Below are 55,729 nucleotides of genomic sequence, written 5' to 3'. Positions count from 1 at the left end.
TCAGCCTCGCCGCATCCGCAGCCGTCGTCGCGATCGCGACCACCGCAGCACCTTCCACCGCTGCCGCGCAACAGGGTGCCAAGGCGGCCGTTGTGCATTGCTATGGCATCAACACCTGCAAGGGCACGTCGGACTGCAAGACCGCTAAGAACGAGTGCAGCGGCCAGAACGAATGCAAGGGTCAAGGCTTCAAGTCACTGACCGCCAAGGCCTGCAAGTCGGCCGGCGGCCGCCTCACCGAAGCCAAGTGACCGCCTGACAGGCCCGGCGGCCATGGGCTGCCGGGCCTGTGAACCTAATGGGAGCATCTTCATGCACCGCTTCGGGCTGGGCCTGCGCAAACCGCATTACCGCGAATTCCTGGAACATCGTGTCGCGGTCGATTTTCTCGAGGTAATCTCGGAGAATTTCATGATCGATGGCGGTCGCCCGCGTCAGATCCTGCGGGATTTGCGCGATCGCTATCCGGTCGCGCTGCACGGCGTATCGATGTCGCTCGGCTCGGTCGATGGGCTCGATGGCACTTATCTGCGGCGCTTGCGCGCGCTGGTCGATGAGGTCGAACCGCTGTTCGTGTCCGATCATCTGAGCTGGTCGCGGATCGACGGTTTCAACTCACACGACCTCCTGCCCCTGCCTTACACCAACGAGGCGCTGAACACCGTGTGCGACAATATCGACCACGCCCAAACGGTGCTCGGTCGCACGATGCTGGTCGAAAATCCGTCGAGCTATATCGCCTTCGCACCGGCTGAGATGACCGAATGGGACTTCATGGCAGCGATGTGCGCACGGACGGGCTGTCATCTGCTGCTCGACGTCAACAATGTCTTTGTGAGTGCTAGCAACCACGGCTTCGATCCGATCGCCTATCTCGCCGGCATACCGCACGAGCGGGTGCGGCAGGTTCATCTCGCCGGCCACAGCCAGGGCAGCGAGCTGTTAGTGGATACGCACGATTCACCGGTGCCCGAGTCGGTCTGGGACCTGTTTGCGCAGGTACTCCCGCACCTGAGTTCCGTCGCCACGATGATCGAGCGCGACGACGACATTCCGCCACTCGCCGAGCTGCTTCGCGAACTTCAGGAAGCGCGCGACATCGCCGACGCAACACGCGCGGTCGCGGCATGAACCTGCGTTCGCTTCAGACCGACATACAGGCCTGGTTGACCCGCGAAGATGCGCAGGCGGCGCGCCGCCTTGGATCGAACGCCGGGCCGGGCTTGCGCGTCTATCAGAACAATTATCGCGCCCAGCTGATCGCCTGTCTCGAAGGCAGCTTCGCGCGCACGCGCGCCTGGTTGGGGGCTGAGGCATTCCTGGCGGCGGCGGCGACGCATGTCGATCGCGTGCCGCCCAGCAGTTGGACACTCGATGCTTACCCACTTGAATTTCCTGACACCCTGACCTTGCTGTATCCCCATGACAATGAGGTCGTTGAACTGGCTTGGATCGATTGGGCGATCGAGGACGTGTTTACCGGGCCTGACGCCGTGGCGATGTGCGTCGCCGATTTGCCGACGATCGACTGGGATCGCGCCACGCTGTGGCTGGTTCCAGCGCGTGCCTTGCGATTGCTATCGACCAACGCAGCCGACATCTGGCAGGCGCTGGTCGACGAAGAGACGCCACCAACACTTGAGGCCGGTGTCGAAAACGCCGGGATCGTTGTGTGGCGCAAGGATCACGTCGCGCGATATCGCAAGATCGATCGCGACGAATTTCAGGCGTTGTGCCAGCTGGAAGATAGCCTGCGCTTCGCCGAACTATGCGACGCCGCAGTCGCACGTTTCGGCGAGCGCGCCGGGATCGGACAAGCGGGCACCTGGCTGGGTCGCTGGGCCAGTGACGGCCTAATACTCGTCACCGAAGATCCGGACTGAACTGCCGAACGGTACTTTAAACAAGCTCGCTTGATGGTGTGGATATGAAGGATGTCGTAGTCCATCCGCCACATCTTGATCGTTCGTCTCGCCACAGCAGCGAGTGGAGCTGGCGCTTGTTCAGGCGGTTGGGGCGCGCCGACCATTGGACGGTTCCACAAGCCCACTCTGCGGCGGCTTGCCCGAAGCGACGTAGTGCCGCTCGACGTTGGCGTCAGTTGCTTTGAAAGGTCTAGATTCCCGCTACGCTTCAAAGAGCTCGATGACCTCTCCATTGGGCCCTAAGACGTGCGCCGCTCGAACAACGAAAGATCGCCGAAAAGGCGGCCGAGCTTTAAGCGTAATAGTCGTTGGGCCGTCCCAGACGCCGCCCACCCCATCCTCGATAGGATAGGGCTTGGCGCCATTGGCAAGCGCGCGCGCATAGGCCTCCTCCAAATTGGAAACGCGCAAGCCGATATGATTGAAACTTGACGCGAGATCACTTGGACGAACCGCCTTTTTAGGCGCCGGAATCAACTCAAGGATCTGTCCGTCACCCATGTCGAGCTGTGCACCTTGCAGCGGGTTACGAAAATGAATGGCTTTGCCTCGTACGCCGACCACGCCGTCCCAGCGGAAGAGAAGGCGGAAGCCGAACGCTCGCTCATAGAAAGCGATGGTTTCATCCAGGTCAAAGGCTCGCACATTTATGTGGTGTAATCCCGAACCATGAAGGAGATGAATGGGTTTCGTCGGATCAGATGGGCCGATGCTTTCCGATGTCCGCGCAGCATCTTTCCCTCCGGAGCCTGCCGTCTGGGCAAGAGCAGGACTGGCGACCGGGAGAATTGCGCCGATGCAAGCAATTGCGCCTATCAGATTTGTGCGATGTATAATCATGTGAAATCTCTTGAATTGGCGTTTCTCGCGCCCCGCGTAGGCCGGCGATGAGCATGCCATCACCGGGGAACGTGGGTGGACCGGAATCTTCCCTTCCAAACTTGGTTCGCTCCAAAGCGCCGAGTGGTTACAATTTGTGGGCGATGGCTTGTCTCAACGCAGGCGAGGTGTGAGATCGAAACCGGAATCCCATTCGGCTGGCTGGCCGATCGTACCGGCTTCCGCGTCGGCATCAGCATGCGAACGCAACGACGCGACCAGAACTGCACCCGTCAGGTCGGTCGTGATCAGCCCCTGCCATTATTCTAGCGACATCCCCCGGGGTGTCTGACATGTTGAGGGCCCCGCGTTGACCATCTTCAAGCGCGGCTCTTCATCTCCGCGGGGTACGGCGCCCAGAAGCATGTGGAGCCAATCAGGATCTCGGCAACGAATGGCCGGAGGACCTGCACGCTCGCCAGCCGCTCGCCGCGGGCGCGATTTAGCGGCTCGGATCCTTCGAGAACATAGCCGATAAATACGTGCATCCTACCGCGTCTTTGCTCTCATTCGCCCCGGCAGCGCAGTCGGTCACACGGATGCTATGCACCCTGTCGTAGCACGATGCGCAGACACCATCATCGCGATCCAATGCGTGGATTGGCGGCTCGCAGGCGATCGGACCTCGCATCGGCGTAATCACCCTTTGCGTATCGAGCCATTCTAATGATAAGATAAATATAAGGATTAACCGACCATGAGCTGGGGTGAGAGGATGATGAGGACGCTATTGATCTGCGGTGTGGCATCGTTGCTCATGTGCGCCGTGGTGACGGCGCAGACGCCCCGCCCCGCCGACGCATCGGTCAACACGCTGAGCAAGCAGGAGCGCGAGCAGGGCTGGCGGCTCTTGTGGGATGGTCGCACCACGGCCGGCTGGAAAAGCGCGAAAAGCGAAGCGTTTCCGGCCGCGGGGTGGCAGATCCAGGATGGCGAACTGAGCGTGCTCGCTTCGGACGGCGCGGAATCGCGCAACGGTGGCGATATCATCACGCGCGAGCAATTCTCCAACTTCGAACTCAAGGTCGATTTCCGCCTGTCGCCCGGGGCGAACAGCGGCATCAAATATTTCGTAGATCCGGATCTGCTGCGCGGCGAGGGTTCGGCGATCGGCCTCGAATTCCAGTTGCTCGACGATGCTCGCCACCCCGATGCGAAGCTCGGCCGCGGCGGCAATCGCACGGTCGGCTCGCTCTACGATCTGATCGCCGCGCGCGACCTGGCCAATTCCGGCCAGCCCAAGCCAGCGGTGCCGATCGGTGCCTGGAATACCGCGCGCATCGTCGTGCGGGGCCGGCACGTCGAACATTGGCTGAACGGCAGGAAAGTGGTCGAGTTCGAGCGGGGCTCCCCCGCATTCCGCTCGCTCGTCGCGCAGAGCAAATACAACAAATGGCCTTCATTCGGCGAGTGGCCGAGCGGCCCGATCCTGCTGCAGGACCACGGCAACCTCGTCTCGTTCCGCAACATCAAGGTCCGCACCCTGCCCGCCGGGGGCGCACAATGATCGGGCGTCGCACCCTGCTTGGTGGAGGAATTGCCGCGCTGTCGGTTCCCGCGGCCAGCTATGCACGCATTCTCGGCGCCAATGACCGTCTGCGCGTGGCGGTCATGGGGCTCAACGGGCGCGGCACGGCGTTGATGAAGGCGGTTGCTGGTACGCCTAACAATGAGTTGGCCGCGCTGATCGACGTCGACCAGATTGTGCTCGCGAAACGTGCAGGTGAAACGCAGAGCCAGGTGCCCCGGCTGGACCGCGATTATCGCCGCGCGCTCGATCGCCAGGACATCGACGCGCTGGTGGTCACCACGCCGGACCACTGGCACGTCAAAGCCTCGATCGACGCCCTGGCCGCCGGCAAGCACGTCTATGTCGAAAAGCCGCTGGGCCTAGCCCCCGCAGAGGGCGAGGCGCTGATCGCTGCGCAGCGCCGCGCCAACCGCGTCGTGCAGATGGGCAACCAGCAGCGTTCAAGCCAGGAGACGCAGGCACTGGTCGCGCTGATCCGCCAGGGCGCGCTTGGTGACGTCTATCAGGCCGATACCTGGTACGCGAACAACCGCGGCACGATCGGCAAGGGCAGTTACGCCTCGCCGCCCGCGCATCTCGACTGGGATCTGTGGCAGGGACCGCTTCCCCGCGGGCGATATCGTACCAATCTCGTCCATTATAACTGGCACTGGTTCTGGCAGTACGGTACCGGCGAGATCACCAACAACGCGCTGCATGAACTCGACATCGCCCGCTGGATCATGGACGTGGTCTATCCCGAGCAGGTGACTGCGCGCGGGTCGCGCCGATTTCATCGCGGCGACGATTGGGAGATGTACGACACGCTCGCACTCGAACTAGCCTATGGCGATGGCCGCATGATCCGCTGGGACGGGCACAGCTGCAACGCGCAGCGCCGCTACGGCCGTGATCGCGGGGTGCTGGTCTATGGCACTAGGGGGACAGCGATCGTTGATCGCAACGGCTATGAACTCTTCGGGCTGGACGGCAAGTCAACCGGGCGTGCAGTGGCGGCCGCCAAAAGCGCGACCACGAACACGGTCGGCGCCGGCGACCTCGATCTGCGGCACTTCGCCAATTTCGCCGACACAGTGCGCGGGACCGCCGCGGGCCAGGCGTCGCCCGTGCTGGACGGGCACATCAGCACCACGCTCTGCCACCTTGGCAATATGGCATATCGCACCGGCAAGACGCTGCGGGTCGACCCGGCGACGGGGCGACCGCTGGATGCCGCCGCGATGAAGCTCTGGGCGATCGACTATGAGCCTGGATGGGCCTTGACCGCCTGATGCGACCCTTGCCGCCCGCGACCTTTGCCGAGCGCTTCGTCGCGATGGGCACGCGCATTGAATGCCACCTCTTCGGCGCACCGGCGGCAGCTAAGATCGCCGCCGATCTGCGCACCGCGGTTGAAACGGTGGACGATGCGCTGACCGTTCACCGCATCTCGCCGACGAGCCTGCTCAACCAGCTTCTCCGCGCGGGCAAAGAAGCGACCGTCGACGATCAGATCCTATGGCAAGCACTATTGCTGTGCGATGCGCTGCACCGCACCACCCACGGCCTGTTCGACCCGACAATGGGCATGGGCGACGCGCGCTGGGCGGATCTCGAGATCGACGCCGTGAACCGACGCGTCCGCTCGCCCAGTCCAACCGGGCTGGATTTCGGCGGGGTGGGCAAGGGGATCGCCCTCGACGCCTGCATGCCTGTCTTATGCAACGCCGGGGTTTCCTCGGCGCTGCTTTCGCTCGGCGAAAGCTCGATCCTGGCGCATGGGGAACATCCCCTGGGCGGCGCATGGCCGCTGGCGGTGCCGCATCCGGCAAAAGCTGATACCGCATTGGTGACGCTCGGCCTGGTGCAGCGATGCGTGTCGATCTCGTCGACACTTGGGGCGGCCAATGGCGATACATTCTCCCCCGCCGATGGCGCGGCGGTGCGGACCCCTGCAACGACGGTCGCCGTCGATGCATCCGGCGCCACGGCAGAGGCGTTCAGCACGGCCATGCTCGCAGGCGATGCGGCGCAGCGCGACCGGCTCCTCTCCAGCGGTGGCTGCGAATCCCTGCGCCGCTTCGACTTTCCTCGGATTCCCCGCGTGCCAACCGGTGCTGCGGCAGGAGGCACTATCCATGCGCGACTCGCTCGACCTCTCTCGCCGCCGGTTTCTTGAACGGCTCGGCGGCGTCGCGGCGCTTGGCGGCCTTGGCGCCGTCGCACCTTGGGCCGCACAGGCTGCGAATATCGATGCCGGCGGGGGTGATGTGCGCATCGGCATCATCGGCACGGGCAGCCGCGGTCGCACGCTGCTGCAGAATCTGCTCAAGGCGCGGGGCTGCCGCATCGTCGCACTTTGCGACGATCAGGCACCGCATCTTGCGCAGGCGCAGAAGCTCATGCCGCAGCCGGCGCCGGGCTTTGCCGATCACCGCGCCATGATCGATGCCGGCGGGCTTGACGCCGTGGTTATCGCGACCCCGCTTCACGTCCACGCACCGCAGACATTCGACGCGCTGGACGCCGGCCTGCACGTCTGGTGTGAAAAGGCGATGGCGCGGACAGTCGCCGATTGCCGGGCGATGGTGGCCCGCGCGGACACCGCGGGCAAGCTATTGCAGATCGGTCACCAGCGGCTATTCAACCCCACTTATCTCAAAGCGATTAAGCGCGTGCGGGCAGGCGAGATCGGGACGGTCACGCAGATCCGTGCCAGCTGGCATCGCCAAACCAATTGGCGCAAGCCCGTCCCCGTCGGCTCTGCGCTGGAACAGCGGACGAACTGGCGACTTTACCGGGAGTTTTCGGGCGGCCTGATGACCGAGCTCGGCACACACCAGATTCAGATCGCGAATTGGGTCCTCGATGATGTGCCGGAACGGGTGATGGGGTCGGGCAGCATCTGCTTCTGGAAAGACGGGCGCACCGTCTATGATCACGTCGCGCTGATCTACGAATATGCCGGCGGGCGGAAGTTGATCTATACCTCGCTGCTCAACAACCGCCGCTACGGCTGCGAGGAGCAGATCCAGGGGTCGAAGGGTACGATCGAACCCGAATTGGGTCGCATATATTTCGAGAACGCGCCGCCCCCCGTCGCCGCGCTGCGCAAGCTTGAGGACGATGTCGCGAAGGGTAGGAAACGCCCCGTGCCGATTGGTGGGCGGACCTGGTTCCCCGAATTGCCGATCGTGACACCCGGCGAGTCGCTCGGCTGGAGCGACTATGATGAGACGACGCTGCAGTTCGAGGCGTTCGCAGCATCTGTGCGGGCCAACAAGCCGTTGCGCGGCGCGTTGCGGGAAGCGTTTCACGCTTCCATCGCCTCGTTGCTCGGCGAGCAGGCAATGGACGAGCGTCGCGCGATCGACTGGCCGCGCGACCTCACCATGCCGCGTACCTGATCTGCTAGGGGTCGCGCTTGAGGGTGACGGCCCCTACGGCAATGCCGATCCAGGCAAGCCGGCGAAGCGATACAAGCGCGCGATTCCTACGCTCGAAAATCACCGCGCAGGCTGCCGATCGTCCAGGGTCAGCCCGCCATCGAGATCGATTCGAACTGGGGCCAAGCCGAACTGCTTGCGGAACGGCGCGGTGACATCGTTGCCGAACATGGTGGTCCACCATTGGCCGGCACCATCCTTGAAAATGGTGCCGTGGCCCGCATGGGGCACGCCCAATTGGCGTTTGCTGTAAGGACCCCAGATCGATCGGGCTGAACCGAACATCATGTCGTATGTGCCGTGGGTGCGAAGCGGCCCGTTCCATTCGGCGCCCGTGATGAAGTATCGATCGTTTATCCGCACCAGCGCATTGCCTTCATAGCCGATCGCTTCGCCATCGGTGTCGACAAGCTTGATTGGGGGACGTTCGAAGCCATCGCGCCGGGCATTCAGCTTGGCGAGATTGCCCCCGCCCCAGAGCAAGTACAGACCGTCGCCATCTTCGAAGAGGAACCCGTCAATCCCCTGCACGAGGTACGTCGACGCGACGTTCCGATATGGTCCCGCGGCTTTACCGGAGACGCTGCGGTACAGCCACGTCTTGCCGCCAACATCGCGTTCCATCATCGAGAGTACGAGGTAGAACGTCTTGTCCTTGGCGACCCACTGGATTTCAGGCGCCCACAGCGCCACCGTGTTGCCGAAGGTGTGACCAAGACCGGCACGATCGAAGGTTAGCCGGGTCTCCCGCCAATCGCGAAGATTGCCGGATGTCCACAAGGCGAGTTCGCCCGCCTCTTCCCGGTTCTTTCCCGTCGTGCCGACCAGATAGTAGGTGCCGTCCGGCCCCGGCGCGACGGACGGATCGCGGATGGTTATCGCGGGCTGGACGGGTTGAAGGCGCGCCGCGGCACCGCGTGCCGTCAATGTTGAATTGTCCGGTCGCAACCGGCCGTCCGCAAACCGTTCCAGTCTGACAAGGCCCACCTGCTCGCAGAAGACGGCGAAGCGATCGGCACATTGGGGATTGTAGGTGGCGAGCAGCGCACCGCCAGCATCCTTTAGTAAGGACGTGCGCCCGGCGTGCGGCACCGCCAGGAAACGGCGCGTAAATGGTCCGTAAGGGGTCGGTCCCGTCGCCATGAACGCGTCTTCAGTTGGTGAGCGCATACGACCTGTGATCTCGCTAGCCGCGACCACGTAGCGGTCGCCTCGCTTGATCATCGTCGCCCCCTTCTCGCCAATCCGCGTGCGAACTGGCCAGTCTTGACCCTCAGGTATCGGGCTCCGGAAGAATGAGGCGTCCGGCTTCAGAAATCGAGGCTGTTCGGCGAGCGCGTCGAGATTGCCCTTCAGCCGAGCGATACTGCCGCCTGCCCAAAGCAAATATCCGGCGCCATCATCATCTATGAAAATCGAAGGATGCTCAGCGTTTTCAACCAGACACGGGCTTTCACGATACGGCCCGCGGGGAGCGGCCACCGATCCGATCGCAATTCGTGCGCAGCCGTCCTGATCCTGGAAGCTCAAATAGAGACTTTGTCCCCGAACGCGCACCTCCGGCGCGCCAAGTCGGCGTCCGGTCGCATGGACAGCGCCCAGCGCGCTCCACGTTTTGCCATCTGATGAAGTCCACATTCGCACGCCGTCTTTCGGCCCATCGCGCTGTGGTACTCCGGTCAGGAACCAGACGCCGTTGTCACTGCGTGCGATCGAAGCATCGAGAATTGCGCGTTCCCGAAAAACGGGTGCAACGGCTTCGGCGCTTTTTGACGGCTGAACCGTGGAATTGCGATCCATCGATGGATGATCGAGGAAGATGTCATCGACCGGCCTCTGTTGGGCCGACAGCGGCGCGGCGATGAAGACGCTTACGATCGAGCCGAGCAATTTCATCCCGCGCCACTTGCGTATCCGTTTTCATATTGCGATCCCCAGCGCGCCTTCTCGCCGCCTGGCACGCGCCGCAACCCGATTGCGTTGGTCACCTCATATTGATCGCTGCGGTATGTAAGGCTGGCCAGCACCTCACGCCCGCGGGGCGGTACCTCTTCCCAATCGATCCCCGCATGCTGAGGTTTCGGCGCGGAATAGGGGGCATCTCCCAACTGCTGCCCGAAGACGAATGCGTCGACGAGCGCCCTCTCGATATCCCCGATCGTGTTTTGTGAGCGCCAAAGCTTCTTCGCCTGACGATCCCGCGCAATGATCGACCGGGCAATTTCCTTGAACTCGGCTCGGAGCCGGGGTTCGATCTTGCTGCGCGCCATCGATTTTCATCTCCCCCAGTTCGTATGTTCATCCGCCGTGCTCCGGCGCGAACAGTCAAATCATATCCGAATATTACGCACCTAGCTAAACGCCAGGCACCCCCATTTCTTGTAATATCGCGCGCCGCGCAGACTGACGATGTTTGGGCCTCCCGGATAGCAGGAGGCACTTTTGATCTCGCTCGTCGATACCACCGAAACAGGCTGCATGGAGGCCATGCGCGGTATGTTCGCCGCGCGAAAAGCCGTGTTCGTGGACTTGCTCGGCTGGGATGTCCCGGTACTCGACGGCCGCTTCGAGATCGATCAGTTCGACGACGAGCATGCCCGCTACCTGATCGTAACGGATGGGGAGCGCGGCCACCTCGCCTCCGCTCGCCTGTTGCCGACCTGCCGCCCGCACATTCTCGGCTCCCTCTTCCCGGCTCTTTGCGCGGGTCCCGTCCCGCGCGGGCCCGACACGTTCGAAATCACGCGGTTTTGCCTGGACCGGGCCCTCTCCGCGTCCCGCCGGCGCGACGCCCGCAACCGCCTGGTGACGGCGTTGGTCGTGCACGGACTGGTCAATGGCATTCGCACCTACACCGGCGTCGCCGACTCGGCCTGGCTGGCCCAAATCCTGAAGTTCGGCTGGGACGCCGGCCCGCTCGGTCAGTTCCTGCCCGAGAGCAAGGAACTGGCCGCCCTTCAAATCCACATCACCGCAGAGACACCGTCGCGGCTCGAGCAGACGGGAATGTGGTCACCCACACCGTCGCAGCCTGCCGACACCACATTCGCGTAGGAGACCGAAATGAACACGAATGCCGCTCAGCAACCGACCGCAAGCGATGAGGTAATGGCCCAGCTGATGAAGCAGGGCTGGTGCGTCATGCGCCAACTCATCCCCGCCGAGATGATGGAAGAGTTGGCGGCTGACCTTCGGCGCAGGTTCGATGCGACGCCCTTCTGCACCGGCGACTTTTACGGCGCACATACCAAGCGCTTCGGAAGCTTACTCAAGCGATCGCCGCATGCCGAAATGCTGGTCCGGTGCCCCGAGATTGTGGCGACCGTCGAGCAGGTTCTCGAACCATGGTGCGACACGGTTCAGCTCAATCTTGCCCAGGCGATCGCGATTCATCCCGGCGCGCCTGTTCAGTTTCCGCACCGCGACCAGGACATGTGGCAGGGGGTGAAGGGGGAGGTCGAATATCTAGTCAATGTGATGTGGCCGCTCACCGCCTTCACCGAGGAGAATGGCGCGACGATCATCTATCCTGCAAGCCACGGCGCGGAGGCTCTGAGGGAGGAGGTGACCGGCACCCCGGTCATCGTGGTATGCGACCCCGGTGATGCGATCCTGTTCCTCGGCTCGACGCTTCACGGCGCCGGTACCAATCGAAGCTCTACTGTGCGCGAGGCCATCCTCGTCAGCTACTGCCTTGGCTGGCTCAAACCCTATGAAAATCAATGGCTGGCCTATCCACCCGAGATTGCCCGGACCTTTGATCCGGAGCTCGCGGCCCTGGTCGGCTATCGCCAGCACCGGCCCAACCTGGGCAACTACGAGGGCGTCTGCCCGTCGGTACTGCTCCAGGACAAAGTGCCCGAGCATATCGGCGCGATCGACGCGCTCTCGCCGGATCAGCGCGAAGCAGTTGCGCAGCATCGCAGCGACCAGGAGGTGTGACATGAGTCCGCTGCAGGCGATGGAACGAAGCTACGGAGCGCTCAAGGCGCTGTTGCGCGACGGCGCCTACCCACCCGGTCTCCGCCTTGAGGCCAATCGGATCGCCGATGATGTCGGGGTCAGCATGACGCCGGTTCGCGATGCGCTGAACCGGCTTGTTGGTGAGCGGCTCGTCGAGGCCAGCAGCGGTGACGGGTTCCACGTGCCGCGACTGAGCGAAGGCGACCTTCGCGATCTCTACGAATGGCATTCCGCGCTGATCATCATGGCAGCCCAGACGACACGCATTCTGCCAAATACAGAGCAGATGGAAGAAGCACTCACAGGTGAATCACAGGCCGACGTGACCTCGGCCTGCTTCGCCCTCCTCGCTGCAGCCACGCCCAATGTGGAACTGCGGGCAGCGATCCATAGCACCGGAGATCGGTTGCATCCGTATCGCCGCCTTGAGGCCTCGGTCCTTGAGCCCATATTAGGCGAGCTTGAGGATGTGCTGGTCCAAGCGACTGGTCAGCGACAGGCTATCCGCCGCTATCATACCGCCCGCATGCGTGCTGTGCCCGCGCTGGTGCGGGCGCGCTCGGCACGAAAATAATCGCATTATAAGATTCTTATAGCCGCCCGCCGGGAGGACGCTTCGCCGGTCGCGAATCAGCGCGGCAGACACGGAGTGCAGAACATGGAACGCATCAATGAAGACGCGATCGATCTGATCGATCTCGGCGCCGCGAGCGTCGAAACGCAGGGCATCGACGGTACGGTCATCGACCTCGTCGGTCTGCAGCCGAAGGCCGGCCTGTCCGACGAGGACTGATCGGCAGGGCGCCGGTGTGGAAGCGCACCGGCGCCCAGTCGCCTGTTCCATGTATTGGCGCCTCCATCCCACGCTCCACGCCTGCATCGCCTCGGGCCGAGTCATCCTGCTCGATGTCGAGCGGGACCGATATTCGGCAGTCCCGACCCCAGCGGCGGGGCAGATAATCGCCTGGTTGAGTTCGGGCGATGGAAGCGCGGCACCGCCCGCGCTTATGGCATTGCTGCGAGGCGCCCGCTGCGACCATTCCATCGACCCGCATCTGAGCAACCAGCAAGCGACAGACGTAACCATACCCGACGGGCTATCGACGCAGGAGTGGGCCGGCGGCACCACGCTCACCACCGTCCTCTCCGTCATGGTCGCGGTCGGCTCGACCTGGATCGATCTGCGAACCCGCCAACTTAGACAAATATTGAAGTCCCGCAGCGGGCGGCGCGGGAGAGGCGCGAAGCTGGACGAATTGGTGCTCGGCGATCGAGCACGAGCGTTCGCAAACGCACGCCGATGGTGCCCAATCCGACCGAATTGCCTGCTCGATTCGCTCGCCTTCGACCGTTGGCTGGGGATTCCGCGCGACATTACCTTGGTTTTCGGGATCGTCGGACAGCCGTTTGAAGCGCATTGCTGGGTCCAGTCGGATGCGGCCGTCCTCAACGACAGCTACGACCGCGTCTCGCGCTTCGTGCCGGTGCTCAGCGTATGAACATCGCCCCCCTCTTTGTGATGCTTGGCGCCCCGGATGCCGAACCGCCGGAATGGATTGCCGCGTCGATTGCGCGGAGCCCTGTGGCTCGACCGCTGACCCGGCTGACCGAGGGCGGTGGGATGATAGCGATCGGGGACGCCACCGCTCCGCATGTCATCTTCCCGGATGGGAACGGCTTCGTCTGGGGTACTATTTTTGACCGCATGACCTCGGGCCGTATCGTCGAAAAAGTCGATGCGCGATTGTCGACTGATCCCATTGAAAGATTCGTGGAGCGTCAATGGGGCGGCTATTTGGCGATCCGCAAGACAGGCCGGGCCTTTGAAATCTTTCGCGACCCGTCCGGGGCAATTCCTTGTTATCACGCCCGGATAGATGGCGTGGAGATTTTCACGACGCGTCCGGAATTCCTGTTCGACGCGGGCCTTATCCATGCCGACATCGACTGGACGATCCTCGCCCAGTCCCTCGTCTATCGCAGCCTTCGTCCGGCACGGACACCGCTGCGCGGCGTGAGCGAGCTCATGCCGGGCACCGCCGCAGCCTCGGAGGATGGACAGCTCCGCTTGCGCACAGCCTGGACTCCCTGGCGCTTCACTGCGCCAGCGAACGAGATCCGCTCGGCGGCGGAGGCCACCGAGCAGGTGTGGCGCGCCACGACCAGCTGCGTTGGAGCATGGGCGCGCTGCTTTGAGCGACCGCTGCTGGAAATATCGGGCGGGCTGGACTCGTCGATCGTGGCAGCGGTGCTTGCACAGGTTGGCGCGAACCCAGCGTGTATCACCTTCGCTGCTGCGCCGGGCGATCCAGACGAGACGCCTTATGCACGGGCCGCAGCCGACCATTTGGGCTTCCAGCTCGAGGTGCTCCGTGCCGACGTGTCCGATGTGGACCTCGCTCGATCAAATGCCCGCGATCTGCCCAGGCCATGCGCGCGGGCCTTCGCGCAAGCCCATGAAACCAAGCTGCGCGCGATTGCGGCTCGGGAGGGTAGCGATGCGTTCTTCAGCGGCGGCGGCGGAGACAATGTGTTCGGATATCTCCGATCGGTGTTGCCGGTGATCGATCGCTGGAAGCGCGGCGACCCAGGGCTGCTGCGAACCATGACGGATATGGCCACGCTTGCTGAGGTGAGCTTATGGGAGATCTTCACCCGGTCGGTTCAGCGCGCGTTCCGCTGGCGCGCCGCCCGTCGCTGGCTTGCCGATGAGCAGTTGCTCGCGCGTGCGGCAATTCGCGACCTGCCCTTTCCCCAAGGCCACCCCTGGGTCGATGCGCCGGCGACGACGCTGCCGGGCAAGCTGGTGCATGGCCGGGCAATGATCGTCATTCAGAACCATCTGGAGGGGCTCGACCGGCTCCACGACGCACCAGTCATCTCGCCATTGATCTCCCAGCCGATCTTCGAGACCTGCATGGCAATACCGACCTGGCTCTGGTGCGAGCGTGGTATGAACCGGGCGGTCGCACGAAGGGCCTTCGCGGATCGCTTGCCACCCGAAGTCATCGAACGCCGGTCGAAAGGCGCATTCGATACCTATTGCGCCCAAGTCTTCCTGGCGAACCGCAGTGCGATCCGCGAGATGCTCCTGGGCGGCGCCTTGGCTCGGCAGGGCCTGCTCGACACGACGACGATCGAGGCGAAGCTTGTCCCCAACGCCGCGAGCGCCGCTGAAATGCTTCGACTTCTCGACCTCGTCGATACCGAGGCATGGATCTGCGCCTGGGAGTCGCGGCCTATTCCGCGACCCGGGACCTGAGAAGGGCCCATCGGGCCATAGTCTCGGCGTCGTCGGGATCCGCGCTGACCTTGCCATTCATCCAGAATTCAAACCAGGCGAGACTACGTCGATAGACTGCAAGCCGATGGACCGGATGAAATTTGACGTGGCCCTCGTCCGGATAGACATACATCTCGGTCGGCGCCTCTGCGTGGTCGAGCGCCGCGTAGGTCTCGACGGCTAGGCGAAACTCCTGGTCAGTCAGTTGCATCAGCAATGGCGTTCGCATTCTCTTGGCGTTCGCAGCAAGGGAATAAGGCTCCCAGAACCTCGGATTGTCCTCGCCCTGGGGTGGATATCCCCACTTCGCGATCGACTCGAGATACGCTGGACCCACCGCCGGACCCGCGCCAGCGGATTCACAACAGGAACTGATAGCAGCCGCTCGATAGCGTTTTGAATTGAGGAGCGCGAACTGCACCGTCGCCGCGCCGTCGCTCAGGCCAGTCAGTCCGATCCTCGCCGGGTCTACCACCCCGAGATCAACCACTCTGTCGACCCCAGCCTCAAGGCCTGCGAGAATCCGGCGACGTTCTCGCCAGTCCTTCACGTTGATCCTTTGGAATTCATCTAAGTCGGCCGCACCGCTCCCACTCGCCACTGCTCTCGGTCGCTGCACACTCAGTACCGCAAAGCCGTTCTGGGCGAAGAGATAGATGGGATAGTCATCGCCGGAGCCGCCCCGGAGAAAGCCTTGGCTCGTATAATTGACGATGATCAGCGGATGGTTTTGGCCTGGCCGATGGTTCGGTGGCAGAACTAGATCGCCATAGCTTGCGATCCCGTCGGAGGCTGTCCAGCGAAGCCGCTGCGCCGACCCGAGGGCTACCGATGCAAACTCGGGATTGGGGTCGTAAAGCGTCACGAACGCGCCCGTGTTCGGATTGATCGTGACGACCGAACGGGGATGCTGCATTCTCTCTCGCGCGCAAATGAGCATCCGACCGGCAAGCTTGCAGCTCTCGAGAATATCCTCAGTATCGACGATGCGTTGCGGACCCACTTCCCGGCCAATCCGCCACCGGAAAATTTCGGTGCGACCGCCATTTTCCGGGTTTCCGCTGCGCAGAAAGAGGATTTCGCCCGGTTCCCGCGCCCACAGCCCCGTAATCCGCGAGCCGCATACGTCGCCGCAGGCGAGCCGGCGTCCGCGATGCTCAACCTTAAGGACCGAGACCGCATCGAACAGGCCCGGGGGCTCGGACGCAGTCCACGCTCGGCCAGTTCCAGGCAAGAACGCGAATAGCGACGCACCAGAGGGGCGGTTTGGATCGGCGGCGGGCGGGACATCCAAGCTCGCTTGGCCGGTGGTTGCATCAACTGCGATTGTTTTGAAGGGTACCGGTCGCGGCCTTGGTCGGGCTTCGGAAAGTGTCCAGAAGCGCCGATCGTAGAGGTAGCCTGAGCGTCCTTCCCGCTGGATCGCAGTCTCGGCCTCGCGGGTTGGCCGGATCATGATGCGCAAGATTCGCGGCGTCGTCCATTCCACGGATCGAGCCTCGTCGGCAAGCCGCGTGACTTGCCGCGCCGGACCATTGATCGCTGCGACCCACACCTGTGTGGAGCCGTTGTCGCGACGCAGATATGCGATCGATCGGCTGTCGGGCGACCAGACCGGAGCGACGCTGGTAATGGTCCCCCCAACAAAGTCCGGCACACCACGAATATCGACGCGGGTAAGGATCGGATCCCCCCCGGTATCCACGAAACGCGATAATGCACCTGCGCGTAGCGGTACTAAGACCACGCCTATACAATAGCTGTCCGTATCCACGCTAGCACGGCGCAAGATTAGCGCCGCCCATCGCCCGTCAGGCGAAACGCTGATCTCGCGGAAGTCGCGCAACTCGATCAAAGTCTTGGCCTCAAGCTGCGCGCCCGCTGGGGGCATGGGGCCCGGGCGGAGGCGCGACTCGCACCCCTCCGCCAGCGCCGGGCCTGCAGATGCCAACAACCCTGCGAGGGTAGTCAGCGCGATCATAGCGGGTCCGGACCTCACCATTTGCGCGAGACCTGCAGCGAAATCACGCGCCCGGCCGGGCTCGCATTCTCGGGGTCATAGGCATAGGTCGAAGTGCCGACGACATAAGCCGCATAGGGCGGGTCGCGATCGAACAGATTGCTGACATTGAGCGCGAGGCGGACGCCGCCGAACAGACCGGCCTTGTCCGGGACCGCATAGCTCAACTGGAAGTCGAACGTGGTCCAGGAGGACACGGCCTGCGGCGTGGTGCCAGTGCGGTTGGTATAGTCGTCGACATAGTTCGCAGTCATGATTGCGCCGAACCCACCCGACGACCACCCGGCGTGACCACGCAGTTTTAGATCGACGGGATTGCCCAACGTATCGACCACGTCGGTGACTGGGCCAGTTGCCGTTAGCGCTTGCCGGATATGAAACAGATAGGTGCCCGTCATCCCGATATCGGCCCGTCCCCCGCCGAGATCGAACGCATAGCCGAGGTCCAGATCGACGCCGGATTGGCGCACGACAGCGAGGTTCTGCAGCCGGGCGTCGACGAGCGCATTCACGCTCGACTGGGCAATGCCGAACGGATTGATGAAGAAGGGATCGGCATAGAGTTCGGCGACGCGCGCTACTGACGGACTGTCCTCGATGATCGGCGCGAAGGTCGCACGGTTGGTCAGAAAGGTAAGTAGCTGCGCCGCCGGCGTGGCGATGCGATCGCGATAATCGATGTCGAACCACGTCACGCCAGCGTTCAGGCCGGGAATCCCACCCGGTGTCACATCCATGCCGATGGCGATGGTCGTCGCGCGCTCGGGGCGAAGCGCAGGGTCATTGCCGCGAATGACGACGACATTGGTGGTGCCGCTCGACGATGCAGGATCGGACAGCGGGTAAGCGAATATGAGCTTGGAACCGGGGTCCTGGCGGAGGTCCTGGAAGGACGGCGCACGGAACGACCTGCCATAGCTGCCGCGGAAGGTGAGGCCTCTCACCGGCGCCCAGCTGACGCCGAACTTGGGATTGGTCGTACTTCCGAAGTCGCTGTAGCGCTCGGTGCGCAGCGCTGCGGAAAGATCGAGCCGATGGAAGACAGGGATCGCGTTTGGTTCCCCGAATACGGGCACGACGAGTTCCGCATATGCCGCCCGAACGGTTCGCGGCGCGGGTAGCGCCGTCGCGGCGATTTCGGTTGGCACGGCCGTGCTGAGGTCGCTGATCGTCGGCCCGAGTCGGTAAATTTCCCTGCGATACTCGCCACCCACCGCCAGCGAGACGTTGCCGGCAGGAAGCGCGAACAGCGGACCATTGGCGCGCAGGCTGGTCGACCAGACAATCCCGCTATTGCTGTTGGTCAGCGAGCCCCGCACCTTGTCGATCGTGGCGGGATTGGTGAAGGATCCGTCGCCGAGCAGATTGTATGCTGTGGCTGGATTCGTGTCGGCAAGCGCGGTTGCCAGTCGCGCCGTATTCACGCGGTTATAGATGGTGTTTCGCTCATATTGGCGCCCCCATGTCCCGTGCGCGTCGATTGCCCACGCACCAAGGTCGAGCGCGAGGCCAGCGGTGCCGCCATAAGCGCTCGCCTTGCCGCGTGCGCCTTCGGCTCCGAAATCCCGCACGAAGCTATACTGGACGCCGATCGGCAGATGGGTGCCAAGCGGATCGACATAGAAGGGGTTGGTGATCGGGACCGTTCGGGTGGCGTCACCGCTTGGCCGTGTGTGCCGGTCGAAGCTTCGGACCGTGAAAAGGCCGTGCGCGTAGAAGCGCAGATTCCGCGTGATGTCCTGGCTCAGCGACGTGAATGCCGAATGCCGTCGCTGCATGGGAAGCAAGTCGGCGCCGAGCCAGCTGTCGCCCTTGTTCACCGTGCCCGCGGTCAGCATGGATGCCGTGAGTCCGGAGCCGTTCTGGCCGCGCGGGATCGCGAAGGTCTGCCCGCCAGCGACGATTGTCCCGGGATTCGAGTAGTTGCCGCGGCGGTCGGCGCCGCCAAACACCGTCAGATTGTCGGTCGCGAAATAGCGGTCGGCAGCCGCCAGCCGGTCGCGCTGGTAAAATTCATAAGCGAACATGATGCGGCCCGAGGACCAGCGCGTGCCGAGCAGCTGGCTGACGCCATATTCTTGAAAGCCTCCGTCGGCCGTGCCGATGCGAAAGCTGGTTTCCGCGCCCTCAAAGGTGAGGCGCGGGATCAGATTGACGACACCGGCGACAGCATCCGACCCGTAGATCGCCGAGGCACCGTCGGGGACGACCTCGATCCTCTCGATCGCGACGTTGGGAATCATCGAGACATCTGCGAATGCGCCCGTCGCTCCCCCCAAGGCGGGGCGATCACCAGCGAGCAGTACCAGCGTCGAGCCGGTGCCGAGGCCGCGCAGATTGATGCTGGAGCCTGCCGCTGTGTTGAGCCCCGCCGTTTGGCTGAGTGTGCCGCCGATTCCCGCCTCGTTCGGCCCGCCGGCGAAATTTTGGGGGATGGCCTGCACGACCTGGGCGATCGTCGCATAGCCGCTGTCGTCGATCGCCTTACGGTCGATCGTGAGGACCGCCGATCCGACGGGCGCGCGGCCGCGGATGTGAGTTCCGGTGACGACGACCTCCTCCCCGAGCTCCCCCGCCGCAGGTGCGTCCTCCGGGCGCACGACATAGGTGGTGCCGACAAGGACCGCGCGAAGCCCCGAACCACCGAGCATTGTGTTCAGTGCGCTCTCGACAGTAAACCGTCCCCGGACCGCCTGCGATCGGCGCCGCTGGACGAGATTGTCAGCAACGACAATCTGTTGGCCCGAGGCGGCCGCGAGCCGGTTGATCGCCGTGCCGAGATCCTGCGAGGCGATATCGTAGTCGCGCGCATCGGCCTGCTGTGCATGAACGCTCGGCGCCACGATGCAGGCGGCGCCGGCGAGAAGTCCAAACCCAATCCTGTTGTTCATTCTTGCCCTCCCTGAACCGCTGTTCGCGCGGCTGGGACGGCAAGACGGGGATGGAGCAAAACACCCCCCAAAAAAATTCGCTCAATTGTTCAGGGGCGTTTCAGGACGATATTTCCATCAGGAGCCGCGCCCGTTCGCAGATCGAATGCAGCCGCAAGGCTTGTGGCCAATGCATCGACCGGCAACGGCCTGAAAGTTCCGGTCACGCGTAGCGCGCCCAGCGATGGATCGCCGAGCAAGATGCGCTTTCGAGAATAGCGATTGGTCTCGGCGAGCACGTCGGACAGCGGCGTGCTGTGGAAAACGAGCATGCCGGCCGGCCACTGCTCGCTTCCCTTGTCGGCGGGCCTGGCTTGTGGCGCCGAGCTTTCTCCGGGGACGAAGTCGAGGCTTTGCCCAGGAGTCAGCCTGAACAACGCCGCCGACGTGATCGGCGCGCCGCGATCGCGGATATCGATCGGGCCGCGCCACGCCGAGACGCACACGCGCCCGGGCAGAACGGCCGCATCGAATCGTCCCTCCCGCGCTGCGACTTGCCGGTTCCCGGCATCGACAATGAACGTGCGGGAAGGATCAGGCAGAACCTCGAATCGGGCGCGTCCGCGCACCAGCTCGACGCTGCGGACGTCCTCGGCGAAGCTAACCTTGACCTGGCTGTCGGTATCGAGGGTAATCTTCGATCCATCCGGCAGGTCGATCGTGCGGATTTCGCCGAGGGCGGTCTGCATCGGTTGCGCCATCGCCGCCTGTGGCGAGACCGAGCTCTGCGCAGCTGGCCACAGCAAAACCACCAGCAGGGCCGCGGCGGCGGCAGCGGCGGCAACCGCGACGCGCGGCATTATAAGCCCGAAGACTGGGCCATATTGCTCGAGCGCCCGGTCATCCGCAAATTTCGTCTCGCCGGAGACCGCTGTCTCCTGCCAAGCCGATTCCAATACCGCATAAGCCTCCGGGTGGCGCGGATCGGCGGCGAGCCATTGCTCGAAGGCTGCCCGATGCGCTTCCGCATCGGGGCCACGCATCCTGGCAAACCAGTCCGCGGCCTGTTCACAGGCAGTCGTCATCCGTTGCGATCCAGCGCGCGCCCGAGCTGGGCGATTGCCTTCGACATCTGCTTCTCAACGCCTTTCACGCTCAATCCTGTCCGCTCCGCGATTTCTCCATAGGTCATACCGTCGAGTCGGTGTGCTAGGAAAATATTGCGGGTCTTGGGCTTGAGTCGACCAAGTGCGGCCTCGACGCGGCGGAGCCGATCGCGTGCTTCGAGGCGGCCAAGCTCATTCGCTTCCGAAATGGCCTCATCGACCATCTCGGGAGAACCGAACTCGTGACGGTGCGCCGGGGCCTTCACGTGGTCGCGCATGAGATTGCGCCCGATCTGGCGCAGATAGGCGGTCGGTTGCGCAATCTCGGTGGCGCCACGGTCGGCGTGCGCCAGGCGCAGGAATGCCTCCTGGGCGAGGTCTTCCGCGTCAGCCTGACTGGCGCGGTTCCGGGTGAAGTACCGCATGAGCGAAATGCGCTGGTCGCGGAACAGGATGTCGAGGCGAGTCCCCGATCCCTCGCCGGTGCTGCAGGGCGGCGTCGTAACAGGCCCGGTCACGACCGATGCCCCTGCTTCAAACGCAATCCACCACGCATATGGCCGCCTCCGGTAGCGAGGCAGGACCGGCCCCAAGCCGGGTGTTGAGAACATGTTTGGGAACATGCGCCGACGCCTTTAGCCTTGCGGCCTGGACATACGCGCCGGCCACCCGGCAGGCTGGCCAAGTGAATAGATCGCCCAAAACGAGGTTCTCACGCCTCGGTGCCGAATTTCTCCGGCACGGCAGCAAGTTAGGCGCGCGGGCGACCAGATGGCAAGCGTCCGTCGGCGCTATCGACTTCTATCGACGCCCGCTGTCACTTCGAAGCAACAGGGCTTGCCGTCGCCTCAGCACGAGGACATGGCTGCGCTGCTGAATGACTATGCCAATGAAATTCGCCCGAACATATTTCAGGCAATTTCTGTGAAGGATGTCGAGAATTTTAGCACGCATCGGGTGAAGGGGAGCACCCGGCTCGGTTTCTACGCGCAGGTGGCACTGTTCCTGCTCCAGCGCGACGAACGGCGAGAGTTCGATATTCCCGCATATGAATGGCTGATCCCGGAATGCGAGCGTAATCTTGGCCTTCAGATCGCGACCTATTTTTCGCCCGTAGGCTCAATGAAGAGGCGGGCCAATTCGAAGAGGAGGAGCCAGTTGGGCCGCTTGCAGTCAGTTCGCTTACCCGATGAGTCGAGTGCTAAAACGGCATCTCATCCAGCATCAAAACCAGCTCCAAGCAACCGCCCGGCTCGAACTCGATTCTCTTCCCTCCTTTCGCACAGGAAAACCGTGCGGCGGCCTCGAGCACCGACTCGGCATTCGACTGACGATCAGGATCATGCGCAGTAACCTAGCCAGAAAGCGCGGTGATCCGCGTGCACACGCCGAAGCGGGAATAGTTCCTTCGCCAGGCCGAACGACCACTTCAGGTGCTTCTCAGGACGTCTCGTACGACCGGTACTGGGGCGCTTTGCGGACACGAGGTGTCACTGCAAGCCAGAGCATCTCGCGCGCGGTGTGGGGGAAAGTGTGGGGCAGGCATGAGTGGGGCCTCAGATTCTGACTAAATTTAAGCACTTTAGATAGTATTCTGACATTCCTCCGTCTCCGCCACCGCTAAATCTCGCGACCAGTTCGCCTCGCTCACGCCTCCGACCGGGTTGGTCGTGACGGCGCGCTCCTTCCGCCGTTTCGGGTGTCCTGTCGATCCGCGCGCATTTCCCCTTGCTTCCGACTCGCCAATGTCATCGGGTGGTGCCATGCGCAGATCGATGCGAAGCCTTGTCCTTCTTCCGCTTTTCTGCATGGCGCTTCCCGCCGCCGCACAGCTTCGGGCTGTGCCGACCCAGCCCGCGTCCGAGCGCGAGGCGCTGCGCGGGGTGGAGGTGGTCCTGATCAACGAGGGCGCCGTCCCGGTCCCCGCCGAAGGGCCGCGCCAGATCGAGGTCACGGCGGCAGACGGGACGCGCCTGGTCCTCGAACGCCTGTCCGCGCCCGCGGCAACGGTCGTGCCCGGCGGTTTTGCCAAGCTGCGCTATGTTCCCACCGCCTATGCCGCGCGTCCGGCGCCGCAGCCTTTGCCCGGCGCGCCGCTTCCCCAGGGTGTCGGCGCTGCCTGGCCCGGGGACCGTCCCGCCGCGCTGCCGCAACCGGAGGCTGGCGAGACCGAGCTGGCGACATCGGCAGGTTCGACAGCGGGCTTCCTCTCCCGGTTCAAACCGCATGAGCCGGTCTATGGCGCGTTTGGTCTGGGGGACTCGGGCGGCAAGCTTCAGGTCAGCTTTGCCTTTCAACCGATCGGCGGCGAGGGCGCGCTCAGCCATTTGCGCTTCGCCTATACCCAGACGATGTTCTGGCGGCTCGACCTTCCTTCAGGTCCGTTCGCCCGCACCACCTATTCGCCCGAAGTCTATGTCGAGGCGCCGGTCGATGGCAGCGCGACGCTCGGCGCGGGGTGGCGGCATGATTCGAACGGGGAAGGCCCCGTGACCTCGATCGATTCGAACCGGATCTTTCTCCGCGCGACCAAGGCGTTCGATCTGGGCGACGACTGGCGGGTCGAGGTGACGCCCCAGGCCTGGCTTTATGTTGGCAAACAGGGTGTCGCGCCCGATCTCGACCGTTATTGGGGCAATGCCTCGCTCGGCCTGGCGCTGGTCAAACCCGACAGCCTGAAGTTCGCACTTACCGTGCGGGGCAATCCGGACAGCGGGCGGGGCGCGGCGGAACTGTTCGCCTCCTATCCCCTGGCACAAATCGAGGGGAGCGTTGGTTTCTATCTATTCGGTCAGGCGTTCACCGGTCATGGCGAGGCCCTGGACACCTATCGCCACCGCGACACCCATGCCCGGATCGGCATCGCGCTGACCCGCTGAACCGGATTTGAGGAGAGAGAGATGCGCCTGAAGCTTGCCATTGCCGCCCTGGTCCTGCCCTTTGCCCTTCCCGCCACCGCCGCGCTTGCGCCCGGGGCGAAGGCGCCCGATTTCACCGCCCAGGGTGCGATCGCGGGCAAGCCGTTCACCGTCCGCCTGTCGCAACAGCTGAAAAAAGGTCCGGTGGTCCTCTATTTCTTCCCCGCCGCCTTCACCCCGGGCTGCAATGCCGAAGCGGCCGCATTCGCCGCCTCGGTCGATGCGTTCAAGGCGGAGGGGGCGACGGTGATTGGCATGTCGGCCGATCCGCTCGACAAGCTCAAGACGTTCTCGGAAAAACATTGCGCGGGCAAATTCGCGGTGGCGAGTGCCAGTGCGGAGGTGATCCGTGGCTATGACGTCGCGCTTGGCCGAGAGGTTCAGGGGCGCCAGGTGAGCGATCGCACCAGCTATGTCATCGCGCCCGACGGCAAGATCATTTACGCGCACAGCGATTTGAGCCCGGTCGATCATGTTCGGACCACGCTGGCTGCGGTGAAGAGCTGGCGCGCGAGCCGCCCGCGCTGAACCGCAAATCCGCACGCGATTTCACCGCTTATTAGCAGTTCGGCGCTAGTCCGGGCCGCGAGTGATGCGTTTGGTGGGGGCGCCCCGGTCGTGTGGCCTGGTGGGATTCGGAGAGCGGGTTTGGCGAGCGTGGCGAGGGCGGCACGTACTGCAGGTGGCGGCGATCCGTCCCGGCAGCTGTACGACCGTATCGGCGCATTTCTGTTCGATCAGCGGCTGGAGCCGAGTCCGGCCAACTATGCCTTTGCCTGGCATCTCCTGCACGATCCCGAAGGTCCGCTGGCGCTGGCAGTCGAGCATCTGACCGAGGGCGGCGTCCGCCTGACCCAGCGTGACATCGAATCGCTGGGCTGCGAGCCGCCGACCAATGCCGCCAAGGCCAAGGAAAAGGTCGACGGCCTGGTCGCGCAGACCCAGATGCAGGTCGAAGGCTTTCAGGACATGGTCCAGGCGATGCGCGCCGAAACCGAAGGCTTTGGCCGCGACCTTGCCGCCAGCGCCGATGCGATCCGCCGATCCGGCGCGATGTCGGACGGCCATGTACTTCAGGACGTGTCGCGTATTACTGCGGCGATGCTCGAACGCGTCCATCGCGCTGAATCGCAACTGGAAAGCGCGACGCGCGAGGCAACCGAGTTGCGCAGCAAGCTGGAAGAGGCGCGCGACAATGCCCGCCGCGACCCGCTGACCGAATTGCCCAACCGCCGCGCCTTTGAGGAAGCCTATGCCGCGCAGATCGCGTCGGGCGAGCGGCTGTGCATTGCGGTGTGTGACGTCGACCATTTCAAGTCGGTCAACGACCGGTTCGGCCATGCCGTTGGCGATCGGGTGCTGCGCACGATCGCGCGGGCGCTGTCGGACAGCTGCGCGGGACATCTGGTGGCGCGTTATGGCGGCGAGGAGTTTGCGGTACTGTTTTCCGGGGTCAGCATCGGCCGCGCGCGCGACACGCTGGAACATGCCCGTGCGACGGTGGCGTCCAAACGCTATCGGTTGCGCGAAACCGATGCGCCGCTCGGCGAGATCACCTTTTCCGCGGGCCTGACCCGCGTTCATCCGGGCGAAGCGGTCACCGCCAGCTTCCAACGGGCCGACGCTTTTCTCTACGAAGCCAAGGAAGCCGGGCGCAATCGCGTAGTACTGGCCTGATCTGCGCCTAAAGTTGGCGATTTTCACCATGCGCGTCGGCAAAAATTCCTACATCTCACCGAAAGAAAATAATAATAGCTGTAATTTCAAGCAGTTAGAAAACTGGCACGCTCCCTGCAATCTTTCGAGCATCCCACCGGACAGTCCGGAGGGGGATCAAAAGAGGGAGTTTCAATCATGACCGTCCGTTTCGAATCGCTCGCCCGCTACGCCGTCTCGTTCGCCGGCGCCGCTGCCTTCACGATGGTTCTGATCGCCAACACGATCAGCATGGGTCCGGTCGCGTGACCGGCACGACGATCAAGGAGGACCTCATGGCACGCCAGATCTTCGTTGCGATCGTCTCGTTCGGCCTCACCGCCGCGATGATCGCTACCACCATTGCGCCCCAGCCGTCAGGCTTCATCGTCTGACGCGGGGCGCCGCCCCGCGCCACCCCGCCATCAGGCCGGGCGTGGCGCATCGGCGGGCTGAGTATCGCTCCCGGCGTCATCGTCTCGCCGGATGAAGCTGATCCGCCCCTCCGGCTCCAGGATCGCCCAGGCGACTTCGCCAACCGACGCGATCCCCGCCAGCCGCATTTCCGATTCTACTTCGCGCCGCGTCAGCCGGTCGCGCTTCATATTCGCTTCGATCAACGCCCCGTCGCGGATCAGCACGCGCGGCTCGCCCTCGATCAGCCGTTCGGCCCTCGGCCAGCGATAGCTGACCCAGCCCAGGACAGTCGCCCAGAAGGCGAAGGTCGAAATCGCCAGCGCCGCGCCGGTCAGGCTGAAATCATTATGCGTGATCCCCTGCTGGATCAGATCGCCCAGCACCACCAGCATCACCAGTTCGAACGGCGTCATCTGACCCAGTTCGCGCTTGCCCATCATGCGCAACAGCACGAACAGGAACACGAACATCACCGTGGCGCGCAGCACGATATCCATCAGGGAAGCACCGTGATTTCGAGGGGGATTGCCGCCAGTTCGCGCGTGTCGTCGAGCAGGGCGATTCGTCCCTGCGTCCCTGCGAACAAGGGCGGGTTGATCTGGCCATCAACCTTGATGTCGAGCGTCTCGCCTGGCTCCAGTGCGCCATAGTCGAACCGGAAAATGCCGTCCTTCGCCTCCTCTTCGGTGGCGGCGGGGATCATCGTGTTGATCGTCATGTCGCGCCAGAGCGGCGCGGGGACGGCAAGCACGGCCTTGCCGATCGCGCGGCGCGCGGTGACGCGCACGCGCATCTCGAAAAACTCGCCATTGCGGATCACACGGGGCGTGACGATCACGATCCGCGCGTCATTCCCCTCTGCGACGAGCGGCCGGGTCTTGCCTCCCCCGAATGCGCCGAGCAACGCCGCCAGCATCAGCGCGCCGAGAAGGACGACCGCGATCCAGCGCCGCCACCGCCCGCCCTGTCGCTGCACGTGCTCCGGGACGATCCCGTCGGGATAGGAGAGGGGGCGAGCGGAGCGGGTCATGGCGCGAGTGAAACGAGCACCGGCGCCACAGGTTGCGTGGAACCCCGGCCCGCCCACCCGGTTGAGGAGGCGGGGGCGTGTGGAGTGACGATGATGACCGATACCGCCGAGATGATCCATGAAGACGCGCTGCCCGGCGAGGAGCGCAAGCTCGACCCCAAGCCGCAATGGGAGCCCCGCTATCCCGGCTCGGGCCGCCTCGACGGAAAGGTCGCGCTGATTACCGGGGCCGACAGCGGCATCGGCCGCGCCGTCGCCGCGCTCTACGCGCGCGAGGGCGCCGATATCGCGATCCTCTATCTGCTCGAAGACAAGGATGCGGAGGACACGAAGCGGATCGTCGAGGCGGAAGGCCGCCGCGCGATCACGATCAAGGCCGATGTCGGTTCGAAGAAGATGTGCGACCGCGCGGTCGAACAGGTGATTGAGACGTTTGGACGGCTCGACATCCTGGTCAACAATGCCGGGGAGCAGCACCCGGACAAGGATATCCGCGATATTACCGAGGAACAGCTGACCCGCACCTTCCAGACCAACATCTTCGGCATGTTCTACATGGTTCAGGCGGCGCTCCCGCACCTGGGCGAGGGGGCGGCGATCGTCAACTGCACCTCGATCACCGGCTATCAGGGGGCGAGCGAGCTGCTCGACTATTCGAGTACCAAGGGGGCGATCACGGCCTTCACCCGCTCGCTGTCCGAAAATCTGGTCGGCAAGGGCATTCGCGTCAATGCGGTCGCCCCGGGGCCGATCTGGACGCCGCTCAACCCCTGTGGGGGGGCCTCTCCGGAGAAGCTCGAAACCTTTGGCGAGAATACGCCGATGGGCCGCCCGGGCCAGCCCAACGAAGTGGCGCCCGCCTTCCTGTTTCTCGCCTGCCAGGACGCCAGCTATATGTCGGGACAGGTGCTGCACCCCAATGGTGGAACGGTAGTGAATGGATGACCCACGGGGCTGATTGACGGGAGAGGAAGCGCGGCGCATCTGGGCCGCCATGCGCTTCTTCTCCGACAATGCCGCCCCCGCCTGTCCCGAGGTTCTTGCGGCCCTGTCCGCTGCCAATGTGCAGGACACCGCCTATGATGGCGATCAGTGGAGCCAGGCGCTCGATGCGCGCTTTTCCGAACTGTTCGGAACGCATGTCGCGGTGTTGTGGGTGCCGACCGGAACCGCAGCCAATTGTCTCGCCCTCGCGGCACTCTGCCCGCCCTATGGCGGGGTGGTCTGCCACCGCGAGGCGCATATTCAGATGGACGAGGCGGGAGCGCCGGAATTCTATACGCATGGCGCCAAGCTGCTGCTCGCCGACGGCGCCGGCGCGAAGCTGACGCCCGAGGCGATCGCGGCGGTGATCGATCCGATCCGCGCCGACGTGCATCAGGTCCAGCCGCACGCCATCTCGATCACCAACGCCACCGAATATGGCCTGGCCTATACGCCCGACGACGTCGCCGCGATCGGGCGCCTTGCGCGCGACCGCAAGCTGGGGCTGCACATGGATGGCGCGCGTTTCGCCAATGCGCTGGTGCATCTCGGCTGCAAACCGGCAGAGGTGACGTGGCGTGCGGGGGTGGATGCGCTGAGCTTCGGCTTCGTGAAGAATGGCGGGATGAACGCGGAGGCGCTTATCTTCTTCCGGGCCGACCAGATCGAGGCCGCCCGCATCCGCCGCAAGCGCGCGGGGCATCTCCAGTCGAAGGGGCGCTATCTCGCGGCGCAACTGCTTGCGATGCTCGACGATGATGTCTGGCTGCGCAATGCGCGTTCGGCCAATGCGGGCGCGGCGGCGCTGGGGACGGCGGCAGCGGATAGGCTGGTCTATCCGGTCGAGGCGAACGAGGTATTCGTGCGGCTCTCTGCCGAAGAGGCGGCGTCGCTGCGCGAACAGGGCTTCGATTTCTACGACTGGGGCGTGGGCGAGGCGCGGTTCGTCGTGGCGTGGGATCAGGATTCCGCGGCAGTCCGCCCGCTCGCCGATGCGCTGGCCGCGCTGGCATGAGCGCGGCGCCACGTCCCAACTCGACCCGCCTCGCGATTCTCATTCCCTTTGCGATCGTCACGCTGATCTGGGGATCGACCTGGATCGTCATCACCGGCCAGTTGGGGGTCGTGCCGCCAACCTGGTCGGTCACCTATCGCTTCCTGCTTGGCGGCGCGGCGATGCTGGCCTTTGCCGCCGCCACGCGGCAGCGTCTTGCACTCGATGCACGGGGCATCGGCTTTGCGGCGCTGCTCGGCCTGCTCCAGTTCGCGCTCAACTTCAACTTCGTCTATCGTGCGGAACTGCACGTCACGTCGGGGCTGGTGGCGGTGGTGTTCGCGCTGCTGCTCGTGCCCAATGCGCTGCTCTCGCGCATCTTTCTGGCGCAGAAGATGGGACGTCAGCTGCTGGTCGGGTCGGCGATCGCAATGGCGGGGGTCGCACTGCTCTTCACGCACGAAATCCGCAATGATCCTTCGGGTGGAGGCACCGTCTATCTCGGTATCGGGCTGACCTTGCTCGGCGTCCTCTCCGCATCGGTCGCCAATGTCATGCAGGCGACCGGGACGGCGGGCCGCTATCCGATGGTGCCGATGCTCGGCTGGGCGATGCTGATCGGTGCGCTGGCCGATGGTGTTTTCGCCTGGATCACCACCGGCCCGCCGGTGTTCGATCCGCGTCCGGCCTATATCGCCGGGCTGCTATACCTAGGCATCGTCGCCAGCGCGGTCGCCTTTCCGCTCTATTTCGGCGTGCTGCGGGTGATCGGCCCGGCCAAGGCGGCCTATTCCAGCGTTATCATCCCCGTGCTCGCGATGCTGCTTTCGACGGTGTTCGAGGGCTATCGCTGGTCGCTGCTCGCGGGTGCCGGGGCGGTGCTCGCGGGTGCGGGGCTGGTGCTCGCGCTCAAGGCGCGCAGGCCCGCACGATAGTCCGGATAGTATGGGCGCCAGCCCAGAACGCGCTTCGCCCTGCCATTCGCCACCCGCCGGTTCTCGGCATAGAAGGCGCGCGCCTGGGGCGATAGCTGCGCCTGTTCCAGCGGCACGAGCGGGGGCACCGGCAGGCCCAACAGGTGACAGCCGAACGCGATGACCTCCGACTGGGGCGCCGGTTCGTCATCGGCGAGATTATAGGCGCCGGGCGGCGCATCGAACCCGGCGACCACCCCGCGCGCCAGATCCTCGACATGGATGCGGCTGAACACCTGCCCCGGGGCGTTGATCCGACGTGCCTCTCCCGCTCGAATCCGGTCGAGCGGCGAGCGTGCGGGGCCATAGATGCCGGGCAGACGAAAGACCCGCGCGCCGAGCGCAAGCCACTCGGCATCGGCAGCCGAGCGCGCGGTGCGGCGCCCGGTGCCGGTGGGTGCGCTTTCATCGACCCAGGCGCCATTGGCGTCGCCATAGACCCCGGTGGAGGAGAGGTAGCCGAGCCACGCCGCGCTCGCCGCCAACCCATCGCGATAGGCGGCGAGCACCGGGTCGGCCTCACCCGGCGGGACCGAGGAGAGGATATGGGTCGCCTCCGCGATCTCGAACCGCACCCGATCGCCATCGTCGAAGGCGAGATTGCCCGCGCTTCCCGTCGCAGCGACCCGCGCAGCGGGAAGCAACGCGGCGATGTGCCGTGCGCTATAGCCCAGCCCGAAGATGAGAAGACGCATATCCTAATTCCTCCCCCAGCTCGCTGGGGGAGGGGGACCGGCCGCGTAGCGGGTCGTGGAGGGGCGGCGGTGGCACACCGCCGTCTTCGTCGGCGGCCCCTCCGCCAGCCTGCGGTTAGTCCCCCTCCCCTGAGCAAAGCTCAGGGGAGGGATAATGGGCTCACTTCGCGCCATAGCCGTCGTACAGCGTACCGAAGAAGTCGCCCTTCTTCCACGCCGGGCGCTGGTCCGCATCGGCGATCTCGCGCGCGATGGCGTAATTCGCCTCGATAAAGCGGACGCCCTGGTCCCATTTGATCTCGGGATTGCCGATCTCGTCCGATGGGCGGTGATAGCGGGTGCCAAGGAAGCGGCTGAACGCCTCCTTACCCACCCCCGCCATGCCCGGCCACAAAAACACCGACGGGATGCCCTGCTGGACAAAGCGATAATGGTCGGAGCGGACGAAAAAGCCCTGTTCGGGCATCGGGTCCTGCCCCACCCCGACGCCGACAGTGGCTGTGGCGCGGGCGACCGTCTCGCCCAGCGTCGACCGCGCGGCGCCGAATGCGATCATATCCTCGAATTCATAGGTGATGACCGGCATGTCGAGATTGACGTTGGCGACGATCTTGCCCTTCGGCACGGTCGGGTTGTGCGCGAAATAATCGGCGCCGATCAGCCCCTTTTCCTCGGCGGTGACGGCGAGGAACATGACCGAGCGGCGCGGCGGCTTGCCGGAATCGCGAAAGCGCTTGGCCTCCTCGATCAGCGAGGCGATGCCCATCGCATTGTCCATCGCGCCGTTATAGATGGTGTCGCCCTTGGCATCCGCCTTGCCGGTGCCGACATGGTCGAGATGCGCGGTGAGCACCACCACCTCGTCCTTGAGCGCGGGATCGCTGCCCGGGATGATCCCGGCGACGTTTGAACTCATCACCGTCTTGCGCTCGGTCTTGAGCGCGACCGCGAGAGTAGCAGCGGAAGCGAACGGCTTTACCTGCGGCTTGCCCGCCGCGACGGCCTTGACCGCTGCCGCCCAGCCCTTGTCGCGCGCAAACAGCTTGGCGGCGCCCGCCATGCTCAGGCTGGCCAGCGTCGGAGTTCCCTTGGCGGGAAGGTGGCCATTGCCCTCGGCATCCGCCCAGGTCATCCGCCACTCGTCCCAGCTGTCGGTCAGGCGCGAAAAGGGACGTACCCTGGCCGAGGTCGGGGTTTCGAGGATGATGACCCCCGCCGCGCCCTTTTTCGCGGCGATCGCAGCCTTGTTGGCGTTGCTGCCGAAATGCGCGCGCTCCTCGCCATCGAAGCCGCCCGGGGCGCCCGCGAAGAAGGCGACGACCTTGCCCTTGGCATCGACGCCCCTGTAATCGTCGCGCTGATATTGCGGCGCGACGATGCCATAGCCCGCGAACACGACCCCCGCATCGATCAATGTGCTCGCCGCTTCGGGGTTGCCTGCGGGCAGATAATCCTCACCGAACTCCAGCGTCACCGATGTGTCGCCACGCGTCGCGGTCACCGTCCCCTTGTCGGCGGGACGAAAGCTCAGCAGCGGCACCTGTTGCAGATAGCTGCCACCATCGCCCGCCGGGCGCAGGCCCGCCGCATAATATTGCGACGCCACATATTGCGCGGCGATATCATATTCCTGCGTCCCCGCGTCGCGTCCGCGCATCGCATCGCTGGCAAGGAACAGGACATGGGCTTTCATCGCGGCCTGGGCAGGCGGAAGCGGGGCGTTGACCCGTTTGAGCGTCTCCGCAGCGCTTTCGGCCGCAGGCGCGGTTGCTTCCTGGGCAAGAACGGCGGGGGTTAGGGCGATCAGCGCGACCGCAAGGGTGGACCGCAACAAGACAGGCTTGGACAAGGCTGGATTTCCGATTGAACCAAAGATGGGTTGAGGCGTAGCAGCCCGACGACACACCGCAATCGAATTTCTTCGCGTGCCGCCCGCGCCGCGCAGGCTTATAGGCTGGACCATGATCGACGCTCTTGCCGCCACGCCCGCCATCACCCGCCGCGCGGATTACACCCCGCCCGACTGGCTGGTGCCCGATCTGGACCTCGATTTCGATCTTGCGCCCGAACGGACGCGGGTGCGCGCATCGCTGTCGGTGACGCGCAACGGCACGCATGACCGGCCCCTCAGACTCGATGGCGACGGGCTGGTTGCATTGGCGGTGCGCGTCGATGGCGCCGACGCGTCCTGGCGCATGGACGGTCCTGCGCTGGTCGTCGATCTGCCCGGCGACGCCCATAGCGTCGAGACCGAGGTGGAGATCGTTCCCGCGCGCAACACCCAGTTGATGGGTCTCTATGCCTCGGGCGGTATCCTGTGCACCCAGTGCGAAGCGGAGGGTTTCCGCCGCATCACCTTTTTCCCCGACCGCCCCGATGTCCTCACCCGCTATCGCGTGCGCATGGCGGCCGACAAGGCGCGCTACCCCGTCCTGCTCGCCAATGGCGACCCGGTCGCGTCGGGCGAGGGGGAAAGTGGTCGCCATTGGGCCGAGTGGCACGATCCCTTCCCCAAGCCCTCATACCTGTTCGCTTTGGTCGCGGGCGACCTCGCCGCCAACCGTGCGACCTTCACCACTGCCAGCGGGCGCGCGGTCCAGCTCGGCATCTGGGTGCGCGAAAAGGACCTTCCCAAGACCGATCACGCGCTCCACGCGCTCGAGCTGTCGATGGCCTGGGACGAGCGGGTCTATGGCCGCGAATATGATCTCGACGTCTTCAACATCGTCGCGGTCGATGATTTCAACTTCGGGGCGATGGAGAATAAGGGGCTGAACATCTTCAACAGCCGTTACATTCTCGCCGATCCCGATACCGCCACCGATTATGATTATGACGCCGTCGCCGCGGTGGTGGCGCATGAATATTTTCACAACTGGTCGGGCAACCGCGTCACCTGTCGCGACTGGTTCCAGCTTTCGCTGAAAGAGGGCTTCACCGTCTATCGCGATCAGCAGTTCAGCGCGGATCAGGGCAGCGCGGCGGTCAAGCGGATCGAAGATGTGCGGGGATTGCGCGCGGCACAGTTCCCGGAAGATGGCGGCCCGCTCGCGCATCCGGTGCGCCCGGACGAATATCTGGAAATCTCCAATTTCTACACCGCGACGATCTACAACAAGGGTGCGGAGGTCATCCGGATGATGGCCACGATCCTGGGGCCGCAGAAGTTCCGCGCTGCGACCGACCTGTATTTTCAGCGGTTCGACGGCACCGCCGCGACCTGCGAGGATTTCGTCGCGTGTATGGAGGAGGCGGGCGGCGCCGATCTGACGCAATTCCGCCTCTGGTATTCACAGGCGGGAACACCGCGCGTCACCGCGACGCTCGATCATGCTGCGGCTGAGGCGCGCGCGCACCTGACGCTGCGCCAGACAGTCCCCCCAACGCCGGGACAGCCCCACAAGGCGCCGATGGTGCTGCCGCTCAAGCTCAAGCTGTTCGGCGGCGAAACCGCGGCGCCGCTGATCGAGGAACGACTCGTCCTGCTGAAGGATGCCGAAACCCGGATCGCGTTCGATGGCGTGACCGAGCGGCCGGTGCTGTCGATCAACCGCAGCTTCTCCGCGCCCGTCATCGTCGATACCAATCGCAGCGCCGCCGATCTCGCCTTCCTGTCCGCGCATGACGACGATCCCTTCGCCCGGTACGAGGCGATGCAGCAGCTGATGCTCGACACGCTGGTCGCCGCGGTGACGCAGGGGCGCGCCGATCACGGCCCGGTGATCGATGCGGTCGCGAACACGCTTGCCGACCCCGCGCTCGACCATGCCTTTGTTGCCGAGGCGGTGCTGCTTCCCTCGGACAGCTTCATCGGCGATCAGCTTGCCGTGGTCGATCCCGAGGCGGTGTTCCAGAAGCGCGAAGCGCTGCGCCGCGACCTGGGCCGTGCGCTCGAAGCGCAATGGCGCACGCTCTACGAAAGCGTTCGCGCGAACCGGTTCGAATATTCGCCGGCTGGAAAGGGGGCGCGGCGGATCAAGTCGGTCGCGCTCGGCTATATCAATGCGGGCGGCGCGGCGGATGGTCCGGACCTCGCCTTTGCGCAGTTCGACGCGGCGGATAACATGACCGACCGTCAGGGCGCGCTGACCACGCTCGCCAACAGCCCTTCCGACAAGCGGATCGCTGCGCTCGACATTTTCTACCACCGCTACAGCGACAATGGCCTGGTCCTCGACAAATGGTTCCAGACCCAGGCGCTCTCGACTCGTGCCGACACGCTGGATGCGGTCGAGGATCTGGCGCGCCATCCCGATTTCACGCTCGCCAATCCCAATCGCGCCCGCGCGCTGATCGGTGCATTCGCGGTCAATCAGCGCGCGTTCCACAGCGCCGATGGACGCGGCTATCGCTTCGTCGCGGACCAACTGATCGCGCTCGACAAGCTCAACCCACAAACCGCAGCGAAGCTCGTCCCGCCGCTCGGACGCTGGCGCAGGTTCGAGGCGGACCGCGCCACGAAGATGCGTGCCGAGCTGGAGCGCATCCTTGCCCAGCCGGGGCTGAGCAAGGACATGACCGAACAGGTGAGCAAGAGTCTCGACTGAGCCGGTTCTTGTCTAGGACAGGCCCGGCCCGCCCCCCCACACCCTGGCTTACGCCATCACATTGCGCCCGCGCATCACTGTGGCACTATGCCCCACCGATGCCGCGCTGCTGCGCTGCTGGATCGTATCGACGAAGATCCAGTCGTTGCGCACCCGGTCGGGCGCCAGCGTCAGCGCCATATAGCCGCGCCGCGAGGTGTCGCACCATTTCAGCTCGGGGTTGGATTCGACCAGCGCGCGGGCGACCAGCTTCGGATCGACCTTGATCGAGCCTTCATAGCCCGGCGAGCTGACTGAGTGGCCGGCAAATTCGACGCCCGCCGCCTTGCCGTCCTGCGCCAGATCATAGGCCCAGGCATTGTGGCTGTCGCCCGCCAGCACCACCAGATTGGCGCCCATTCCCTGAGCCGAGGACAGGAAGCGCGCGCGCGCCGCCGGATAGCCGCCCCAATTGTCGAAATTCATCGGCAATCCCGCCGCAGCGAGCGCAACCCCCGCCTTCACATAGGCTTGCGCGCGCGGCGGTGCATCGGGCGAGATCCACTCGGTCGCCTGTTTGGGCGTCACGGTGCGGCCCATGATCGTGCCGAACCCGACCAGTTGCCAGCGCGTGCCCGCCTTCACCGATCGGGCCATTTCGGCGGCGAGCCAGGCTTCCTGCTCCCAGCCCATCATCGTCATCGCCTTGTCCTGCCACGGCCCGTCGCGGAACGCCGCGATCGCCGCCGCCGAATCGGGCGCCATGATGAGCGCCGCCGCCTCGCGCGGTTTTGTGCGGCCGAGCAGGCGGGTTTCGGTACGGAACAAGGTGGCGAGCGATCCGATCGCATAGGCTTTCCACGGCTCGTCGGAGACCGGCATCCATTCGCGCCACGCCTGCATCGATGCGGCGCGGCGGATGCTCCACTCGCCTTCGTTCGCCTGATGGTTCTGTGCCCCGCCCTCCCAGCTGTCATTGGTCGATTCATGATCGTCCCATGACACGATCATCGGCTTGGCGGCGTGCAGCGCCTGAAGATCGGGATCGGCGCGATAGCTGGCATAGCGCAGGCGATAATCGGCGAGATGGATGATCTCGCCATCGGGCAGCGGCCAGCGCCCGTCGACCGCGCCGCTTGCGGGTGCATAGCCCCCCTTCTGATATTCGTAGATATAGTCGCCGAGATGGACGGCGAGATCGATATCGTCGCGTGCTGCGGCATGGCCATAGGCGTTGAAATAGCCATAGGGCAGGTTGGAGCAGGAAAACACCGCGATGCCAAAGCGCGGCGCGTCGCCCTCGGGCAGCGTCTTGGTCCGCCCGACCGGCGACATCGTCCCGTCGGCGGCGATGAAGCGATAGAAATAGCGGGTTCCGGGCTTGAGACCCGCGACGGTGATCTTGGTCGTCCAGTCGCGCCAGGGGCCGGTGATCGCCTCGCCGCCTGCGAGGATCCTGGCAAAGTCCGCGCTCTCCGACAGCTCGACCCGCAGCTTCGCCGAATCGCCCTTGCCGACATAGCGGGTCCAGAGCAGCATCGAGGTTGCGGAGGGCTCGCCGCTCGCGACATTGTGGGTGAACCCATCGACGATCCAGTTCGGCCCCTGCGCGGCAAAGCCGGGGATGGCATAGGCACCCAGGCCCAGCGTGCCGGTGAGGATGAGCGAGCGGCGGTCGATGCGGAACGTCATGGCGTGTCTCCCTGATCCCGTGTCCCTTGGCGCGGCGATATGGCCGGTTCGTGACAGTTCACCTGCACACAGCTAGAGGATGGCGCATCAGACTGGTTTCCGGAGTATCCGATGCGCACCATCGCTTTCGCCGCCCTGCTTCTCGCTACCGCCGCCTGCACAGAGGCGCCGCCCGCCGGGAACGACTCGAACGCGACTGCCCAGGCGCCGGACTATGACCTTGCCGGGCAGAAAGCGAAACTCGCGGTCGTGGAGATGCAGGCGGATACCAGCTTCCTGACCGATGAGGAGCGGCAGGTCGTCAATCTGCTGATCCAGGCCTCGGACATCATGTCCGAAATCTATCGCACCCAGCGCGACGCCAACTGGCGCCAGACCCGCGCCGCAGTCGAACAACAGGGCGATGCGCTGGCGCTGGAGATGTATGATCGCAATTTCGGGCCGTGGGACGAACTGGCCGATCTGCGCCGCTTCGATGGCGAAGGGGCGATGCCGGAGGGTGCGGGATTCTATCCGACCGACCTGACCCGCGCCGAATTCGATGCCTATCTGGCGAAGAATCCGGGCCAGAAGGCCGCGTTGACCAGCCCCTACACCGTGGTGGTGCGCGACGGGGACAAGCTGAAGGCGGTTCCCTATTCGGTCGCGTATCGGGAGCCGTTGACCCGCGCCGCCGATCTGCTCAACCGGGCGGCGGCGATCACGACCAATGCCAGTCTCAAGAAATTCCTGACGCTGCGCGCCAAGGCGTTCCTGACCGACGATTATTTCGAATCCGAGCTCGCCTGGATGGACCTCAAGGACACGCCGATCGAGATCGCGATCGGGCCGTATGAGGTCTATACCGACCGGCTGTACGGCCAGAAGACCGCGTTCGAGAGCTTCCTGACGCTCAAGGACCCCGAGGAATCGGCGGCGCTCGACAAATACAAGACCCAGCTGCGCGCGATGGAGGCGAACCTTCCGGTCGAGGAAAAGTACAAGAATTTCCAGCGCGGCTTCGAATCGCCGATCGCGGTGGCCGAGCAGATTCGCGGCGGCGGCGACAATGTCCCCGGTGTTCAGACGATCGCCTTCAACCTGCCCAATGACGAGCGAGTGCGTGAGGCGAAGGGCGCGAAGAAGGTAATCCTGTCCAACGTGCTCGGCGCCAAATACGACCGCATCCTCGCGCCCATGGCCCCGCTGGTGCTGGTGGACGACCAGGCGAAGCGCGTAGTGAAGAAGTACATGCAGCTCGGCACGCTGTTCCACGAGCTGTCGCACAGCCTGGGGCCGGGCAGCATCACCGTGAATGGGCGCAAGACCACGGTCAGCGCGGCGCTCAAGGACCAGGCTTCGGCGCTCGAAGAGGCCAAGGCCGATGTGATGGGTGCGTGGAACATCCTGTTCATGATGGACAAGGGCGAGATTCCGGCGGCGGAGAAGCCGCAGCTGTTCGCCACCTATCTCGCCGGTACCTTCCGATCGATGCGCTTCGGCACCGAGTCCGCGCACGGCCATGGCGCGGCGATGCAATATGGCTATCTCAAGGATAAAGGCGCCTTTGCATGGGATGAGGCGGCCGGACGCTATCGCATCGATAATGCGAAGTTCGAAGCGGGGCTGCGCGACCTGCTCCGCGACATGATCGTGCTTCAGGGCAATGGCGATTATGAGGGGACCAAGGCGTTCATGGCGAAATGGGCGGTTCTCGATGATCCGGCCAGGCGCGTGATCGCGTCGATGGGCTCGATCCCGGTCGATATCCTGCCGGTCTATCCCGACAAGGTGTGAGCATCGCGCACGCGCCGCGCTGGCTGATCCTGCTCATCGTCGCGCTGGCGGCGCGAGCGATCACCTTCGGCAATCCGATCCTGCATGTCGATGAGGAATTCTACTTCGTCACCGCACGGGCGATGCTTGATGGGGCGCTGCCGTTCGTCGATATCTGGGACCGCAAGCCGGTCGGGCTGTTCCTGCTTTATGCCCCGGCCGCGGCGCTCGGCTTTCCCGCGGGCATCTGGGCCTATCAGGCTCTGGCGCTTGCCTGCCTTGTGGCAACCGCGTGGCTGGTGATGCGGCTGGCGGATCGGGCGGGGTGGCAGCAAGGCGCACTGGCGGCGGGCGTGGCGACGATCCTGTGGCCCAATCTGATCGACGGACAAGGCGGGCAGGCGCCGATCTTCTACGACCTCCTCGTGATCGCCGCAGTCCTTCTGGTCGCGCCACGCAGTGACCGGACCATGCCGGGCCGGCTGTTCGCCCGCGGGCTGGGCGCGATGGCGCTGATCGGCCTTGCGCTCCAGCTCAAATATTCGGTGGTGTTCGAAGGCGCGTTTCTCGGCCTTTGGCTGATGTGGAGCCTGTGGCGTGCGGGCGCGCGACCGGTGCGCGTATTGCTGGCGGGGTCCGCATGGGCGGCGACCGCGCTGGCGCCGACCGCGCTCGCCTGGGCCGCCTATGCGGGGCTGGGCCAAAGCGAAGCGTGGCTCTACGCCAATTTCCTCTCGATCCTCGACCGCAACCCCGATCCGGCGCTGGCACAGCTTGCCAATCTCGCGATCATTATCGTGATCCTGTCCCCCCTTTTCGCCTCGGCATGGCTCGGTTGGCGCGGCCGGGGGAAGTCGAGCGCGGCCCGCCCGCTCCAGAGTTTCCTCTTCGCCTGGGCCGGCGCGGCAATCCTCGGGCTGCTCGTCTTCGGATCCTGGTTCGAACATTATGCGCTGCCGCTGGTCCCGCCACTGGCGATCTGCGCGGCGGGGTTCTGGGGCGACCATCGCCGCTTCGCGCTGATCATGCTCCTGCTCGCATTTGTTGGCGGACAGGCGGTATTGCTCGCCAAGCGCGCGACGCGCGGAACGCCGGGGGAAATCGCAGCGATCGCGCGCGCGATCGGCCCGGGACCGGGTTGCCTGCATGTCTATTCGGGGTCGGTGATGCTCTATCCGATGGCCGGGCGCTGCACCGTCACGCCCTGGGTCTTTCCCAGTCATCTCAGCCGTGTCCGCGAACGCGGCGCGATCGGGGTGGATCAGGAAGCGGAAATCGACCGCATCCTTCGCCAACAGCCCGAATGGGTGGTGATGCGCAAACCCTATATCGGCGAGCGCCCGGAAATCCGCGCGCGCATGGCGACTGCGGTCAAGCGCGACTATCGCCGCGTCGCGCTGCTCCCGCTCGGCAAGGAGCGCTACGCTCTTTGGCGGCGTTCCACCCCGCCCGCGCGTTCGGCGAGCAGTTCGGAATAAAGCTCGATCAGCGCGACCGCATGGTCGTGGTCGGACAGCACCTGTCCCGCCGCATGGCGCGTCGCCGCACGCAGGATCGCGGGCTCGCGCGCGAACAGGCGGCGGATCGCTGCGGCGCAGGATCGCGCATCGCGCGCGCGATAGGTTTCGGCGAACAGCGGATCGGCCACCTCCGCACAGCCGCCCTCGTCCGGAACGATCAGCGGCAGTCCGCTCGCCAGCGCCTCGCACGCGACCAGCCCGAACGGCTCCTGGTCCGATCCATGGATCAGCGCATCGGCGCTCGCCAGGATGCGGCTGAAGCGTTCGCGGTCATAGACCGGGCGGAACAGGCGGATATGGCTGTTGCCCCCGATCTGCCGCTCCAGCGCCTCGCTCTGTGGCCCCTGACCCAGCAGCATCAAGCCGACCGGCAACGTCGTCCCGGCACGCTGCACCGCGTCGATCACCATCGACCAGCGCTTTTCCTTGTGGTGACGACCCAGCCCGATCAGCAGATGACCATCGGGCGGCAGGTCGAGCTGGGCGAGCATCGATGCGCGCAACGCCTCGTCGCGCAGGGTCGGGGAGAAATGGTTGCGGTCGATCCCCAGCGGCATCGCTGCATCGACATGCAGCCCGCGCTTGCGATAGCGCTTGGCCAGCGCAGGTCCGTTGGTGACGAACGCGTCATACTTGCCCAGGAACTTGTCCATATAGCGGGTGTACCAGCTGAACATCCGCTCGATCCGCGCGGGGCTGGCAAGTCCTTCCAGCCAGCGATGCGGATAGGCACCCATATTGTCGTTATGCGCGAAGAACACCTTCAGTGCATCGCCCTGCCAGTCGCCGACGAACCATGCGGGGCGCCAGGGCGAGCAATTTTCGACCACATCGGGCTTCAGCTGATCCAGCAGCCGCAGCACTTCGCTGCCGTCATTGTAGAGCCAGTAATTGCGGTCGAGGATCAGCGGCGGCGCCTTGACCCAGTAGATCCGTCCCCCATCGGGCCGGTCCTCGATTCTGTTCTCGTCCCAGGGGGCGATGACGATGAGTTCATGGCCAAGCTCGGCCATGATCCGCATCTTGCGGTCGAGATAGGTGCGCACGCCCCCGCCCGTGGGCGAATAATATTCGTTGACGTCGACGATGCGCATCGGATGCCTCAATCGCCCTTATAGGGCGCGAAGCCGGACAGGCCACGCAGATATTGCGCATGAATGGTGACCGTGGTGCCGCCGGGACCGACCGAGATCGCGGCTTCCTTCAGCTCGGGACGGCTGCGGCCGAGCTTGCGGTTGCTGGCGAACCCCGCGCCGTCGCGCCAGAAGTTGAACTTGTTCTTGCCGTCGCGATCATGGGTGAACAGCAGCGCGTAACGGCCCGCGCGCGGCGCGCGGATGCACAGCCGCACCGGCCCCGATTGCGGCGTCGGCGTCCAGATGCGGGCGAAGAACTTGCCCTCATTCTTCAGCTTGGTGTCGTCCTTGAGGAAATCATCCTCATTGGCGGGATAGAGTTCGAGCTTGAGCCGTCCGGTGCGATCCTTGAGCCCGGTAACGTTGACTCGCACCGCCGGACTGGCGCCGGTACACGCCGCATCGGCATCGATCAGGATCTGCGCGAAGGCTGGCGCCGCCGACAGGAGGAAGGGCACGGGGAGGAGAGCAAGCGCGAAGCGGGGGATCATAATTCCTTCCTGACGAGGCCATAGAGACCGAAGATCGCGAACAGCACGACATGGACGAGCAGGGTGAGCGCGGCAGTGAATGCCATCAGCTCGGACAATGCCTGTCCCTGCCCGATCAATATGATCGCGAAGTTGGCGAAAAGAAGGTCCTTGTTCGGCACGAAGGGAAGACGCGACACCAAAAGCCGCGCAGCGGCCAGCACCAGCCACATGCCGAGCGACACGTCGGGCATTGCGAAATGCCAGGCGCAGGCGACCAGGATCGAACCTGCAAGGATGCGCAGCGAATGGATGCCGAAGATCCACCACAAGGTGTTCCTGGCGAGCGAAAAGACCCGTTTCGAGAACACGAGGAACGGCACCGACATGACGATGATGACGCCGATCGATACCAAAGCGGTCTTGTATTGAGCGGGGCTTAGAAGATCGGTCGCAAGCGGCAGCGCTAGTCCCAGCATCAACAGGGTGATCGCATTGCCCGCAATGGCCGACAGGATCGAGACGTCCTTGACCGCGCCGAACGGGGCGGCGACCATCTTCGTGCGTTGCCGGGCCCAGGCATAGAAATAGGCTTCGCCCGAATAGCCCAGCACGACTTCGTTTGCGATTCGCTTGCGGTGGAGCGCCACCATGCCGGAGGCGGGAATGCGCCACAGCTTGCGAAAGATAAGATAGTCGAAGGTCGGCGGGCCGAGATAAAAGAGCGCGAAGAAGACGTAGAAGATCCAGCTGTCCGGCGCCGTGCGCGACAGCCCGGCCAGCCCCTTGTCGAGCAGTTCATTGGCGAGACCCGCCATCATCAGCAGCGAGACGGCGGCGCCCAGCAGCATCGGCCAGCGGCGGCGAATCTTCTCGATCGGCTCCAGGCCGACAAGCGCAGCGGCTTCCGGAAGCGGAGCCGGATCGGCAACGGTCGTGTTCATCGAGGCTTGCGCTCCCGGGGGTTCAACATAGGCCAAGCAGGTCGCCCTTCTCCGGGGAACGTTGCGGCCGTGTTTCACTGTGTCACGACCTGTTCTGGTTCCACATCTCGCCCGTTCGCGCCAGATTGCGGTTTCTTCGCGGGGCGATTTGGGCTTTAGCAGGGCAAGCTGCAAGACCATGCCCGATCAAACGCCCTCTGCCTCGCATATATTGAGCTTTGCTCAGACGCTCCAGGGGGGCGGTGTCGAGCGCGCGATGCTACGCATGGCGGACGGATGGGCGCGCGCCGGGCGGCGGGTTACACTGGTGATCGGCGATGCGGGCGGGGCGCTCGCGCATGAGCTGCCCGGCGGCGTGGCGGTGCATAAGCTTGGCAATCCAGCCTATCGCGCATTGTTCGGCCTGCCTGCGCTGGTGCGCGAGCTGGCGCCGGACGTCGTTTTCTGCCCCGGCAATCATTATACCAGCGCCGCCTGGTGGCTGAAGCGACGGCTGCGTGGTGCCTGCCCGCCAATTGCGGGCAAGATGTCGAACGCGCTCGTGCGGCCCGATCTTCCGCGCGGCGCCGGGATGGCCTATCGCGCGTGGCTGCGGATGCATCCATCCTTTCTCGACGCGGTGGTGGCGATGACCCCGGCGATGGCGGGGGAGGCCGTGCGGGCGATGGGCATCCGCGCCGACCGGCTTCACGTCATCCCCAATCCGCCCGCGCTGCCGATTCCGGGCGCGCCGCAGCCAAGGCTTCCCGCGGGACGCTTCATTCTCGGCGTCGGACGGCTCGCGCCGCAAAAGCGGTGGGACCGGTTGATCGCTGCGCTGCCCCGGCTGATCGACCCGGCGGTCAGCCTCGTCATCCTGGGCGAAGGCGAGGAGCGCGCTGCGCTGGAGCGGCTCGTCGCGCGGCTGGGTCTGGCGGACCGGGTGTCGATGCCGGGCCATGCGCCCGATCCGCTGCCCGCCATCGCACGCGCCGACCTCGTCGCGCTCACCTCCGAGTTCGAGGGCGTTCCGGGCGTCGTGCGCGAGGCGCTGGCCGCCGGCACCCCCGTCGTGGCGACCGATTCGAGCGTCGCGATCCACGAACTGATCGATTCGGCGTCGCGCGGATCGGTGGTTCAGCCGGGGGACCGCGCGCGGCTGGTGGCGGCGCTCAACCACTGGCTGATGCCCGGCAGGGTGCGCCCGGAGCCGCTGGCCGAGACGGGGCCGGAGCCGATTGCCGCCTATCTGGATCTGTTCGACGCGCTGGCAGCCCGGTGACTCTGAGCTAATCGTTCCAGCGGCCCAGCATCTCGCCGACCGTCGCGATTCGCGCAGGTGAGGACGCACGCGCGCGGGGGACGAATTGCGGCGCGGTTGCTCCGCCGGCAGGCCCCCCCGACAAGGGCCTTCGCGCCAACGCATGGGGATGGCGCGCCGCCTCGGCAAGCGACAATACCGGCGTCACGCAGGCAGCGCCGTCGGGAAAGCGGGCGACCCACTCGTCGCGCGTGCGGCTTGCGAAGCGGCGGGCAAACTCGCGCGCCATTTGCGGCCATCCGGCGCGGTCGAATTGGGGAATCTTGCGCGCATCGAGACCAAGTTCGCCACACAATGCGGTAAAATGCGCGGGATCGATCGCCCCGACTGCAACATGCCGATCGTCGGCGCAGCGATAGCAGCGATAGAATGGCGCGCCGCCGTCGATCAGATTGGCCTCCCGCCGATCGATCCAGCGGGCCGATCCGAACAGGCTTTGGGTCAGCGCCATCAATGTGCCGACACCGTCACTCGCCGCCGCATCGACGATCCGCCCCTCGCCGCTCGCCTGCGCGCCCAGGATCGCGCTGACCATCCCCAGCGCCAGGAACAGCCCGCCGCCTGCATGGTCGCCGATCAGGTTTAGCGGTACCGTCGGCGCTTCGGCAGTGCCGATTGCGTGCAACGCGCCGCTGAGCGCCAGGACATTGATGTCGCCCCCGGGCCGTTCGGCCATCGGCCCGTCCTGGCCCCAGCTGCTCGCCCGGCCATAGACGAGGCGCGGGTTGCGCGCGCGGCACCGATCCGGCCCCAGCCCCAGAGCATCGGCCGATCCCGGCGGCATCCCCTCGATCACGCCATCGGCCCGGTCGATCAGGTCGAGCAATTCGGAAAGCGCAGCCGGGTGGCGGAAATCGAGGGTCAGTTCATAGCGTCCGCGATACAGGGTCGGAACGATGCTGCTCGCGCTCGTCCCGGGCTGGACGACGCGCACCACATCGGCGCCGAGATCGGCGAGCAACATCGCCGCAAACGGCACCGCGCCGATCGCATCCAGTTCGACGATCCGCACTCCCGCCAGTGGTCCCGATGCCTGCACCCCATAATCTCCACCGCAAATTTCCCCGCCACGATCCGGGTGGCCGTATCCGCCAGTTTCGGCTAGCGCCGCATGATGAGCAAGCCGCACATTGTCGCGCTTGGCGGAACGTCCCGCCCCGAATCGGCCACCGGCCGCGCGCTCGCCCGCTGCCTCGCCATTGCGGACGAGGCGGGCGCGCGCACGACATTGTTGACCGGGGAGGCGATCAACTTCCCGCCCTATGAACTGTGCGATCCGGCTCCCCAGGGAAATATCGCCCAGTTCGTGGAAGTGCTGCGCAGCGCCGACGCGGTAATCATCGGGTCGCCCGGCTATCACGGCACGCTGTCGGGACTGGTCAAGAATGCGCTCGACCATGTCGAGCTGCTGCGCGGCGACGATCGCGCTTATTTCGACCGGATGCCGGTCGGAATGGTCGCGACCGCAGGTGGGTGGCAGGCGGCGGTTTCGACCATGGGAGCGCTGCGCACCGTGGTCCACGCCCTGCGCGGCTGGCCGACCCCGCTGGGGGTTGCGATCAACATGGGCGCCGATGGTGATCCGCTGGCGGATGCGGAGTCCCAGCTGCGCATGATGGTCGGACAGATTCTGTGGTTCCTTGAACGCTGATCTGGTTGCGAAGCCGTTAACCGGATCGTGACGCTCGCGCGCATAGGGTGGGGGCATGGGCAATGGCTTTTCCCACTCTGCTGAACCGCGCCGTCGCAGCACGCGTACCATATTGGTCGTGGACGATAGCCGTACCAACCTGCACGTCATCGGCGCGCGGCTCGGCGCGATGGGTTATATGGTCGTGCTCGCCGACAACGGGCGTGAGGCGCTGGACCTGATCACGGGACGCGGCTTTGACCTCATCCTGCTCGATATGGTGATGCCGGGGATGAGCGGTCTGGATGTGCTGGCGGAGATACGCGCCGCGCCCGATACCGCCGATCTTCCCGTCATCATGATTACCGCGCTCAGTGATCCGCGCGGCGCGGTCGACGCGCTCGCGGTCGGCGCAGACGACCATGTCGCCAAGCCGTTCGATTTCGACGTGCTGGGCGCGCGAATCGACCGTACGCTCGGTCGCGCCGGTCGCATCGCCGAATTGAAGCGCGCGGTCGCATCGCTCGATGCGCGGATCGCGGCGCGCGCGATCGAACTGGGGGAAGCGCGCAGCGAACTGGCCGTTACCCGCGCCGATCGCGCCAGGCTGGTCAGCTCGATCCAGTCGCTCAATGCGCAGGTCGAGGCGCTCAGCGGAACCAGTGGCGCCTGACGAACCACAGGCCGACGCCCACCGCAATCGCCAGGCTGAACCCGGTGATCGCCCAGAATGAACCCGCATGATGGGCATAGGGAATGCCATCGACATTCATCCCGAACAGGCCGGTGATGAAGGTCAGCGGCAGAAACACCATCGCCACCACCGCGATCAGCAGCGACCGCTGGTCGATGACTTCCGCGCGCAAATCGGTCAGCGTTTCGTGGATCAGCGCCGCGCGCTCGCGGATGCTCTCCAGTTCCTCGGCCATCCGCGCCGCGCGATCCGCCGCAGCACCGATATGCAGCCGGTCCTCGTCGCTCAGCCATGCCACCGCCAGTCCCGCCAGCTTTTCCAGCGCCACCCGCTGGGGATACAGGAAGCGGCGATAGCCGATCGCCTGGCGTCGGACATGATTGACGTTGCGGCGCAGGTCGAACGCCATGCGTGGATCGAGCTGCTCCTCGCAATCGTCGAGCGAATCGCCAAGCTGTGCGACCTCGGGATCGAGCTGTTCGGTGATCGCCCCGGCAAGCGTGGCGATCAGATCTCCCGCATCGCTGATCTGCCCCGCCTCGATCGCTTCGCGCGCCGCATCCAGCGCATCGAGCGGCAGCCGCGTCACCGAAATCACCCGCGCCCCATCCGCGCGCAGCCGGATCGAGGCGAGCGGATCGCTGCTCGCCATCGCCGCGTGCGTCATGCCGCGCAGGTTGAGCACCGCCGCGCCATCGATCTGCTCGCAGCGCGGCCGGGTTTCCAGCGCAGTGAGCGCGTCGATCGTGAAATGATCCAGCCCCGCATTGTCGCGCAGCCAGTCCTGCACCTCCTCGTCGCGTGAGGTAAGGTGAATCCACACGAACCCGCCCTGCGCGCAAACCGCTTCGTGCGGGTCGAGGCGTCGGGTGGCGCCCTCCGCGACCTGATAGGCAAAGCCGCTCATGGGGCGGGGGAGAGATCGACGGTGAGGCCGGGCAAGCCGACCGGCGGTGTGTCGCAGACGATCCGTTCGGCATCGGCACGAGCACGGTCCAGGATCGCGGCGGGGATTTCGGCGCGATGGCTCAGCCGGTCGGCCTGGGCGAGCAGGCGGGCCTGGCGCAGCGTCAGGTCATCGGGGTCGGGCGAAGTCAGGACGATCGTCTCGATCCGGTCTTCGGGCGCCTCGGCATCGGCCAGCCAGCGCGCGACCGCGCCGCTGTCCTGTTCCCTCAGCGGATCGAGCGGTCCGGCCAGCGCGGCGCCGAGCGCTCGTCGCCGCGCGCCGCCATCGGGCCAGCGCGCGCGGATCGCCTCGCGCGCCTGGGCCAACGCATCCGCGAGTGCGCCAAGGCCGGCGGGAATCAGGGGCTCGATCCGCTGGCGCAGCGCCGCTGCCAGCCCTGCCGAGGCGCCGCCGGTGCCGATCGCGATCGTCACCGGATCGCGCTCGATAATTGCGGGCAGCGTGAAGTCGCACAGATCGGGACGGTCGGCGACATTGAGTAGCATCCCGCGCGCCTTGAGTCGCGCCACCACAGGCTCGGGATCGTCGCACGCGATCAGGGCGACGGACGCGTTCCCGTCCTCGCCGACGAGGACCGCCCCCGCGCGTTCGAGCAAGCGGCGCTTGGCCTCGGCCATCGCGCCGTCGCCCACCAGAATCACCGGCCGCCCGTCCAGCCGCAAAAAGACGGGCAGGCCGGAGCGTTTCACCGCACCCACTCGGGGACGCGCTCGGCCCCCATGATCGTTTCGGGCTGGATGCGGTCCGCAACCACCGCGAACCTGTCGCCCGACACCAGCACCTCGGGCACCAGCGCGCGGCTGTTGTAGGTCGACGCCATGGTCGCGCCATAGGCGCCTGCAGTGCGGAACACACCGAGGTCGCCCGATTTCACGACATCGATCTCGCGCCCCATCGCGAAGGTATCGCCGGTTTCGCACACAGGGCCTGCGATGTTGGCGACGAACTTCTCGCCGGTCGGCGCGACCGCCTCGAACGCGTGATAGGCGTCGTAGAGCGCCGGGCGGGCGAGGTCGTTCATCGCCGCATCGACAATGACATAGGGATGGCCCGCTGCGGGCTTGACCCAGATCACTTCGGTGACGAGCAGCCCGGCATTGCCGCAGATGAAGCGCCCCGGCTCGAACATCAGCGTCACGTCCCAGTCGGCGGTGACGCGCCTGACCATCGCACCGAAGTCCTCGGCGCTCGAGACCTGGTCGTCCGGCTCATAGGGAACGCCGAGCCCGCCGCCGAGATCGACATGGGTGATCGCGTGCCCGGCGGCGCGCAGCTGCGCGACCAGCTCGCCGACGCGCGTGTACGCGGCTTCGAGCGGGGCGAGCGTCTTGAGCTGGCTGCCGATATGGATCGCCACGCCGCGCAGGTTCATTCCAGGCCGCTTGGCGAGCCGATCGAAGATCGCGGGTGCGCGGTCGATCGCGACGCCGAACTTGTTTTCCGCCTTGCCGGTCGAAATCTTGGCATGGGTGCCGGCATCCACATCAGGATTGACGCGCAGTACCGCCGGAGCCGACTTCCCTTGTGCGTGGGCGAGGTCGGCGAGCACTTCGCCCTCCTCTTCCAGCTCCAGGTTGAACTGGCCGATCCCCTCGTCCAGCCCGAGCTGAAGCTCGGCGCGCGTCTTGCCCACGCCGGAAAAGACGATGTCCTCGGGCTTCATCCCCGCCGCCAGCGCGCGCTTGAGTTCGCCGCCCGACACGACATCGGCGCCATAGCCTTGTTTGGCCAGCACGCCGAGGACAGCGAGGTTCGGATTGGCCTTGATCGCAAAGGCGATGTGCACGCGTGGCAGATCAGCCAGCGCGGCCTTGAGCACCTGTGCGTGGCGTTCGAGCGTCGCGGTCGAATAGACGTAGACGGGCGTGCCGACAGCTTCCGCAATAGCGGAAATCGGCACGTCTTCGGCGTGAAGCACGCCGTTCCTGCGATTGAAATGGTCCATGATGGCTTTCGTGTGAAATCAGGTCTGGGGCGGAAGCTCGAACTCGTCGCTGCGGCGTTCCTCGGAGCTGCGCAGCACTTCGTCGCTTCGCGTCGGGCGGGTCTGGGGCGGCGGGGTCATCAGTTCGCCCGCTTTGGGCGTCGCCACCGCGCCATAGGGCGCGGGCGGCAGGCTGCTCCCCGCCTCGGGTTTGAGTTCGCCGCGATTGCCGCAGGCCGCCAGCGTCGCCGCCGCCAGGATCAGGATCACGGTCCGCATCGCTTATTCTCCTCTTGCCGCGCGCGCCGCAGCGATCGCCTGGCGCACCCGGCTCGGCGCGGTGCCGCCAAAACTGGTGCGGCTCGCCACCGAAGCATCGACGCTCAATACGCCGAAAATCCGCGCGTCGATACGCTGGTCGATCGCCTGCAACTCGGCAAGGTCGAGCTGGTCGAGCCGAACGCCCTTCGCCTCCGCCGCCGCGACCGCGCGGCCGGTGATGTGATGTGCCTCGCGGAACGGGATGCCCGCTTCGCGCACCAGCCAATCGGCCAGATCGGTCGCGGTCGAGAAGCCACTTTCGGCAAGGCCCCGCATCCGGTCGGTCCGGAACGCTGCACTCTCGACCATCCCGGTCATCGCCGCGATCGACAGCGCCAGCAGGTCGTGCGCCTCGAACACCGGCGGCTTGTCGTCCTGCATGTCCTTCGAATAGGCGAGCGGGAGGCCCTTCATCGTGATCATCAGCGCGGTGAGGCAGCCGACGATGCGCCCGCTATGCCCGCGCACCAGCTCCGCCGCGTCGGGATTGCGCTTTTGCGGCATGATCGAGCTGCCCGTCGACCACTGGTCGCTGAGCTTCACGAACCCGAACGGCTGGCTCGCCCAGATCACGAACTCTTCGGCAAGGCGGCTGAGATGCAACGAACATTGCGCCGCCGCCATCAGATAATCGAGCGCGAAGTCGCGGTCGCTCACGGCATCGAGCGAGTTGCGGGTCGGCCCGTCAAAGCCCAGCGCGCTCGCCGTCATCTCCCGGTCGAGCGGAAACCCCGTCCCCGCCAGCGCCGCCGAGCCCAGCGGGCAGAGATTGCCCCGCGCGCGATTGTCGGTGAAGCGGCTGAGGTCGCGCGCGATCATCTCGACATAGGCCATCAGGTGATGCCCCAACGTCACCGGCTGCGCGCTTTGCAGATGGGTGAAGCCCGGCATCACGCTGTCGGCATGTTCCTCCGCCCGCGCCAGCAGCGCGTCCTGCAGCGCGGCGAGCGCGGCGAGTACCTGATCGGTCGCGTCACGTACCCATAGCCGGAAATCGGTGGCGACCTGATCGTTGCGGCTGCGCGCGGTGTGCAGCCGCCCCGCCACCGGTCCGATCTTCTCGGCCAGCCGCGATTCGGTCAGCATATGAATGTCTTCGAGCGCCAGATCCTCGGGCACCCCGTCGCGTGCATAATCGGCGGCGACCGCATCCAGACCGGCGGAAATCGTCGCGGCGTCCTCCGCCGAAACGATACCCTGCTGCCCCAGCATCGCGACATGCGCTTTCGATCCGGCGATGTCCTGACGCCACATTCGCTTGTCGAACGGGATCGATGCGTTAATCTCACGCATCACCGACGACGGGCCTTCGGAAAAGCGCCCGCCCCACATGGAATTGGAGCCTGTCTTGCGCTCGACGATCGCGCTTCTCCTTATTACGGGCCTTGGTATTGCGGGCTGCGATAAGCCCAAGGCGCCCGACCCGCAAGCAACCGCAACTGTCGCCGCCGAAAGCACGGCTGGGGCGGAAGCTTCGGACGAACCCGAGCGCGTCGGCACGCTCGACCGGAGCAAGAAGGGGCAGGCCGCGCCGGACTTCGCCTTTCTCGATCCGTCGGGAAAGCAGGTGACGCTGGCGGCATTCCGCGGCAAGCCGCTACTCCTCAACCTCTGGGCCACCTGGTGCGCTCCGTGCGTCCGCGAAATGCCGACGCTCGACCGGCTCGCGGTGCGCGAGGGGGAGAAACTGCAGGTGCTGGTGGTCAGCCAGGACCTGGAGGGCGCGGAGAAAGTTACGCCCTTCTTTGAGAAGGCGAAATTCGCCGCGCTCCAGCCCTATCTCGACCCCGGCGTCAAATTTTCGACCGGCTATGGCGTCAACCTGCCGACGACGATCCTCTACGACGCTGAGGGTAAGGAAATGTGGCGGGTGTCCGGCGACATGGACTGGGACGGCGAGACTGCGGCTGCGTGGATTGCGGAGGCGGGCTAGACATATGACGCCGCCTATCGAGGAAACCCCTTATTGTCGGTTGTACATCGACACGCGTGCATCCGATGACGATGTTCAGGCACTTTTGGACCAGTCGACGTCGAAGGAATTCGATGGATTGCGGGTTTGGGCGGACAACTTCAAAAATGATGCATATCTAGCGGAGCGGAGTGCTCGCAAGCCGTACTGTCCGATTGAGGCATCGCGCTGGACAGCGGAAGTCGATGCCGAAGACAGCGATCCTGAAAGCCATGAGTGCTTTCAAGCGGGTGTCGTGGCTATGATCCGCAGTCTGCGCGCGTGCGGAATGATAGTGACTGCCTCCTGCGACTTTGAGGATCGCGTGGCATCGGAGACTGGTTGGAACTGGAGCAGCGAGACCACCGAACCGCTCCGCGGCTGACTACCCAACCTCCAACCCCCGCGCCACCAGGGCCGCGACATCCGCCGCCTCGGCATCTTCGCTTCGCGCGTCGTAGCGCAGGCCCAAAAACAGATCCCCCGCTTACACCCTCCCGCGCAGCTCCAACGCCCGCGCGAACACCGCCTCGAACATCTCCGCCGTCAGTCGCCCGGTATTCTGGTTGTAGCGCGAGCAGTGATAGCTATCGATCAGCACGCGCCCGTCGGGCATATGATGTTCGGCGAGGTGGCCGAAGCGGCATTTGGGCAGCTTGCCGCCCAAGATCTTGACCGCGCTTTGGTGGGCAATCTGACCCAGCGCCACGAAGATGCGGGCATTGGTAAGCTGGTCGACCTGCGCTTCTGCGAAAGGGCGGCAGGTCCGCACCTCTTCGGGTGTCGGCTTGTTTTCCGGCGGCAGGCATTTGACCGAATTGACGATGATCGTGCCGTGAAGCCGAAACCCATCATCGGCGCGGTTTGCGTAGGTGCCGCTCGTGAAGCCGAACTTCGCCAGCGTGGCAAACATCAGATCCCCAGCATAGTCTCCGGTGAACGGACGCCCGGTGCGGTTCGCGCCATGCTTGCCCGGTGCAAGGCCGATGATGCCCAGCCATGCGTCGGGATCGCCGAACGCCGGGACCGGGGCGTTCCACCAGTCGGGATAGTCCGCTCGCAGCCCCTCCCGCAACGCAACCAGGCGCGGGCAGCGCGGGCAATCGTGCGGTGGCTCGGTCTGCGGAAGCGGGCTTGGCGGGATCATGACGCAGCGTTAGGCGGGGCGGGTGACCGCCTCAACCCCGCTGCACTTCTATGCGATCGCGTTGGGATCGAACCGGCGGGGGCGACACGGGTCGCCACGGCGCGAGGTGATGGCCGCGATGAACGCGATCGGCGGCGCGCTTGCCGTATCGCCGGTGATCGAGACGCCGCCGCTCGGCCCCTCGCGCCGCCGCTTCGCCAATGCCGCGATGCTGATCGAAAGCACAGAGACGCCACCGCAATTGCTCGCGCGACTCAAGGGACTTGAGCGCGCGTTCGGACGGCGACGGGGGCGGCGCTGGGACGCGCGGGTGATTGATCTCGATATCATCCTGTGGTCCGGCGGTGCGTGGAGCAGCCCCGGTCTCATCGTCCCGCATCCACAGTTTCGCACCCGCGCCTTCGTGCTCCGTCCGTTGCGCGCGATCGTGCCACGCTGGCGCGATCCACTGACCGGGCGCACGATCCGCCAGTTGGTGGCGCTGGCCGGTTGACCGCGCCGGATCGCGCCCTTAGGTGCACCCCACCTTCAAGTGCGGGCTCGTAGCTCAGTTGGTAGAGCAACGGACTTTTAATCTGTAGGTCTCGGGTTCGAGCCCCGACGAGCCCACCACTTGAAGCTTCACGCACTCAGGCAGGCGCCAGCCCCATGCGTGAGGCCGCCGCGAAATAGCCGCGCATCGCATCCGCCGCCCGCGCGGTCAGCGTGATATGCGCCCGGCGCCGGTCGCGGGCATCGGGTTCGCGCTCGAACAACGCGCCCTCGTGCATCGTGCCGATCCAGCGCAGCGCAGTGGTCGGCGGTACCGCAGCGGCGATGCACAGGCTGGAGACCGAGACGCGCCGCCCCTCCAGCCGCGCGGCATACAGGTCCAGCAGCATGTCCCATGCGGGATCGGCGAAGAGTTCGGCGGAGAAATGCTGGTCGCGCAGCCGCCGCGCGCGGATCGCGGCGCGCACGATCCGGGGATCGGGGTGCGGGTCGCTCACCGAACCACTGCGATACTGGCGACCGGGATCGCGTACCGCGTTGCGCCCCGGTTCGGCGGCAAGTTCGGACAATACGGCGGCAAGCCGCGCGACTTCCTCATTGAGCAACCGCAGCCGCTCCGCCTCGCGCTCACGCGCCGCATCGTGCAACCGGGCAGGCGCACCGCCGATAGCGATCGAGAGTGCGGCGGCATAGTCGCCGGGGCTGGGCTCGCACAGCAACACCGCCCCGGCGTCCATCAGCGTGGCTGCAGCAGCGTCCAGCGCCTTCGCATCGAGCAGCGCAACGACACGGCAGCTGCGGTCCATGCTCCATGCGGCGATCCGGGCGGCGCCGTCGGCGGTGGCTTCAGGGGACAGGCCCGTCGCGTCGAACAGGATCAGTTCGGCGGCGATCAGCGCATCGAGCTTTGCAGCCAGTTGGTCGGGCGCAATCATGCCGAGCATTCGCGCGCCGCTGCCGGACAATGCCGCCTCGTGCCGGGGGATCGTGTCGAGCGGCGCGACGATCAGAGCACGCGCCGCATCAACCGGGGCAGGCGTCGGCTCGGGAGAAGGAAAAAGCAAAGATGACGCGAGAACTTCGACGGCATCAGTCATATGAAATCTCCGCTTTGCATTGCATTGCGGATGATTTCCCGGTTGTGACGACTTGCGTAGGCACAAGCGACTCCGTTTCCAATCCGTTTCGGTTCAATTATCTCCGGAACGGATCAAGAACGCAAGGGCCTAGCCGAACACAGCTTCGGCATCGTCGAATTCATGGTCGAGCAATGCTCGCGCGGCGGTCGCGATGCTGCCCCCGCTCAGCGCGATCCAGATCCCGGCGACGATCGAACTGCCGATCGATTGCAGGATCATCATCGCGCTGAACGCGTTCGCATTCGCTATCTGTGCCTGGGCGGCGCGTTCGGCCGCCGCCGGATCGCCGGCCGCGGCCATCAGATCGCTGAAATAGCTTCCCAGCGCGAAGCTGGACACTGCGAGGGTCATCACGAAGCCGATGATGGTGACCACCAGCGCGGCGCCGAACAATGTCCAGAATCGCCCCCGGCTCAGCGTCCATGCCTCGCCGATCACCAACTGGCGCCGGTGCAGGGTCAACGGGAAGGCGAGCGAGAAGCGAACCGTGAAGAACACCATCACCGCAAACATGATCAGGCCCAACACGAACATGACGAGGCCGGACAGCAAGGGCGATTCGCTGCCCATCGCGACCCCCAAGCCCAGCAAGCCGAGCGCGAAGCCCAGGATGACCCACAGGATCAGCGCAACCACGGCGAACAGGATGAGCAGAACCAGCAGTCGCAGTTCGTCCATACCCAGCCGCAGATAGGCGACGCCGCCCGCATCGGGGCGGAGCACCGCGCGCATCGCCGCCGCGTACAGGACGAGGCCGATCAGTCCGAGAAGAATGCTGAGCAGGAACGCCGGTGTCGTCGCGCCGATCACTGCGTTCGGATCCCCTGCCGTAGCCGGGTCCATCGCCGTGCCGATCATCGGCTGCACCGCCAGCGCGATGGCGATGTTCCCGGCGAGATAGATACCGGCCCAGATCGCAACTGCGGCAAACCGCTCGCGGATCAGCCCGAACGCGCCCTCCAGGATTTTCCCGACACTTACCATCGCCATTCCCCCAAAGATGGAATGGCGATGCTGTCGCGTCGGCCCGCCGATTACAAGCGCTTACGCGCGACCGATCAATCGAGCGACTTGACGATTTCCTCGACCATCTTCTTCGCGTCGGCGAGCAGCATCATCGTATTGTCCTGATAGAAGACGTCGTTGTCGACGCCCGCATAGCCGACGCCGCCCATGCTGCGCTTGATGAACAGCACCGTCTTGGCCTTGTTCACGTCGAATACCGGCATCCCGTAAATGGGCGAGCTCCTGTCGGTCTTCGCCGCAGGGTTCACCACGTCGTTCGCGCCGATGATGAAGGCGATGTCGGTCTGGCTGAACTCGCTGTTGATGTCCTCCAGCTCGAACACCTCGTCATAGGGGACCTGCGCTTCGGCCAGCAGCACGTTCATATGCCCCGGCATACGCCC

Annotated in this window: 55 protein-coding genes and 1 tRNA gene (2 of these 56 running past the window's edge); 30 read left to right on the top strand and 26 right to left on the bottom strand. The window is 65.1% G+C overall.

Going from position 1 to position 55,729, the window contains the following annotated elements; translation table 11 throughout:
* The 3 genes from bufA2 to FPZ54_RS13350 all read left to right on the top strand — a co-directional run.
* Positions 1-251, top strand: partial view of a BufA2 family periplasmic bufferin-type metallophore gene (bufA2, locus tag FPZ54_RS13360; RefSeq protein WP_145847961.1) — the 3' portion only. 22 nt of this gene lie to the left of the window's left edge; 251 of the gene's 273 nt are visible here — the last part of the coding sequence; its start codon lies off the left edge, out of view; its stop codon occupies positions 249-251.
* 61 nt (positions 252-312) lie between these two features.
* The gene (gene bufB, locus FPZ54_RS13355) at positions 313-1,131 is read left to right on the top strand and encodes an MNIO family bufferin maturase (RefSeq protein WP_145847959.1); all 819 of its coding nucleotides are present in this window, start codon (positions 313-315) and stop codon (positions 1,129-1,131) included.
* Positions 1,128-1,883 (top strand): HvfC/BufC N-terminal domain-containing protein, encoded by a 756-nt coding sequence (locus tag FPZ54_RS13350; protein ID WP_145847957.1) that lies wholly within the window; start codon positions 1,128-1,130, stop codon positions 1,881-1,883. Before bufB ends, FPZ54_RS13350 begins: the two co-directional genes overlap by 4 nt.
* Positions 1,884-2,126: 243 nt before the next feature.
* Here the strand turns inward: FPZ54_RS13350 and FPZ54_RS13345 are convergent, their stop codons facing one another.
* Positions 2,127-2,765: a VOC family protein gene (locus FPZ54_RS13345; protein ID WP_186456765.1), complete on the bottom strand. Its 639-nt coding sequence runs from the start codon at positions 2,763-2,765 to the stop codon at positions 2,127-2,129.
* Between the two features lie 359 nt (positions 2,766-3,124).
* Positions 3,125-3,292 (bottom strand): hypothetical protein, encoded by a 168-nt coding sequence (locus tag FPZ54_RS19905; RefSeq protein WP_186456764.1) that lies wholly within the window; start codon positions 3,290-3,292, stop codon positions 3,125-3,127.
* A gap of 254 nt (positions 3,293-3,546) precedes the next feature.
* Here FPZ54_RS19905 and FPZ54_RS13340 point away from each other — a divergent pair, with 254 nt between their 5' ends.
* Genes FPZ54_RS13340 through FPZ54_RS13325 form a run of 4 tightly spaced genes read left to right on the top strand, consistent with a single transcriptional unit; the run spans position 3,547 to position 7,721 of the window.
* Positions 3,547-4,311, top strand: a complete 765-nt coding sequence (locus FPZ54_RS13340) for a 3-keto-disaccharide hydrolase (RefSeq protein ID WP_222428305.1) — start codon at positions 3,547-3,549, stop codon at positions 4,309-4,311.
* Complete coding sequence (locus tag FPZ54_RS13335; RefSeq protein WP_145847950.1) at positions 4,308-5,606, top strand: Gfo/Idh/MocA family protein; 1,299 nt, start codon at positions 4,308-4,310, stop codon at positions 5,604-5,606. Before FPZ54_RS13340 ends, FPZ54_RS13335 begins: the two co-directional genes overlap by 4 nt.
* Positions 5,588-6,493, top strand: a complete 906-nt coding sequence (locus FPZ54_RS13330; protein ID WP_239019578.1) for an FAD:protein FMN transferase — start codon at positions 5,588-5,590, stop codon at positions 6,491-6,493. The genes FPZ54_RS13335 and FPZ54_RS13330 overlap by 19 nt, the downstream gene beginning before the upstream one ends.
* Positions 6,453-7,721 carry a Gfo/Idh/MocA family protein gene (locus FPZ54_RS13325; RefSeq protein WP_145847947.1) on the top strand — a complete coding sequence of 423 codons (1,269 nt, stop codon included), beginning with the start codon at positions 6,453-6,455 and terminating at the stop codon, positions 7,719-7,721. Before FPZ54_RS13330 ends, FPZ54_RS13325 begins: the two co-directional genes overlap by 41 nt.
* Positions 7,722-7,820: 99 nt before the next feature.
* Here the strand turns inward: FPZ54_RS13325 and FPZ54_RS13320 are convergent, their stop codons facing one another.
* A complete protein-coding gene (locus FPZ54_RS13320) occupies positions 7,821-9,656 on the bottom strand; it encodes a family 43 glycosylhydrolase (protein WP_145847945.1) in 1,836 nt (611 codons plus the stop codon).
* Positions 9,653-10,030: a hypothetical protein gene (locus tag FPZ54_RS13315; RefSeq protein ID WP_145847943.1), complete on the bottom strand. Its 378-nt coding sequence runs from the start codon at positions 10,028-10,030 to the stop codon at positions 9,653-9,655. Before FPZ54_RS13315 ends, FPZ54_RS13320 begins: the two co-directional genes overlap by 4 nt.
* Positions 10,031-10,202: 172 nt before the next feature.
* On the opposite strand from FPZ54_RS13315, the gene FPZ54_RS13310 reads away from it, so the two are divergent.
* The 6 genes from FPZ54_RS13310 to FPZ54_RS13285 all read left to right on the top strand — a co-directional run bounded on the left by FPZ54_RS13310 (position 10,203) and on the right by FPZ54_RS13285 (position 14,985).
* Entirely contained in the window at positions 10,203-10,814 is a 612-nt protein-coding gene (locus FPZ54_RS13310; protein ID WP_338419515.1) for an acyl-homoserine-lactone synthase, read from the top strand.
* 54 nt (positions 10,815-10,868) lie between these two features.
* Positions 10,869-11,702: a phytanoyl-CoA dioxygenase family protein gene (locus tag FPZ54_RS13305; protein WP_239019577.1), complete on the top strand. Its 834-nt coding sequence runs from the start codon at positions 10,869-10,871 to the stop codon at positions 11,700-11,702.
* A gap of 1 nt (position 11,703) precedes the next feature.
* Complete coding sequence (locus FPZ54_RS13300; protein ID WP_145847939.1) at positions 11,704-12,297, top strand: GntR family transcriptional regulator; 594 nt, start codon at positions 11,704-11,706, stop codon at positions 12,295-12,297.
* An 84-nt stretch (positions 12,298-12,381) separates the two neighbouring features.
* Positions 12,382-12,516: a benenodin family lasso peptide gene (locus FPZ54_RS13295; RefSeq protein WP_145847937.1), complete on the top strand. Its 135-nt coding sequence runs from the start codon at positions 12,382-12,384 to the stop codon at positions 12,514-12,516.
* Positions 12,517-12,691: 175 nt separating this feature from the next.
* A complete protein-coding gene (locus tag FPZ54_RS13290) occupies positions 12,692-13,222 on the top strand; it encodes a lasso peptide biosynthesis B2 protein (protein ID WP_186456763.1) in 531 nt (176 codons plus the stop codon).
* Positions 13,219-14,985, top strand: coding sequence for an asparagine synthase-related protein (locus FPZ54_RS13285; protein ID WP_145847933.1), 1,767 nt, complete (start codon positions 13,219-13,221; stop codon positions 14,983-14,985). The genes FPZ54_RS13290 and FPZ54_RS13285 overlap by 4 nt, the downstream gene beginning before the upstream one ends.
* Here the strand turns inward: FPZ54_RS13285 and FPZ54_RS13280 are convergent.
* The 4 genes from FPZ54_RS13280 to FPZ54_RS13265 all read right to left on the bottom strand — a co-directional run bounded on the left by FPZ54_RS13280 (position 14,963) and on the right by FPZ54_RS13265 (position 21,520).
* Positions 14,963-16,987, bottom strand: coding sequence for an Atxe2 family lasso peptide isopeptidase (locus FPZ54_RS13280; protein WP_186456762.1), 2,025 nt, complete (start codon positions 16,985-16,987; stop codon positions 14,963-14,965). The genes FPZ54_RS13285 and FPZ54_RS13280 overlap by 23 nt on opposite strands.
* A gap of 14 nt (positions 16,988-17,001) precedes the next feature.
* Positions 17,002-19,917: a TonB-dependent receptor gene (locus tag FPZ54_RS13275; RefSeq protein WP_145847929.1), complete on the bottom strand. Its 2,916-nt coding sequence runs from the start codon at positions 19,915-19,917 to the stop codon at positions 17,002-17,004.
* Positions 19,918-20,006: 89 nt separating this feature from the next.
* On the bottom strand, positions 20,007-20,981 hold the full coding sequence (locus tag FPZ54_RS13270; protein WP_145847927.1) for a FecR family protein: 975 nt from the start codon (positions 20,979-20,981) through the stop codon (positions 20,007-20,009).
* The gene (locus FPZ54_RS13265) at positions 20,978-21,520 is read right to left on the bottom strand and encodes an RNA polymerase sigma factor (protein ID WP_186456761.1); all 543 of its coding nucleotides are present in this window, start codon (positions 21,518-21,520) and stop codon (positions 20,978-20,980) included. Before FPZ54_RS13265 ends, FPZ54_RS13270 begins: the two co-directional genes overlap by 4 nt.
* Before the next feature lie 343 nt (positions 21,521-21,863).
* On the opposite strand from FPZ54_RS13265, the gene FPZ54_RS13260 reads away from it, so the two are divergent.
* From FPZ54_RS13260 to FPZ54_RS13245, 4 genes are all read left to right on the top strand, one after another.
* Positions 21,864-22,355 (top strand): hypothetical protein, encoded by a 492-nt coding sequence (locus tag FPZ54_RS13260; protein ID WP_145847923.1) that lies wholly within the window; start codon positions 21,864-21,866, stop codon positions 22,353-22,355.
* A 422-nt stretch (positions 22,356-22,777) separates the two neighbouring features.
* A complete protein-coding gene (locus FPZ54_RS13255) occupies positions 22,778-23,881 on the top strand; it encodes a phospholipase A (RefSeq protein ID WP_145847921.1) in 1,104 nt (367 codons plus the stop codon).
* Positions 23,882-23,902: 21 nt separating this feature from the next.
* Positions 23,903-24,448 (top strand): peroxiredoxin, encoded by a 546-nt coding sequence (locus FPZ54_RS13250; RefSeq protein WP_145847919.1) that lies wholly within the window; start codon positions 23,903-23,905, stop codon positions 24,446-24,448.
* A gap of 129 nt (positions 24,449-24,577) precedes the next feature.
* Complete coding sequence (locus tag FPZ54_RS13245) at positions 24,578-25,597, top strand: GGDEF domain-containing protein (protein ID WP_145847917.1); 1,020 nt, start codon at positions 24,578-24,580, stop codon at positions 25,595-25,597.
* 443 nt (positions 25,598-26,040) lie between these two features.
* Here FPZ54_RS13245 and FPZ54_RS13240 read toward each other — a convergent pair whose 3' ends face one another.
* Together FPZ54_RS13240 and FPZ54_RS13235 are read right to left on the bottom strand one after the other, a co-directional pair.
* Positions 26,041-26,529: a DUF421 domain-containing protein gene (locus tag FPZ54_RS13240; protein WP_145847901.1), complete on the bottom strand. Its 489-nt coding sequence runs from the start codon at positions 26,527-26,529 to the stop codon at positions 26,041-26,043.
* Positions 26,529-27,062 (bottom strand): hypothetical protein, encoded by a 534-nt coding sequence (locus FPZ54_RS13235; protein ID WP_145847899.1) that lies wholly within the window; start codon positions 27,060-27,062, stop codon positions 26,529-26,531. The genes FPZ54_RS13240 and FPZ54_RS13235 overlap by 1 nt, the downstream gene beginning before the upstream one ends.
* A 93-nt stretch (positions 27,063-27,155) precedes the next feature.
* Here FPZ54_RS13235 and FPZ54_RS13230 point away from each other — a divergent pair, with 93 nt between their 5' ends.
* From FPZ54_RS13230 to FPZ54_RS13220, 3 genes are read left to right on the top strand one after another with little or no spacing between them, the layout of a single operon-like run.
* Positions 27,156-28,007, top strand: a complete 852-nt coding sequence (locus FPZ54_RS13230) for an SDR family oxidoreductase (protein ID WP_145849834.1) — start codon at positions 27,156-27,158, stop codon at positions 28,005-28,007.
* A 49-nt stretch (positions 28,008-28,056) separates the two neighbouring features.
* A complete protein-coding gene (locus tag FPZ54_RS13225) occupies positions 28,057-29,061 on the top strand; it encodes a threonine aldolase family protein (protein WP_145847897.1) in 1,005 nt (334 codons plus the stop codon).
* On the top strand, positions 29,058-29,975 hold the full coding sequence (locus FPZ54_RS13220) for a DMT family transporter (protein WP_145847895.1): 918 nt from the start codon (positions 29,058-29,060) through the stop codon (positions 29,973-29,975). The genes FPZ54_RS13225 and FPZ54_RS13220 overlap by 4 nt, the downstream gene beginning before the upstream one ends.
* On the opposite strand, the gene FPZ54_RS13215 is transcribed toward FPZ54_RS13220, so the two are convergent.
* Together FPZ54_RS13215 and FPZ54_RS13210 are read right to left on the bottom strand one after the other, a co-directional pair.
* The gene (locus FPZ54_RS13215; protein ID WP_145847893.1) at positions 29,885-30,709 is read right to left on the bottom strand and encodes a Rossmann-fold NAD(P)-binding domain-containing protein; all 825 of its coding nucleotides are present in this window, start codon (positions 30,707-30,709) and stop codon (positions 29,885-29,887) included. The genes FPZ54_RS13220 and FPZ54_RS13215 overlap by 91 nt on opposite strands.
* 160 nt (positions 30,710-30,869) lie before the next feature.
* Entirely contained in the window at positions 30,870-32,540 is a 1,671-nt protein-coding gene (locus tag FPZ54_RS13210) for a M28 family metallopeptidase (protein ID WP_338419514.1), read from the bottom strand.
* A gap of 130 nt (positions 32,541-32,670) precedes the next feature.
* Between FPZ54_RS13210 and pepN the strand changes: the two genes are divergently transcribed.
* Positions 32,671-35,256: an aminopeptidase N gene (gene pepN, locus FPZ54_RS13205; RefSeq protein ID WP_145847891.1), complete on the top strand. Its 2,586-nt coding sequence runs from the start codon at positions 32,671-32,673 to the stop codon at positions 35,254-35,256.
* Between the two features lie 48 nt (positions 35,257-35,304).
* Here the strand turns inward: pepN and FPZ54_RS13200 are convergent, their stop codons facing one another.
* Positions 35,305-36,927 carry an alkaline phosphatase D family protein gene (locus FPZ54_RS13200; protein ID WP_145847889.1) on the bottom strand — a complete coding sequence of 541 codons (1,623 nt, stop codon included), beginning with the start codon at positions 36,925-36,927 and terminating at the stop codon, positions 35,305-35,307.
* Between the two features lie 111 nt (positions 36,928-37,038).
* On the opposite strand from FPZ54_RS13200, the gene FPZ54_RS13195 reads away from it, so the two are divergent.
* Both FPZ54_RS13195 and FPZ54_RS13190 read left to right on the top strand, forming a co-directional pair.
* Complete coding sequence (locus tag FPZ54_RS13195; protein ID WP_145847887.1) at positions 37,039-38,703, top strand: dipeptidyl-peptidase 3 family protein; 1,665 nt, start codon at positions 37,039-37,041, stop codon at positions 38,701-38,703.
* Positions 38,700-40,160 carry a hypothetical protein gene (locus FPZ54_RS13190; protein ID WP_145847885.1) on the top strand — a complete coding sequence of 487 codons (1,461 nt, stop codon included), beginning with the start codon at positions 38,700-38,702 and terminating at the stop codon, positions 40,158-40,160. Before FPZ54_RS13195 ends, FPZ54_RS13190 begins: the two co-directional genes overlap by 4 nt.
* On the opposite strand, the gene FPZ54_RS13185 is transcribed toward FPZ54_RS13190, so the two are convergent.
* From FPZ54_RS13185 to FPZ54_RS13175, 3 genes are read right to left on the bottom strand one after another with little or no spacing between them, the layout of a single operon-like run.
* Complete coding sequence (locus tag FPZ54_RS13185; protein WP_145847883.1) at positions 40,103-41,296, bottom strand: glycosyltransferase; 1,194 nt, start codon at positions 41,294-41,296, stop codon at positions 40,103-40,105. The genes FPZ54_RS13190 and FPZ54_RS13185 overlap by 58 nt on opposite strands.
* Before the next feature lie 8 nt (positions 41,297-41,304).
* Positions 41,305-41,829: a DUF2141 domain-containing protein gene (locus tag FPZ54_RS13180; protein ID WP_145847880.1), complete on the bottom strand. Its 525-nt coding sequence runs from the start codon at positions 41,827-41,829 to the stop codon at positions 41,305-41,307.
* Entirely contained in the window at positions 41,826-42,752 is a 927-nt protein-coding gene (locus FPZ54_RS13175) for a hypothetical protein (RefSeq protein ID WP_145847878.1), read from the bottom strand. The genes FPZ54_RS13180 and FPZ54_RS13175 overlap by 4 nt, the downstream gene beginning before the upstream one ends.
* A 178-nt stretch (positions 42,753-42,930) precedes the next feature.
* On the opposite strand from FPZ54_RS13175, the gene FPZ54_RS13170 reads away from it, so the two are divergent.
* On the top strand, positions 42,931-44,013 hold the full coding sequence (locus FPZ54_RS13170) for a glycosyltransferase (protein ID WP_145847876.1): 1,083 nt from the start codon (positions 42,931-42,933) through the stop codon (positions 44,011-44,013).
* Positions 44,014-44,020: 7 nt separating this feature from the next.
* Here the strand turns inward: FPZ54_RS13170 and FPZ54_RS13165 are convergent, their stop codons facing one another.
* On the bottom strand, positions 44,021-45,091 hold the full coding sequence (locus FPZ54_RS13165) for a CaiB/BaiF CoA transferase family protein (protein ID WP_145847874.1): 1,071 nt from the start codon (positions 45,089-45,091) through the stop codon (positions 44,021-44,023).
* Positions 45,092-45,163: 72 nt separating this feature from the next.
* Here FPZ54_RS13165 and FPZ54_RS13160 point away from each other — a divergent pair, with 72 nt between their 5' ends.
* Together FPZ54_RS13160 and FPZ54_RS13155 are read left to right on the top strand one after the other, a co-directional pair.
* Complete coding sequence (locus FPZ54_RS13160) at positions 45,164-45,703, top strand: NADPH-dependent FMN reductase (RefSeq protein WP_239019575.1); 540 nt, start codon at positions 45,164-45,166, stop codon at positions 45,701-45,703.
* 118 nt (positions 45,704-45,821) lie between these two features.
* On the top strand, positions 45,822-46,355 hold the full coding sequence (locus FPZ54_RS13155) for a response regulator (protein ID WP_239019574.1): 534 nt from the start codon (positions 45,822-45,824) through the stop codon (positions 46,353-46,355).
* On the opposite strand, the gene FPZ54_RS13150 is transcribed toward FPZ54_RS13155, so the two are convergent.
* Genes FPZ54_RS13150 through argH form a run of 5 tightly spaced genes read right to left on the bottom strand, consistent with a single transcriptional unit; the run spans position 46,333 to position 50,923 of the window.
* Positions 46,333-47,283: a zinc transporter ZntB gene (locus tag FPZ54_RS13150; protein WP_145847870.1), complete on the bottom strand. Its 951-nt coding sequence runs from the start codon at positions 47,281-47,283 to the stop codon at positions 46,333-46,335. The genes FPZ54_RS13155 and FPZ54_RS13150 overlap by 23 nt on opposite strands.
* Positions 47,280-48,035 carry a precorrin-2 dehydrogenase/sirohydrochlorin ferrochelatase family protein gene (locus tag FPZ54_RS13145; RefSeq protein WP_239019573.1) on the bottom strand — a complete coding sequence of 252 codons (756 nt, stop codon included), beginning with the start codon at positions 48,033-48,035 and terminating at the stop codon, positions 47,280-47,282. Before FPZ54_RS13145 ends, FPZ54_RS13150 begins: the two co-directional genes overlap by 4 nt.
* Positions 48,032-49,291, bottom strand: coding sequence for a diaminopimelate decarboxylase (gene lysA / locus FPZ54_RS13140; protein ID WP_145847868.1), 1,260 nt, complete (start codon positions 49,289-49,291; stop codon positions 48,032-48,034). Before lysA ends, FPZ54_RS13145 begins: the two co-directional genes overlap by 4 nt.
* An 18-nt stretch (positions 49,292-49,309) precedes the next feature.
* Entirely contained in the window at positions 49,310-49,549 is a 240-nt protein-coding gene (locus FPZ54_RS13135) for a hypothetical protein (RefSeq protein WP_145847866.1), read from the bottom strand.
* Positions 49,550-49,552: 3 nt separating this feature from the next.
* The gene (argH, locus tag FPZ54_RS13130; protein WP_145847864.1) at positions 49,553-50,923 is read right to left on the bottom strand and encodes an argininosuccinate lyase; all 1,371 of its coding nucleotides are present in this window, start codon (positions 50,921-50,923) and stop codon (positions 49,553-49,555) included.
* 16 nt (positions 50,924-50,939) lie between these two features.
* Between argH and FPZ54_RS13125 the strand changes: the two genes are divergently transcribed.
* Complete coding sequence (locus FPZ54_RS13125) at positions 50,940-51,524, top strand: TlpA family protein disulfide reductase (RefSeq protein ID WP_338419513.1); 585 nt, start codon at positions 50,940-50,942, stop codon at positions 51,522-51,524.
* A gap of 4 nt (positions 51,525-51,528) precedes the next feature.
* Positions 51,529-51,927 carry a hypothetical protein gene (locus FPZ54_RS13120; protein ID WP_145847861.1) on the top strand — a complete coding sequence of 133 codons (399 nt, stop codon included), beginning with the start codon at positions 51,529-51,531 and terminating at the stop codon, positions 51,925-51,927.
* 102 nt (positions 51,928-52,029) lie between these two features.
* Here the strand turns inward: FPZ54_RS13120 and FPZ54_RS13115 are convergent, their stop codons facing one another.
* Entirely contained in the window at positions 52,030-52,689 is a 660-nt protein-coding gene (locus FPZ54_RS13115) for a uracil-DNA glycosylase (protein WP_145847859.1), read from the bottom strand.
* 22 nt (positions 52,690-52,711) lie between these two features.
* Between FPZ54_RS13115 and folK the strand changes: the two genes are divergently transcribed.
* Both folK and FPZ54_RS13105 read left to right on the top strand, forming a co-directional pair.
* Positions 52,712-53,182: a 2-amino-4-hydroxy-6-hydroxymethyldihydropteridine diphosphokinase gene (gene folK, locus FPZ54_RS13110; protein ID WP_145847857.1), complete on the top strand. Its 471-nt coding sequence runs from the start codon at positions 52,712-52,714 to the stop codon at positions 53,180-53,182.
* Positions 53,183-53,225: 43 nt separating this feature from the next.
* A tRNA-Lys gene (locus FPZ54_RS13105) sits at positions 53,226-53,301 on the top strand.
* Between the two features lie 17 nt (positions 53,302-53,318).
* Here the strand turns inward: FPZ54_RS13105 and FPZ54_RS13100 are convergent.
* From FPZ54_RS13100 to FPZ54_RS13090, 3 genes are all read right to left on the bottom strand, one after another.
* Complete coding sequence (locus FPZ54_RS13100; RefSeq protein WP_145847855.1) at positions 53,319-54,278, bottom strand: helix-turn-helix domain-containing protein; 960 nt, start codon at positions 54,276-54,278, stop codon at positions 53,319-53,321.
* A gap of 129 nt (positions 54,279-54,407) precedes the next feature.
* A complete protein-coding gene (locus FPZ54_RS13095; protein ID WP_145847854.1) occupies positions 54,408-55,310 on the bottom strand; it encodes a hypothetical protein in 903 nt (300 codons plus the stop codon).
* Between the two features lie 68 nt (positions 55,311-55,378).
* Positions 55,379-55,729, bottom strand: the 3' portion of a protein-coding gene (locus tag FPZ54_RS13090; protein WP_145847852.1) for an NAD(P)(+) transhydrogenase (Re/Si-specific) subunit beta. It continues 1,083 nt past the right edge of the window; the window shows 351 of its 1,434 coding nt (coding positions 1,084-1,434); its start codon lies beyond the right edge, outside the window — the gene reads right to left on this strand; its stop codon occupies positions 55,379-55,381.

Source organism: Sphingomonas suaedae (assembly GCF_007833215.1).
GTDB lineage: Bacteria > Pseudomonadota > Alphaproteobacteria > Sphingomonadales > Sphingomonadaceae > Sphingomonas > Sphingomonas suaedae.
Note: the sequence above shows the minus strand (reverse complement) of the source record. Positions and strands in the feature narration are given on the sequence as shown.

Coding starts and splice junctions, on each gene's coding strand:
- bufB (WP_145847959.1), top strand. CDS start 313: ATGCACCGCTTCGGGCTGGGCCTGCGCAAACCGCATTACCGCGAATTC.
- FPZ54_RS13350 (WP_145847957.1), top strand. CDS start 1,128: ATGAACCTGCGTTCGCTTCAGACCGACATACAGGCCTGGTTGACCCGC.
- FPZ54_RS13345 (WP_186456765.1), bottom strand. CDS start 2,765: ATGATTATACATCGCACAAATCTGATAGGCGCAATTGCTTGCATCGGC.
- FPZ54_RS19905 (WP_186456764.1), bottom strand. CDS start 3,292: ATGCACGTATTTATCGGCTATGTTCTCGAAGGATCCGAGCCGCTAAAT.
- FPZ54_RS13335 (WP_145847950.1), top strand. CDS start 4,308: ATGATCGGGCGTCGCACCCTGCTTGGTGGAGGAATTGCCGCGCTGTCG.
- FPZ54_RS13330 (WP_239019578.1), top strand. CDS start 5,588: ATGGGCCTTGACCGCCTGATGCGACCCTTGCCGCCCGCGACCTTTGCC.
- FPZ54_RS13325 (WP_145847947.1), top strand. CDS start 6,453: ATGCGCGACTCGCTCGACCTCTCTCGCCGCCGGTTTCTTGAACGGCTC.
- FPZ54_RS13320 (WP_145847945.1), bottom strand. CDS start 9,656: ATGAAATTGCTCGGCTCGATCGTAAGCGTCTTCATCGCCGCGCCGCTG.
- FPZ54_RS13315 (WP_145847943.1), bottom strand. CDS start 10,030: ATGGCGCGCAGCAAGATCGAACCCCGGCTCCGAGCCGAGTTCAAGGAA.
- FPZ54_RS13305 (WP_239019577.1), top strand. CDS start 10,869: ATGGCCCAGCTGATGAAGCAGGGCTGGTGCGTCATGCGCCAACTCATC.
- FPZ54_RS13300 (WP_145847939.1), top strand. CDS start 11,704: ATGAGTCCGCTGCAGGCGATGGAACGAAGCTACGGAGCGCTCAAGGCG.
- FPZ54_RS13295 (WP_145847937.1), top strand. CDS start 12,382: ATGGAACGCATCAATGAAGACGCGATCGATCTGATCGATCTCGGCGCC.
- FPZ54_RS13285 (WP_145847933.1), top strand. CDS start 13,219: ATGAACATCGCCCCCCTCTTTGTGATGCTTGGCGCCCCGGATGCCGAA.
- FPZ54_RS13280 (WP_186456762.1), bottom strand. CDS start 16,987: ATGATCGCGCTGACTACCCTCGCAGGGTTGTTGGCATCTGCAGGCCCG.
- FPZ54_RS13275 (WP_145847929.1), bottom strand. CDS start 19,917: ATGAACAACAGGATTGGGTTTGGACTTCTCGCCGGCGCCGCCTGCATC.
- FPZ54_RS13270 (WP_145847927.1), bottom strand. CDS start 20,981: ATGACGACTGCCTGTGAACAGGCCGCGGACTGGTTTGCCAGGATGCGT.
- FPZ54_RS13260 (WP_145847923.1), top strand. CDS start 21,864: ATGGCTGCGCTGCTGAATGACTATGCCAATGAAATTCGCCCGAACATA.
- FPZ54_RS13255 (WP_145847921.1), top strand. CDS start 22,778: ATGCGAAGCCTTGTCCTTCTTCCGCTTTTCTGCATGGCGCTTCCCGCC.
- FPZ54_RS13250 (WP_145847919.1), top strand. CDS start 23,903: ATGCGCCTGAAGCTTGCCATTGCCGCCCTGGTCCTGCCCTTTGCCCTT.
- FPZ54_RS13240 (WP_145847901.1), bottom strand. CDS start 26,529: ATGGATATCGTGCTGCGCGCCACGGTGATGTTCGTGTTCCTGTTCGTG.
- FPZ54_RS13235 (WP_145847899.1), bottom strand. CDS start 27,062: ATGACCCGCTCCGCTCGCCCCCTCTCCTATCCCGACGGGATCGTCCCG.
- FPZ54_RS13230 (WP_145849834.1), top strand. CDS start 27,156: ATGACCGATACCGCCGAGATGATCCATGAAGACGCGCTGCCCGGCGAG.
- FPZ54_RS13225 (WP_145847897.1), top strand. CDS start 28,057: ATGCGCTTCTTCTCCGACAATGCCGCCCCCGCCTGTCCCGAGGTTCTT.
- FPZ54_RS13220 (WP_145847895.1), top strand. CDS start 29,058: ATGAGCGCGGCGCCACGTCCCAACTCGACCCGCCTCGCGATTCTCATT.
- FPZ54_RS13215 (WP_145847893.1), bottom strand. CDS start 30,709: ATGCGTCTTCTCATCTTCGGGCTGGGCTATAGCGCACGGCACATCGCC.
- pepN (WP_145847891.1), top strand. CDS start 32,671: ATGATCGACGCTCTTGCCGCCACGCCCGCCATCACCCGCCGCGCGGAT.
- FPZ54_RS13200 (WP_145847889.1), bottom strand. CDS start 36,927: ATGACGTTCCGCATCGACCGCCGCTCGCTCATCCTCACCGGCACGCTG.
- FPZ54_RS13195 (WP_145847887.1), top strand. CDS start 37,039: ATGCGCACCATCGCTTTCGCCGCCCTGCTTCTCGCTACCGCCGCCTGC.
- FPZ54_RS13185 (WP_145847883.1), bottom strand. CDS start 41,296: ATGCGCATCGTCGACGTCAACGAATATTATTCGCCCACGGGCGGGGGC.
- FPZ54_RS13180 (WP_145847880.1), bottom strand. CDS start 41,829: ATGATCCCCCGCTTCGCGCTTGCTCTCCTCCCCGTGCCCTTCCTCCTG.
- FPZ54_RS13175 (WP_145847878.1), bottom strand. CDS start 42,752: ATGAACACGACCGTTGCCGATCCGGCTCCGCTTCCGGAAGCCGCTGCG.
- FPZ54_RS13170 (WP_145847876.1), top strand. CDS start 42,931: ATGCCCGATCAAACGCCCTCTGCCTCGCATATATTGAGCTTTGCTCAG.
- FPZ54_RS13160 (WP_239019575.1), top strand. CDS start 45,164: ATGATGAGCAAGCCGCACATTGTCGCGCTTGGCGGAACGTCCCGCCCC.
- FPZ54_RS13150 (WP_145847870.1), bottom strand. CDS start 47,283: ATGAGCGGCTTTGCCTATCAGGTCGCGGAGGGCGCCACCCGACGCCTC.
- lysA (WP_145847868.1), bottom strand. CDS start 49,291: ATGGACCATTTCAATCGCAGGAACGGCGTGCTTCACGCCGAAGACGTG.
- FPZ54_RS13135 (WP_145847866.1), bottom strand. CDS start 49,549: ATGCGGACCGTGATCCTGATCCTGGCGGCGGCGACGCTGGCGGCCTGC.
- argH (WP_145847864.1), bottom strand. CDS start 50,923: ATGTGGGGCGGGCGCTTTTCCGAAGGCCCGTCGTCGGTGATGCGTGAG.
- FPZ54_RS13120 (WP_145847861.1), top strand. CDS start 51,529: ATGACGCCGCCTATCGAGGAAACCCCTTATTGTCGGTTGTACATCGAC.
- FPZ54_RS13115 (WP_145847859.1), bottom strand. CDS start 52,689: ATGATCCCGCCAAGCCCGCTTCCGCAGACCGAGCCACCGCACGATTGC.
- FPZ54_RS13100 (WP_145847855.1), bottom strand. CDS start 54,278: ATGACTGATGCCGTCGAAGTTCTCGCGTCATCTTTGCTTTTTCCTTCT.
- FPZ54_RS13095 (WP_145847854.1), bottom strand. CDS start 55,310: ATGGCGATGGTAAGTGTCGGGAAAATCCTGGAGGGCGCGTTCGGGCTG.